This is a genomic window from Arthrobacter sp. NPDC093139 (assembly GCF_044754165.1).
GTDB lineage: Bacteria > Actinomycetota > Actinomycetes > Actinomycetales > Micrococcaceae > Arthrobacter.
Window position 1 is genome coordinate 1 of the sequence record NZ_JBIVOO010000015.1, and the last position, 57,470, is coordinate 57,470.

The 57,470-nt window shown below is 62.3% G+C and carries 52 protein-coding genes (1 of these 52 running past the window's edge); 24 read left to right on the forward strand and 28 right to left on the reverse strand.

Annotation, left to right across the window (positions count from 1 at the left end; genetic code table 11):
• The 5 genes from ACIP90_RS18235 to ACIP90_RS18255 all read right to left on the reverse strand — a co-directional run.
• On the reverse strand, nt 1-509 hold a 509-nt coding region (locus ACIP90_RS18235; protein WP_400580985.1), incomplete at its 3' end, for a fumarylacetoacetate hydrolase family protein.
• The gene (locus ACIP90_RS18240; RefSeq protein ID WP_400580986.1) at nt 506-1,246 is read right to left on the reverse strand and encodes a fumarylacetoacetate hydrolase family protein; all 741 of its coding nucleotides are present in this window, start codon (nt 1,244-1,246) and stop codon (nt 506-508) included. The genes ACIP90_RS18240 and ACIP90_RS18235, both read right to left, overlap by 4 nt.
• A 178-nt stretch (nt 1,247-1,424) precedes the next feature.
• Complete coding sequence (gene hpaD / locus ACIP90_RS18245; RefSeq protein ID WP_400580987.1) at nt 1,425-2,423, reverse strand: 3,4-dihydroxyphenylacetate 2,3-dioxygenase; 999 nt, start codon at nt 2,421-2,423, stop codon at nt 1,425-1,427.
• Between the two features lie 99 nt (nt 2,424-2,522).
• Nucleotides 2,523-3,395, reverse strand: a complete 873-nt coding sequence (locus ACIP90_RS18250; RefSeq protein ID WP_400580988.1) for a TIM barrel protein — start codon at nt 3,393-3,395, stop codon at nt 2,523-2,525.
• Between the two features lie 89 nt (nt 3,396-3,484).
• Complete coding sequence (locus ACIP90_RS18255) at nt 3,485-4,252, reverse strand: SDR family NAD(P)-dependent oxidoreductase (RefSeq protein WP_400481474.1); 768 nt, start codon at nt 4,250-4,252, stop codon at nt 3,485-3,487.
• Nucleotides 4,253-4,611: 359 nt separating this feature from the next.
• On the opposite strand from ACIP90_RS18255, the gene ACIP90_RS18260 reads away from it, so the two are divergent.
• From ACIP90_RS18260 to ACIP90_RS18320, 13 genes are all read left to right on the forward strand, one after another.
• Nucleotides 4,612-5,535, forward strand: coding sequence for a LysR family transcriptional regulator (locus ACIP90_RS18260; RefSeq protein ID WP_400580989.1), 924 nt, complete (start codon nt 4,612-4,614; stop codon nt 5,533-5,535).
• Nucleotides 5,536-5,719: 184 nt separating this feature from the next.
• Nucleotides 5,720-6,730: a substrate-binding domain-containing protein gene (locus ACIP90_RS18265; RefSeq protein ID WP_400580990.1), complete on the forward strand. Its 1,011-nt coding sequence runs from the start codon at nt 5,720-5,722 to the stop codon at nt 6,728-6,730.
• Nucleotides 6,731-6,754: 24 nt separating this feature from the next.
• Entirely contained in the window at nt 6,755-8,317 is a 1,563-nt protein-coding gene (locus tag ACIP90_RS18270; RefSeq protein WP_400580991.1) for a sugar ABC transporter ATP-binding protein, read from the forward strand.
• Nucleotides 8,314-9,327: an ABC transporter permease gene (locus tag ACIP90_RS18275; RefSeq protein WP_400481470.1), complete on the forward strand. Its 1,014-nt coding sequence runs from the start codon at nt 8,314-8,316 to the stop codon at nt 9,325-9,327. Before ACIP90_RS18270 ends, ACIP90_RS18275 begins: the two co-directional genes overlap by 4 nt.
• A 2-nt stretch (nt 9,328-9,329) precedes the next feature.
• The gene (locus ACIP90_RS18280; protein WP_400580993.1) at nt 9,330-10,328 is read left to right on the forward strand and encodes an ABC transporter permease; all 999 of its coding nucleotides are present in this window, start codon (nt 9,330-9,332) and stop codon (nt 10,326-10,328) included.
• 145 nt (nt 10,329-10,473) lie between these two features.
• Complete coding sequence (gene nthB / locus ACIP90_RS18285) at nt 10,474-11,178, forward strand: nitrile hydratase subunit beta (RefSeq protein WP_400481468.1); 705 nt, start codon at nt 10,474-10,476, stop codon at nt 11,176-11,178.
• Between the two features lie 23 nt (nt 11,179-11,201).
• A complete protein-coding gene (nthA, locus tag ACIP90_RS18290; protein ID WP_400580994.1) occupies nt 11,202-11,834 on the forward strand; it encodes a nitrile hydratase subunit alpha in 633 nt (210 codons plus the stop codon).
• Nucleotides 11,831-12,193, forward strand: coding sequence for a nitrile hydratase accessory protein (locus ACIP90_RS18295; RefSeq protein WP_400580995.1), 363 nt, complete (start codon nt 11,831-11,833; stop codon nt 12,191-12,193). The genes nthA and ACIP90_RS18295 overlap by 4 nt, the downstream gene beginning before the upstream one ends.
• A 103-nt stretch (nt 12,194-12,296) precedes the next feature.
• Nucleotides 12,297-12,491: a hypothetical protein gene (locus ACIP90_RS18300; protein ID WP_400580997.1), complete on the forward strand. Its 195-nt coding sequence runs from the start codon at nt 12,297-12,299 to the stop codon at nt 12,489-12,491.
• Nucleotides 12,492-12,509: 18 nt separating this feature from the next.
• Nucleotides 12,510-13,964 carry an amidase gene (locus ACIP90_RS18305; protein WP_400580998.1) on the forward strand — a complete coding sequence of 485 codons (1,455 nt, stop codon included), beginning with the start codon at nt 12,510-12,512 and terminating at the stop codon, nt 13,962-13,964.
• 41 nt (nt 13,965-14,005) lie between these two features.
• On the forward strand, nt 14,006-14,203 hold the full coding sequence (locus ACIP90_RS18310) for a CbtB-domain containing protein (protein ID WP_400581000.1): 198 nt from the start codon (nt 14,006-14,008) through the stop codon (nt 14,201-14,203).
• Nucleotides 14,194-14,970, forward strand: coding sequence for a CbtA family protein (locus ACIP90_RS18315; RefSeq protein ID WP_400581001.1), 777 nt, complete (start codon nt 14,194-14,196; stop codon nt 14,968-14,970). Before ACIP90_RS18310 ends, ACIP90_RS18315 begins: the two co-directional genes overlap by 10 nt.
• Nucleotides 14,910-15,461 (forward strand): histidine phosphatase family protein, encoded by a 552-nt coding sequence (locus ACIP90_RS18320; protein WP_400581003.1) that lies wholly within the window; start codon nt 14,910-14,912, stop codon nt 15,459-15,461. The genes ACIP90_RS18315 and ACIP90_RS18320 overlap by 61 nt, the downstream gene beginning before the upstream one ends.
• 325 nt (nt 15,462-15,786) lie before the next feature.
• Here ACIP90_RS18320 and ACIP90_RS18325 read toward each other — a convergent pair whose 3' ends face one another.
• Complete coding sequence (locus tag ACIP90_RS18325; protein ID WP_400581004.1) at nt 15,787-16,473, reverse strand: GntR family transcriptional regulator; 687 nt, start codon at nt 16,471-16,473, stop codon at nt 15,787-15,789.
• 118 nt (nt 16,474-16,591) lie between these two features.
• Between ACIP90_RS18325 and ACIP90_RS18330 the strand changes: the two genes are divergently transcribed.
• Nucleotides 16,592-17,389 (forward strand): aspartate/glutamate racemase family protein, encoded by a 798-nt coding sequence (locus tag ACIP90_RS18330; RefSeq protein ID WP_400581005.1) that lies wholly within the window; start codon nt 16,592-16,594, stop codon nt 17,387-17,389.
• Between the two features lie 461 nt (nt 17,390-17,850).
• On the opposite strand, the gene ACIP90_RS18335 is transcribed toward ACIP90_RS18330, so the two are convergent.
• Nucleotides 17,851-18,357, reverse strand: a complete 507-nt coding sequence (locus tag ACIP90_RS18335; RefSeq protein ID WP_400581006.1) for a MarR family winged helix-turn-helix transcriptional regulator — start codon at nt 18,355-18,357, stop codon at nt 17,851-17,853.
• Nucleotides 18,358-18,452: 95 nt separating this feature from the next.
• On the opposite strand from ACIP90_RS18335, the gene ACIP90_RS18340 reads away from it, so the two are divergent.
• From ACIP90_RS18340 to ACIP90_RS18350, 3 genes are read left to right on the forward strand one after another with little or no spacing between them, the layout of a single operon-like run.
• Nucleotides 18,453-19,508, forward strand: a complete 1,056-nt coding sequence (locus tag ACIP90_RS18340) for an LLM class flavin-dependent oxidoreductase (RefSeq protein WP_400581008.1) — start codon at nt 18,453-18,455, stop codon at nt 19,506-19,508.
• The gene (locus ACIP90_RS18345) at nt 19,505-20,284 is read left to right on the forward strand and encodes an NADPH-dependent F420 reductase (protein WP_400581010.1); all 780 of its coding nucleotides are present in this window, start codon (nt 19,505-19,507) and stop codon (nt 20,282-20,284) included. The genes ACIP90_RS18340 and ACIP90_RS18345 overlap by 4 nt, the downstream gene beginning before the upstream one ends.
• On the forward strand, nt 20,281-20,655 hold the full coding sequence (locus ACIP90_RS18350; protein ID WP_400581011.1) for a DoxX family protein: 375 nt from the start codon (nt 20,281-20,283) through the stop codon (nt 20,653-20,655). Before ACIP90_RS18345 ends, ACIP90_RS18350 begins: the two co-directional genes overlap by 4 nt.
• A gap of 2,290 nt (nt 20,656-22,945) precedes the next feature.
• On the opposite strand, the gene ACIP90_RS18355 is transcribed toward ACIP90_RS18350, so the two are convergent.
• From ACIP90_RS18355 to ACIP90_RS18430, 16 genes are all read right to left on the reverse strand, one after another.
• Complete coding sequence (locus ACIP90_RS18355) at nt 22,946-24,004, reverse strand: DUF4862 family protein (RefSeq protein WP_400581013.1); 1,059 nt, start codon at nt 24,002-24,004, stop codon at nt 22,946-22,948.
• A gap of 84 nt (nt 24,005-24,088) precedes the next feature.
• Nucleotides 24,089-25,039: a sugar kinase gene (locus ACIP90_RS18360; protein ID WP_400581014.1), complete on the reverse strand. Its 951-nt coding sequence runs from the start codon at nt 25,037-25,039 to the stop codon at nt 24,089-24,091.
• A complete protein-coding gene (locus ACIP90_RS18365; protein WP_400581016.1) occupies nt 25,036-25,722 on the reverse strand; it encodes a bifunctional 4-hydroxy-2-oxoglutarate aldolase/2-dehydro-3-deoxy-phosphogluconate aldolase in 687 nt (228 codons plus the stop codon). The genes ACIP90_RS18360 and ACIP90_RS18365 overlap by 4 nt, the downstream gene beginning before the upstream one ends.
• A gap of 78 nt (nt 25,723-25,800) precedes the next feature.
• Entirely contained in the window at nt 25,801-27,192 is a 1,392-nt protein-coding gene (locus tag ACIP90_RS18370; protein ID WP_400581018.1) for an MFS transporter, read from the reverse strand.
• A 75-nt stretch (nt 27,193-27,267) separates the two neighbouring features.
• Nucleotides 27,268-28,320 carry an NAD(P)-dependent alcohol dehydrogenase gene (locus ACIP90_RS18375; RefSeq protein ID WP_400581019.1) on the reverse strand — a complete coding sequence of 351 codons (1,053 nt, stop codon included), beginning with the start codon at nt 28,318-28,320 and terminating at the stop codon, nt 27,268-27,270.
• Nucleotides 28,317-29,837: a mannitol dehydrogenase family protein gene (locus tag ACIP90_RS18380; protein WP_400581021.1), complete on the reverse strand. Its 1,521-nt coding sequence runs from the start codon at nt 29,835-29,837 to the stop codon at nt 28,317-28,319. The genes ACIP90_RS18375 and ACIP90_RS18380 overlap by 4 nt, the downstream gene beginning before the upstream one ends.
• 4 nt (nt 29,838-29,841) lie before the next feature.
• The gene (gene manD / locus ACIP90_RS18385; RefSeq protein ID WP_400581022.1) at nt 29,842-31,059 is read right to left on the reverse strand and encodes a D-mannonate dehydratase ManD; all 1,218 of its coding nucleotides are present in this window, start codon (nt 31,057-31,059) and stop codon (nt 29,842-29,844) included.
• Nucleotides 31,056-32,036, reverse strand: a complete 981-nt coding sequence (locus tag ACIP90_RS18390; RefSeq protein WP_400581023.1) for a 2-hydroxyacid dehydrogenase — start codon at nt 32,034-32,036, stop codon at nt 31,056-31,058. Before ACIP90_RS18390 ends, manD begins: the two co-directional genes overlap by 4 nt.
• Before the next feature lie 2 nt (nt 32,037-32,038).
• A complete protein-coding gene (locus ACIP90_RS18395) occupies nt 32,039-33,028 on the reverse strand; it encodes a LacI family DNA-binding transcriptional regulator (protein WP_400581025.1) in 990 nt (329 codons plus the stop codon).
• A 777-nt stretch (nt 33,029-33,805) separates the two neighbouring features.
• Nucleotides 33,806-34,057, reverse strand: coding sequence for a hypothetical protein (locus ACIP90_RS18400; protein ID WP_400581026.1), 252 nt, complete (start codon nt 34,055-34,057; stop codon nt 33,806-33,808).
• A gap of 11 nt (nt 34,058-34,068) precedes the next feature.
• Nucleotides 34,069-34,956 (reverse strand): carbohydrate ABC transporter permease, encoded by an 888-nt coding sequence (locus tag ACIP90_RS18405; protein ID WP_400581028.1) that lies wholly within the window; start codon nt 34,954-34,956, stop codon nt 34,069-34,071.
• The gene (locus ACIP90_RS18410) at nt 34,953-35,930 is read right to left on the reverse strand and encodes a carbohydrate ABC transporter permease (RefSeq protein WP_400581029.1); all 978 of its coding nucleotides are present in this window, start codon (nt 35,928-35,930) and stop codon (nt 34,953-34,955) included. Before ACIP90_RS18410 ends, ACIP90_RS18405 begins: the two co-directional genes overlap by 4 nt.
• 7 nt (nt 35,931-35,937) lie before the next feature.
• Nucleotides 35,938-37,221: an ABC transporter substrate-binding protein gene (locus ACIP90_RS18415; RefSeq protein WP_400581031.1), complete on the reverse strand. Its 1,284-nt coding sequence runs from the start codon at nt 37,219-37,221 to the stop codon at nt 35,938-35,940.
• Between the two features lie 56 nt (nt 37,222-37,277).
• Nucleotides 37,278-38,969, reverse strand: a complete 1,692-nt coding sequence (locus ACIP90_RS18420; RefSeq protein ID WP_400581033.1) for a glycoside hydrolase family 13 protein — start codon at nt 38,967-38,969, stop codon at nt 37,278-37,280.
• Nucleotides 38,970-39,143: 174 nt separating this feature from the next.
• Entirely contained in the window at nt 39,144-40,250 is a 1,107-nt protein-coding gene (locus ACIP90_RS18425; RefSeq protein WP_400581035.1) for a LacI family DNA-binding transcriptional regulator, read from the reverse strand.
• Between the two features lie 443 nt (nt 40,251-40,693).
• Complete coding sequence (locus ACIP90_RS18430) at nt 40,694-41,770, reverse strand: TerC family protein (protein ID WP_400581036.1); 1,077 nt, start codon at nt 41,768-41,770, stop codon at nt 40,694-40,696.
• Between the two features lie 851 nt (nt 41,771-42,621).
• On the opposite strand from ACIP90_RS18430, the gene ACIP90_RS18435 reads away from it, so the two are divergent.
• Nucleotides 42,622-43,356 carry a PIG-L deacetylase family protein gene (locus ACIP90_RS18435; RefSeq protein WP_400581037.1) on the forward strand — a complete coding sequence of 245 codons (735 nt, stop codon included), beginning with the start codon at nt 42,622-42,624 and terminating at the stop codon, nt 43,354-43,356.
• Nucleotides 43,357-43,679: 323 nt separating this feature from the next.
• Here ACIP90_RS18435 and ACIP90_RS18440 read toward each other — a convergent pair whose 3' ends face one another.
• From ACIP90_RS18440 to ACIP90_RS18460, 5 genes are all read right to left on the reverse strand, one after another.
• Nucleotides 43,680-44,339: an NADPH-dependent FMN reductase gene (locus ACIP90_RS18440; RefSeq protein ID WP_400581038.1), complete on the reverse strand. Its 660-nt coding sequence runs from the start codon at nt 44,337-44,339 to the stop codon at nt 43,680-43,682.
• A 307-nt stretch (nt 44,340-44,646) separates the two neighbouring features.
• Entirely contained in the window at nt 44,647-45,126 is a 480-nt protein-coding gene (locus ACIP90_RS18445; RefSeq protein WP_400581039.1) for a carboxymuconolactone decarboxylase family protein, read from the reverse strand.
• Nucleotides 45,127-45,256: 130 nt separating this feature from the next.
• Nucleotides 45,257-45,946, reverse strand: coding sequence for a TetR/AcrR family transcriptional regulator (locus ACIP90_RS18450; protein ID WP_400581040.1), 690 nt, complete (start codon nt 45,944-45,946; stop codon nt 45,257-45,259).
• 598 nt (nt 45,947-46,544) lie between these two features.
• Nucleotides 46,545-48,734 (reverse strand): glycogen debranching N-terminal domain-containing protein, encoded by a 2,190-nt coding sequence (locus tag ACIP90_RS18455; protein ID WP_400581041.1) that lies wholly within the window; start codon nt 48,732-48,734, stop codon nt 46,545-46,547.
• Between the two features lie 1,609 nt (nt 48,735-50,343).
• Entirely contained in the window at nt 50,344-51,153 is an 810-nt protein-coding gene (locus ACIP90_RS18460; RefSeq protein WP_400581043.1) for a cyclase family protein, read from the reverse strand.
• 265 nt (nt 51,154-51,418) lie between these two features.
• Here ACIP90_RS18460 and ACIP90_RS18465 point away from each other — a divergent pair, with 265 nt between their 5' ends.
• The 6 genes from ACIP90_RS18465 to ACIP90_RS18490 form a co-directional block, all read left to right on the forward strand.
• Nucleotides 51,419-52,753, forward strand: coding sequence for an MFS transporter (locus tag ACIP90_RS18465; protein ID WP_400581044.1), 1,335 nt, complete (start codon nt 51,419-51,421; stop codon nt 52,751-52,753).
• 51 nt (nt 52,754-52,804) lie between these two features.
• Nucleotides 52,805-53,944: a thiolase family protein gene (locus ACIP90_RS18470; protein ID WP_400581046.1), complete on the forward strand. Its 1,140-nt coding sequence runs from the start codon at nt 52,805-52,807 to the stop codon at nt 53,942-53,944.
• Nucleotides 53,941-54,258: a zinc ribbon domain-containing protein gene (locus tag ACIP90_RS18475; RefSeq protein WP_400581047.1), complete on the forward strand. Its 318-nt coding sequence runs from the start codon at nt 53,941-53,943 to the stop codon at nt 54,256-54,258. The genes ACIP90_RS18470 and ACIP90_RS18475 overlap by 4 nt, the downstream gene beginning before the upstream one ends.
• On the forward strand, nt 54,255-55,850 hold the full coding sequence (locus tag ACIP90_RS18480; protein WP_400581049.1) for an ATP-dependent acyl-CoA ligase: 1,596 nt from the start codon (nt 54,255-54,257) through the stop codon (nt 55,848-55,850). The genes ACIP90_RS18475 and ACIP90_RS18480 overlap by 4 nt, the downstream gene beginning before the upstream one ends.
• Before the next feature lie 32 nt (nt 55,851-55,882).
• Nucleotides 55,883-56,899, forward strand: a complete 1,017-nt coding sequence (locus ACIP90_RS18485) for a LysR substrate-binding domain-containing protein (RefSeq protein ID WP_400581051.1) — start codon at nt 55,883-55,885, stop codon at nt 56,897-56,899.
• A gap of 107 nt (nt 56,900-57,006) precedes the next feature.
• A protein-coding gene (locus tag ACIP90_RS18490) for a thiamine pyrophosphate-binding protein (RefSeq protein WP_400581052.1) crosses the window boundary here: on the forward strand, nt 57,007-57,470 show its start. Its footprint extends 1,255 nt past the window's final position; only the first 464 of its 1,719 coding nucleotides appear in the window; its start codon is at nt 57,007-57,009; its stop codon lies off the right edge, out of view.

Sequence of the window (57,470 nt, forward strand, 5' to 3'; positions counted from 1 at the left end):
GGGAAGAGCAGGTCTGCCGTGGTGTCGTCCTGGACGAGTTCGCCGTTGTGCCAGGTGCGGATGCGCAGGCTGGCGGGGTCGACGGCGTCTGCCGGAATCAGTGCCGGGCCTATCGGTGTGAAGCCGTCGCCGCCCTTGGATCGGAGGTTGGAGCCCTTGTCCGCGTAGCGGAGGTCGTACACGCCGAGGTCGTTGCTGGCCGTGACCGCGGCGACGTGGCCCCAGGCGTCCTCGACCTGGACGCGGCGGGCCGCCTTGCCCATGACCAGGGCGATCTCGCCCTCAAAGCCGAGCAGTTCGCAGCCTGCCGGGCGTTCGACGGGAGTGCCGGTCAGGGACAGCGACGACGACGGCTTCAGGAAGTACGAGGGCTGCGCCGGCGTCCGGCCGCGCTGGGCTGCCCGGCTGGGGTAGTTGATGTGCACCGCGATCACCTTGCGTGCTGCAGCCAGGGTGTCGTCGTTGACCTGCTCCAAAACCTTCTCCTCATCACGTACGAAATCGTTCATTGTCTTCTCGACTGGACAGCTGACCCATATGCTGCGGCGAGTGTTTCCTGGTTGATGCGTGGCTGCGCCCCGGTCTCTGCAAGGTCTCCGGGGAGAGCGACGATTTTGTTGCCCAAGCGATTCGAGGAAGCGCCGCTGCTGTGGCTGACCTCAACTTCCACGAAATCGCCGGGTTCCACCACGGTGGAGCCGCGGGGGGTACCAGTCAGAATGATGTCTCCACGGTTCAGTGTCATCACGCGGGACAGATCGGCTACGAGGTAGGGGAAGCTGAACACAAGGTCCTCTGACATTGCGGCGTCCTGTACGAGCTTTCCATTGATCCAGCCCCGTAGGTGAAAGCCCGCCGGGTCCAGATCGTCTGCTTTCATGAGCCGCGCACCTATCGGCGTGAATGTGTCGAAGCTTTTTGAGTGAACATTCGAACCCGGGTCGGCGTAGCGGAGGTCGTATACGCCAAAGTCGTTGGCAGCGGTGACCCAGCCGACATAGTTCCACGCATCGCCGATAGCTGCATTGCGGCAATCGTCCCCAATGATCAAGGCGACTTCGGCTTCCATGGCAAGCAACTGGCAGCCGGGCGTCCTCAGCACATCCTGCCCCGTATGGTTTAGCGTCGAGGGCGCTTTGAGGAAATAGGACGGCGTCTCCGGAGCCTTTCCTCGTTCCGCGTTCCTGCTGTGATAGTTCAGATGGACGGCGATGATTTTCGAGGGCCGCAGGTCGGTGGCCTCCATGGGCTGCTCCTTTGAAAGTGGAAGGTCGTGCCGCGAGGAAGTGGTGGCGCACACGGGTGGACAGAAACAGGACAGCTCTTTGCGGGCTGGACGTATTGGTCAAGCCCGTTTCCAGACCTAAACGTTCTCGGCCGTTGTTTCACTCGTGCAGATATGCGGACTTTCGACCCCTAGATCATTAGTGGACGCTGAGGTAACTTTCGAGGGTGATAGGCGAAGCCTCCAGGCGTGGCTTCTGAACTGGCTGACCGGGGAACTCGGAGGCTTCAAACCACCAGCGTTCGGAGGCGGGCAGGCCCCACTGCTGCGCCCTGCGTGGATCTGAGGTGTCCCAGCGGATGGGGTCAGTTTCAAGATCAATGAACTGGTAGTGAGTGTTGAACAGTTCCACCCGATGGCCATCGGGGTCCCGGAGATACAGGAAGAGTGCGTTGCTCAGTCCATGCCTGCCGGGCCCGCGGTCGATCTCATCCCCGAATCCGAGGCTTCCGGCCACATCGGCTGCGTGGATCAGGCAAGACGCGTCGGGGACGGTGTAAGCGAAGTGGTGCAGACGGGGGCCGGTGCCGTTGGTAAACACGATGTCGTGGGTGTTTCCCTTAACCTCGAGCCAGCTGCCCCAGAGCTCTTCTGTCCCGTCGGCGGCCGTGTATTCGGCAAGGCGGAATCCCAAGTCGGAGTAGAAGTCCGTTGCGGTTTGGACGTCGTGGGTCACCAGCTGGTAGTGATCAATCCGCTGGGGTTGGCCGCTCCTGAAAGTGTGAAACTCCTGCATGCGGCGGTCGACGACGTCCATGGATGAGCACAATTCCATGAGGTTGCCGACCGGGTCCGTGAAGTGCAGGGTGCGGCCCTGGAACGGGACGTCCGGCTCGGTGGTGACAATGCCCCGTGAATTCAGGTATTTGGCGGCCTTGTCGATGTCGGATGCGTCCTGAACGCGAAGGCCGATGCGCTCGGCCTGGGCGTCGCCGGTCGTACGCTTAATGACCAGGCTGTGATGGGCTGCCTCTTCCAGTCCTCGGAAGTACAGGGTGTTCTCGTCCCGTTCTGTGAGGACCAGACCGATGACGTCGGTGTAAAAGTGGGCGCTGGCATCCAGATCCCGTGCGGTAAGCACGACGTGGCTGGCGCGGGTAATAGTGAATGCTGGATTACGATTCCAAACGGGAAGCATTTCTACTCCTTACAATTCGTTGGGCATGCTGCTGCTGAGCCGCGTTTTTTCGGCGAACCGTTTCGACGGCCGCCTGTTGATGAGATTTGCGAGAGCGTCTTAGAATCCGAGACCAGCCAGGTACTCCCGGCTGATGCGGGCGCTCTCGAATGGGGTGGGCTGCTGCGTCACGTCTGTTTCCACTGTCAGCCAGCCGCTGTAGCCCACGTCGTCGAGAATCTGGAATATGCCCGGGAAATCGATGTCTCCGTCCCCGACCTCTGTCCAGATTGCGGCCTTTTCGAACTCGGCGTAGGCCCAGCCCTCTGCCCGCCCGCGTTCGCGGACTTCCAAGTCAATGTCCTTCAAATGCACGGATGTGATGCGGCGGGCGTGGCGGCGGAAGAAGTTGTTCACGTCGATGCCGGCCCATGCCAGATGCCCGGTGTCAGGACCAACGAAAAGGAGTTCAGGGTCCACTGCCTCAAGAAGCCGTTCGACTTCATCCTCCGTTTCCACAAATGTTCCTACATGTGTGTGGAAGCAGGGCCGGACACCTTCCTCCAGAAAGACCTCACACACCTCAGCGACGGTCTGCGTCATTTGGCGGAACTGTTCGTCGGTGAGCATGTCCAGCTGTCCCGCATTGGCGGCCGCCTGCCGGCGGGTCCTTCCCGCGCGGGTCACTGTCTCGAAACCACCGACCGCGATGAAAATGTCGGTCAGATCGAGTTCGCGGGAGACCTTTGCGTTGATCCGTGCTGCGTGCAGCTGGTCATCCCGCTGACCGCGATCCCAGTATTCGCCATTAATATAGCCGGGGGCCGGAGCCAGGCCGTGGCTTGTCCATAAGCGGTGAATTTCAGCCGCATCCCGGCTTTCCACCCCGCTGATGGGTGCGCCGTAGTAGCCAGCGGATGCAATATCCGCTAACCCGTCTCCGAGTCCACGCTTGCGCCACGTGATACCGCTGCAACCGATACTTACATTCATCTTTGAACTTCTCCTGAGCCTAATTTGCAGTTGCCCCGGACTTGCCGGCACGGCTGATGCTTATGGGGCAGAGCTTTGAGCGGCGATCGTTAAACGCCGGGGACGGATGCTCCATCGAAGCGGCCATCAATGATGAGCCCGCCGTCTACAGGAAGCAGAACGCCGGTGATGAAGCTTGCTGCGGGGGAGATGAGGAATTCGATAACACCAGCAATGTCATCGGGCTGGGCGAGACGGCGCAGAGGCGTACGTGAAAGGACCAGATCCTCGTTGATCGTCCCGCTGCGGAAACCCGACCGGACCATTTCCGTGTCGACATAGCCTGGGGCTACGGCGTTGACCCGGATGCCCTGCGGGCCCCACTCCGCTGCCAGCGTGCGAGTCAATCCCACCATGCCGGTTTTGACCGTTCCGTATGCCACACGGCCCGGCAGGCCGAAGGTAGATGCCACTGAGGCAAAAGTGACAATGCTGCCCTTTGACTGCGCCAGATACCCGTGACAGGCCTGCGCGAGCAGGAGCGTACCGGTCAGGTGGATGTCGAGGTGCTTTTGCCAGACACCCAGATCAAAGCTCTCCGCAGGACCACGAGCGATGTTACCCGCGGCGGGGATGACTGCATCAATTCTGCCGAAGTGGGCACCCACCTGGTCGATTGCCTCCTGAACGGCAGAGGGATCCGAGACATCACAGCCAAGGCCGAGGTTGTCCGGACCGAGCTGATCGGCCTGAGCCTGAGCACCCTCGGCATTCAGATCCAGCAGCGCAACTTGCCAACCATTTTTGGTCAGCCTCTCTGCTGTTGCCGCCCCGATGCCCCGGGCTCCGCCGGAGATCACGGCCACGGGGGCGGTCATGCCGTCGCTCCAGTCTTGACGGACGTCGCGGACGGCACGACGGAGCTGCCTGAGAGCCCAGCAGGGGCGTTATCGGTGACTGACATGGTAATGGCGACCACTTCTTTCTAGTGAGGGGCAGACTGCTCTGAAGACTCTTCAGCTGCAGTTAGCCTCCGCATCCAACAGTTCGTGCAATCACTCTGGCACCGATCCGGCCGCGAAAAAAATACTATTTTGCTTCCGCTCCTATAGCTATTGCATATACCTCGCCCGGGGTCCGGAATGTCTGCGCTGTGAATAGCCGACCGCCGCGGCAGGAGAAGTTAGCGACGAACTGTCCCCGTCCACTGCCCGGAATTCGACTACGCTCTGAAGTCATGGACCTTCGCCAACTGCGTTACTTTCAGGCCGTCGTCGAAGCGGGTTCCTTTGTAGCGGCCGCAGCCGAGTTGCACATGTCGCAACCGCCCCTAAGCCTGACCATAAGCAAGCTTGAATCAGAGCTGGGCGTTCAGCTCCTGATCAGGACAGCCCGGGGGGTGAGCCCGACCAGCGCCGGCATGTATCTGCTGAATGCCGGCTCACGCATACTTGGCGATGTGGATGAGGTCGTCAATCACCTGACCAATTACGGTGCCGGGCGGGAGGGGGCCATCACGGTTGCCAGCGTCCCGGCCCTCATGTGGTACCGGATTCCGCAGCTCCTCAAGGAGCACAGCGTGGAGAACCCCGACGTCGACGTCCGGCTCATCGATCCGCCGCCCTGGACAGCTATCGAGATGATCCACAACCGCAAGGCTGATGTCGCCTTCATTATGGTTGCCGATGCAGAACAGTTCGCTGAGCGGCAGGACCGCTTCCACATTATCCGTTGGGAAGATGTCCCCCTGGTTGCTGCTTTTCCGCCGGACCGCACAGACCTTCCAGACCCCGTGGGCATTGGCGTTTTCGAGGCGATGACAATGATCCTGCCGCAGCGGACACCGGCTGTTCCCAGCCTGCCCGACATCGTCGATGAGGCCCTGAGACGCTTCGGTGTAATTACTGGCCGCACACGAATCGCTGACACCATCCAGACAAGCATCCCGCTGATTACATCCGGGCAGGCCAGTTCCATCCTTCCCGACGCGCAGCGGCGGAGCCTTCGAAAGTTTGATCTCGTTGTTCGCGAGATCCGCGAACCCATTCCGCCGCTGCAAGCGGTAGCTGTCGTTTCGGCGCGGGCAGAGGCGAGCCCCGCATTGAGCCGGCTGCTGAAGCGGATTCGCTCGTCCGCCCCCGCGCACCGTCCTTCGACATAACAGCCCCCAGGGCGAAGCGCCTGTCTCCCGGCCAGTGACCGCTGCTGATACAGACCTATACATTCCGTATATGCAACGTAGAGCGAAATAGTACTTTCCCTTGGGGCAGAGACTTGAGATGGTTACCTCAGTCACAACAAACCCGATCGCTTAGGCGACGAAACCCCAACCCCAAGGAAGCAACATGAAGCCTCAACTCGGTGTCGCAGCAGCAGCTGCTGCATGTCTTTTCGCTGTGGCTGGCTGTGCCAGCGGTGCAAACACGACCGGTTCCGGCACCTCGGGAGCCAATGGCGGCTCCAGCACCACCTTCGTCAAGAAGGACCCGCTGATCCTGGGCTACTCCGTATACGACCAGACTGACCCCTACTTCATCGCCTACGCCAAGGGTGTCAAGGCGCGGGCAGCTGAGCGCGGTGCGGAGGTCGTCATCTCTGACTCCAAGGACTCGGCGCAGATTCAGGTGACGGGTAGCTCGCAGCTGATTTCACGCAATATTTCTGCTTTGCTGATTACCCCAGTGCAGCCGGACTCGCTGCCGGCGACAATTTCAGCCGCCCACGCAGCGAAGATTCCTGTTCTCGTCGGTGACATTGGAGCCAAGGGCGATTACGACTACTTCGTTCAGTCCAACAATGAAGAAGGCGGCGGCCAGGCAGCCGAGTACCTCTGCAAAAAGTTCGATGACGGCCAGCCGCATGAAATCGCGTTCATTCGGGATGACCCGGGACACGCAGCAGGTGAGGCCCGCGGCAAGGGATTCAAGGACGGTCTCGCCAAGTGCCCGAACCTGAAGCTTGTCAGTGAAATTCCAGGCCAGACCGTCGAGGCGGCCTTCAAAGCCGGCCAGGACATCTTTGCAGCCAACCCAAACGTCGAAGCCATCTTTGGTTTCAACAGCAACGCTGTCCAGGGCGCGGTCCGAGCATCGGAAACCTCCAAGAAGAAGCCCACCATCGTCGGCTTCAACGGTGACCCAATCGAGCTTGAACTAATCGAGCAGGGCAAGCAGGAAGCCACCGTGGCCCAGGACCCGTTCGGTCAGGGTCAGGCTCTGGTTGACGCTGCGCTGGACCTTCTCGACGGCAAGGAGCCGAAGTTCACTGACGCGGCTTCCAAGACCCTGGAGCAGCCGACCACTCTCGTCACCAAGGAGAACCTGGCTGATTTCAAGGCCAAGCTCAACCGCCAGTAGACCCTCCAACGTTAAGGCATTGCAATGAACCTCGGACCCGTAGTGTTCGAAGCGGTGAACGTCAGCCGCACCTATCCAGGCGTGCGAGCCCTCAAAGGCGTGGACCTCACGCTTCGTGCCGGTGAAGTCACCGCTCTGATGGGCGAGAATGGCGCCGGTAAGAGCACGTTGATTCGCCTCATCGGCGGGCTTGAACCGCCTTCAACCGGTGAGCTGCGCATGAAGGGCAGCCCGGTCGAATTCAACTCCGCCGCAGATTCTCAGGCTGCCGGTGTCACCGTCGTGGCTCAGGAGTTTCGCCTGGTGCCCCAGCTCACCGTGGCCGAGAACATCTTCTTGGGCAGCGAGCTGACCCGGAATGGACTGATCCGGGTAGGGGAGAGCAAACGGCACGCCAAGCGTCTGCTCGACCAGCTCGGTCTGGACCTGGACCCTTCCAGGACCGTTGAGACTCTCTCCGTCGGCAACCAGCAGATGGTCGAGATTGCCCGGTCGCTGTCCAAGGACGCCGAAGTCATCATCATGGATGAACCATCTGCCGCACTGAACCGGGGAGAAGTCCGGCGCCTGCTAGACCTCATCAAACTGCTGAAGAGCCAAGGAAAGGCCATCCTTTACGTCTCCCACCGCCTGGACGAAATCTTCGAAATTTCCGACAACATCGTTGTTTTCCGGGACGGAGAGCGCGTGGGAGACCTGAAAACCGCAGATACCACGGAGGCGGAGTTGGTCGAACTCATGCTGGGACGCGAGCTTCAAAAGTTCGAGCAGAGTACGCACAGTACAGATGCAGCAGAGCAGCCCGTCCGGCTCAGCGTGGAGGGTGTTACCTGCCCCAAGGTTGTGGCACCTGTCAGCTTCAGCGTCCGCCGCGGCGAGATCCTCGGTCTCGCGGGTCTGGTCGGCTCGGGACGGTCCGAAATCATGCAGGCCATGTTCGGAGTGATTCCGGCTAAGGGCGAAATCAAAGTCGACGACAAGGCCGTAAGGCTTACCGCACCGACTGGCGCCCTGCAGGCAGGCATCTTCATGCTGGGCGAGAACCGGAAGGCCGAAGGAATCCTGCCGCACCTGACCGTGCTGGAGAATCTCCTGATCTCCGCTAAAGAAAACGGCAAGAACCCCATATCCCGTGCCATTCCCAGCACCCGTCGGGAGCTGGACATCTACAACCGGCTCAAGGACGAACTCCGCATCAAGGTCGACAGGCCCCGCCAGTACATCGGCAATCTGAGCGGCGGCAATCAGCAGAAGGTGCTGTTCGGTCGGGCGATCCTCTCCGGCTGCAACGTACTGCTGCTCAACGAACCCACACGGGGCGTCGACGTAGGTGCGAAGGTCGAGATCTATCAACTGATCCAGCGCCTGGCCGAATCGGGTGTATCCGTCGTCGTGAGCTCCTCCGACACACCGGAACTCGTCACTCTGGTCCGCCGGTGCATGGTCTTCCGGAACGGGCACGTCGTTGCCACACTTACCGGCGACGACGTCACCGAAGATCGGATCCTCGCCGAATCCGTCGGTACTGCCGGCCCCAGTCCCTCCGCCACAGCCGACGGCAACCTCGTCGTAAAGGACGCATCATGACTACCGCACAAATTGACACCAGCTTTGACGCGGCAGCAGCCCGGTCGCGCTTGCGGCGACAGACACTGGCCACGGCTCTTAGCCGCTATGGCGTGCTCATCCCATTCTTCATCGTAGCGATCATCTGCGTGGCGGCCGTCCCCAACTTTTTCGCTGGAAACAACCTGGCGAACATGCTCGTCAACGCGTCAATTGCCGCGATCATCGGCTATGGGATGACCGTCATCATCGCCCTTCGTGGCCTTGACCTCTCCGTCGGATCCATTCAAGGTCTCTCGGCCTGTCTGCTGACACTCTTCCTGGCAAGCGGAGGACTCTTCGCAGGCATAGGCGCCGGCCTGCTCACCGGGCTGCTCGTCGGTCTCATCAACGGAATCCTGGTGGCATACCTGAAGGTTCCGTCGTTCCTGGCCACCCTCGGAACCCTCGGTGCCATCCGCGGCGTCGCCCTCCTGGTAACTGACGGCCAGACGCTCAGCGGCGACGACGCATTCTTGAGCACGTTGGCAAACGGCAGATTCTTCGGAGTTCCGATTCCGTTCATTCTTGCAATTGTCTTGCTTGCTGGACTGTACGTGCTCATGCAGTACACCCCGTTCGGACGACACGTCTGCGCTGTAGGCGGCAGCCCTGAGGCGGCAGCAGAAAGCGGAATCAACGTCCGCAGAGTTACCCTGATTGCCTTCATTATCGCCGGTCTTACGGCGGGTCTGGGCGGTGTTCTCCTGGCAGGCCAACTCGGCAATGTCACCGGTAACCTCGGTGTCGGGTTGGAACTGCAGATCATTGCCATTGCGGTCCTTGGCGGGACCAGCCTGGCCGGCGGCAGTGCCAACCTGCCCGGAACGTTCATCGCAGGTCTGCTCCTGGCAATGATTGCCTCGGCGCTAAACCAGCTCAACGTCCCGTCGTTCTACCAAAATCTGGCCATCGGCGTACTGCTCATCTTCGCCCTCTCGCTTGACAGCATCCGGCGCCACATCCACCGACGCATCCTTTTGGAGGGGTGACCATGAACGCTGCAGTAAACACCCAAACCGTTCCAACCCATACCGGAGGGCGAATCCCGGCGCTGGGCGACTTCCTCCGCCGCTACTACCTGCAGGTCGCTGTGGTCGCGATGTTCGTGATCCTCTCAGTTGTCGTTCCTAACTTTGCATCCCAGGCGAACCTCAGCAACATCGCGCAGCAGGCTTCCTTTGCCGGAATTGTTGCCTGCGGCATGACGCTCCTGATCGCCGGCGGATTGTTCGACCTCTCCGTCGCTGGTATCACGGCAGTGAGTGCCATCGTCACGGCACTCGTCCTCCCGAGCAGCACCATCGGGATGGCAGCGCTTGCCGGAATCATCGCCGGCGGGGTACTTGGTGTGCTCAACGGCATCGTTGTCACCAAGATCCGCATTCCACCGTTCATCGCGACCTTCGGCATGTTCAACATCTACACCGCCATCGCGTTCATTCTGACGGGCGGCTCGATCCTGGCAATCACATCAATCAACTTCCAGTCGTTCGCGACGGCTGCTGTTGGGCCCGTGCCGGCAATCTTCATCGTCTTCGTCGTCGTGTGCGTGGCATCCTATGCACTGCTCTACCGCACGAAATTTGGCCGACAATTGCGAGCAGTGGGCAGCAATGAGCAGGCTGCCGGCATGGCGGGTATCAGGGTCGACCGGGTGAAAATCACCGCCTTTGCCATTACCGGTATTTTCACCGGTATCTCTGCCGTGGCCTTGGCTGCCCTTCTGTCATCCGCCGCCGGCAACATGGCCTTCGGCGTGGAACTGACCGCCATCACCATAGCCGTCGTGGGCGGAACAGCCCTGCGGGGCGGAGAAGGGCGGCTGCTGGGCACCTTCACGGGCGCCATTTTCATCACCGCAGTTAATAGCGCGCTGAATCTCTTGGGCGTCAGCTCCTACTGGCAGAGCGTCAGTGTTGGCCTGATCCTGGTGCTGACCCTCATCATCGGCGCTCTGGCGGACCGCCGCGGCGCTATCCGAGGCGCCTGAGCGCGCATGAATCAAGCATCAGCGCCGACGGCTATATCCCGTCCGACAAACCGGCCGCGAACCCCTCCCCGAGGGGTGTAGGCAGCACAGGTCGTTGGCGTTACGATGCCCGAAGATTCAACAAGAATCGAAGAAAGGACACCCGTTGATCGGCATACACGATATGGGCGGGATGCACGGGTTCGGCAAGATCGACACCGTGGATAACGAGGTCTTCCATGAGCCGTGGGAAGGTCTGACATTCGCCCTTGAGAAGCTTTGCGCCCACTATGGCGTCTGGCTCACTGCTGACGAGGTACGCCATGCAATTGAAAAGATTGGCCATGGCACGTATTTGACCGCAAGCTACTACGAGCACTGGCTGCATGCCTGGGAGCCGCTTCTCATTGAGAAGGGCTTCCTCACGGAGGAGGAACTGCGGTCGCGGCAGCAAGCCGTCCGGGATGGGCTGGATCTCAGTGTGCAGGGGCCGCCGACGACACAAGCCGAAATCGACGAGCTCTCGAAGGCGCTGGCGAAAACCATCTGGGAAGGCGTCCCCGCCGACCGGGAAATCGACGCACGCCCGGCGTTCTCCGTAGGAGACCGTGTGGTTGCTGTGCCCCGGCCGGTCCCTACGCACACCCGCTCACCCCGATATATCTGGGGCCATACCGGAACAGTAGTAATCAGTCACAGAGCCTACATCCTTCCCGATGCAGTGTCACAGCACCTGGGTGAAAACCCGGAGTACCTGTACTCGGTGAAATTTGAGGGAAGCGACCTTTGGGCCGACCAGGCTGAGCCCGGCACGCACTTCATCGTGGATCTGTGGGAGAGCTACCTGGCCCCTGCAGTGACGACAAACTAAAACCAGGCAAGAGAGGACGAACAATGTCTCATGATCATGGCGCTGGCGGCCACCATCCCGGGGAACTCTCAGACGGTGAGGTCAGGGCGCGTGCCCTGGAATCACTGTTTCGCGAGAAGGGGTACATCAAGGGCAACGTCGTTGACGAAATCATCGACACCTATACACACGACATCGGACCGCTGAATGGCGCCCGCGCTGTTGCAAAGGCCTGGGTCGATCCGGACTACCGCGAGCGGCTTCTTGCCGACGCTACGTCTGCACTGAAAGAGCTGGGGATTGGCGGGCTGCAGGGCGAGCATATGGTCGCCGTTCCCAACACCGACGACGTACACAACGTGGTGGTCTGCACCCTTTGCTCGTGCTATCCGTGGCCAGTCCTTGGTTTGCCGCCCCGCTGGTACAAGGACGCCCCATATCGCGCGCGTGTGGTCCGCGAACCCCGCAAGGTACTCGCCGAGTTCGGTACAACCCTGCCCGATGAAACCAACATTCAGGTATGGGACTCCAGCGCGGAAGTCCGTTACCTCGTGGTGCCACAGCGACCAGCCGGCACGGAAGGCCTGAATGAGGAGGACCTCGTCCCCCTCATCACCCGGGACTCCATGATCGGTGTGACACTACCGGCGGTTCCCTCCGAGGCGGTGGCAAAATGAGCCCCAACTGCCCCTCACCCGCTGAGGTCTCCGAGTCCACCTCCCGAGTCCGTCTTGACGATTTGAACGGCGATGCCGCGGTACCCCGCAGCAACGGAGAGATCATTTTTGACGCGCCCTGGCATGCCCGTGCCTTCGGGATGGCAGTAAGCCTTTGCCAGGACGGCCACTTCGAGTGGTCCGAATTTCAAAAGGCCATCTCACATGAAATCGCCCGCACAGGCCAACAAGGCGTCGACGAGTACTACGAATGCTGGCTGGCAGCGCTTTCGGAGGTGATGTCAACACGCGTGGACGCGACTGACTTGGCCGAACGCGAAGGCGAGTTCCGCAGCCACGAGCGCGACGAAGTGTTCTAGTCCGTTTCGAAAAACTCCGCCGGCAGCAGCGCCGAGCCGGTTTCCCCACCGCTTACGGATGTCTGCTGCCGGCTCGTACACACCACCGGACGGAAGGGCACAAGTGACTATATCCCCCCACACACATCGAACGGTCGTCGAAGCGTTGCTGCAGCAGCACCGGCTCGAGGTACCAGCGGAGGAACTGGACCTGCTGGTCCAGGCTTACCCCGCACGCCGCGCCGCCGTACAGGCTCTCTATGAACTTGACGGTGTCCGATACGAAGAACCGGCCGTTATTTTCGAACCCCGAGTCTGACCAGGAGCCATTTCCTCAATGAGCACTTCCCCCCTCCCCGGCAGCGGCGGAGAGCAGCGTCCAGCGACGCTGGCTGAATTGGCCGCCGCGATACGTTCCGGCACGACAACCAGCGTGGCCGCCGTCGAACAATCAATCGCTGCAGCGGACAAGTACGACGAGGCGGTCGGCATGTTTCTGGCTCGCTTTAACGAACAGGCGCTGGAAGCGGCCGCAGCAGCAGACGAAGCCTTGTCCGCCGGAAAGCCCGTTGGGACGCTGCACGGTGTGCCCTTGGGCATCAAAGACATTTTCGGGACCAGGGAGGGCCCAACCACGGCGCAATCCCTCGTTCATGACCCGCATGTACTGCATGGCGACGCAATTGCGGTGCAGCGGCTTCGCCAGGCCGGAGGCATCATCATGGGCAAGCTGACGACGATGGAATTCGCCACCGGTGAGCCGGACCCGACCAAGCCCTTCCCGATCCCACGATCATCTTGGTCACTGAAGCACTGGGCCGGGGGAAGCAGCTCCGGTTCGGGCAGCTCGGTCTCACTAGGTGCAGCGTACGGGGCACTGGGAAGTGACACCGGAGGGTCAATCCGCATCCCGGCCGCTTACTGTGGCATATCAGGACTTATGCCGACATACGGACGGGTACCAAAGTCGGGAACGGTGCCGCTAGGCTTCACTGTTGACCACATTGGTCCAATGGCACGTTCGGCGCAGGACTGCGCCCTCATGCTTGATGTTCTCGCGGGCCCGGATCCATCGGATCCCACGGCATCAGATGTTCCTGTCGGGCAGTACGCTGCCGGACTCACAGGAGACTTGGCAGGCGTCCGCATAGGTGTCGACCGCATGGAAAACATAACGGACGAGTACGATGCCGCACTCTCCCCGGCATTCGATGCCGCGCTGGAGGTGCTTGCCAAGCTAGGCGCCGACATCGTGGAAGTGAAGATTCCGCACTATGCGGAGATGACGACCGTGGACGAGATCCTGATGTACGGGGAGGCGCTTACTTATCACCTTCCCGACATGCAGCGACGGTGGAAGGACTACGGGCTGGCGACCCGCCTTGCAATTGGGACGGCACTCTTTTACAGCGCCGCCGACTATGTCCAGGCCCAGCGTGCGCGCCGTGTAGGGCAAAAGGCCATCAAGGAGACATTCAAGCATGTTGATTTGATCCTGATGCCGACCGCCGGCGGGGGAGCGGCGGCCCTGGAACGGATGGAAAAGGGCTACTTCCACGGTTTCGGTCCCATCTACACGGCCTACTGGGACACGCTGGGCAATCCCGTCCTCGGTATTCCTTTCGGATTCACCGACGAACAGCTTCCACTTGGCCTTCAGATTGCAGGCCGGCCGTTCGAAGAGGAGCTCATTCTCAGGGCGGGGGACGCTTTCCAGCGCATGACGGACTGGCACCTGAGGGTGCCGGACCCACTCGCCCGTACAGCTGCCGCTACGGCAACGGAACGTTGACTATCCCTATTTCAACTCCAACCAACCTAAGGAGAACTATAATGAGCACCTTCATCCCTACCTTGGTCCGGCGCGGGCCAAGTGCCTTGGCGGTGGTCGGGGCGCTGTTCGCCGTTGCGGCGTCGCTAGTCGTTCTTTACCTGGTGCAGTTCGATGCAGGGCACCTGTCCCGGGCAGGCATGCTGCTGCACGAGGTCATGCATGATGGCCGGCACCTCCTGGGCGTCCCATGTCACTGACCGCAGTCAATAACGTTGTCCATCTTCCGCTGCGCAGCGCTGTGCTTCGCGGGCTGCTCGCGGGGCTGATCGCCGGGCTCCTGGCCGGCGGCGTCGCCTATTTCACCGGGGAAAGCCTTGTGGATCAGGCCATCGCCATCGAGGAAGCGGGCGCGGCTACACACAGTCATGACTCGACTGCGGCAGGACACAGCCACGGTACGGAAGACGGCCCGCTGATTTCACGCGACGGGCAACGCGCCGGACTGTTCCTGGCGACGTCTTTGACCGGCGGCTCGTTTGGGGTGCTGCTCGCCATCGTTTGGTTTGCGCTGAGTCGAAAGTCGGGGCATGGTTCAACGACACTGAGCGTCCTTCCTCTCGCGGGGGCGGGGTGGACTGCAATAGCTGCAGTTCCGTGGCTGTTGGTACCGCCAAATCCTCCGGCCGTGGGCGCCACCGAAACAATCGACTATCGAACCAACCTATGGGTCATTGCGGTGCTTCTTGGTCTGGCGGCCGTTATTATTTGGTTCGTGGTGCGCCGGTGGGAAGAATCCCGGCCCGGATCATCAGTAGTCCTCAAAGTTCTTCCAGGCCTGACAGCGGCAGCCATAGTCATCGTGGGATGGCAATTACTGCCGGACAGCGGAACGGACTACAACGGGTTCCCGGCCGACCTCCTGTGGAATTTCCGGCTGGCTTCTGCAGCAACCCAGCTCACCCTGTGGCTCGTCCTCGGGGTCGCGTTCCAGTTCCTTCTGGAGCGCAAAGTCTTGAGGCATTGAAGCTCACCTTTATCCGGCACGGACTATGCAGGCAAACCCGGGAGGCCCGTTTCGGCGCAGACGGGCCTCTCGACAGGTCATGCGTTCCCCTAGCCCGGATAGAAGATAGCCCGGCCGTTTGTTCTCCAACCGCCATCAGCCGGGAGTCAGCCGCGGCACTGGGACTCAAAGCTGTTCCGGACCCGCATTTGTCTCCAGCCAACTACGGTTACTGGAACGGACTGCCGCTGCAGGCCGTAAGCCCAAACGATCTCCGGCAGTGGCGTTCAAATCCAGGCTACAGAGGTCACGGGGGCGAGAGCATCGTGGACTTGCTGCAGCGCACAAGCCTATGGCTGGGGCAGCTGGACCGGACGCAGGACTTTATTATCGTCACTCATGCGGAAAATATCAGGGCCGCCGTAGCCGTCACTAGCGACAACATCGATGCCTACTGGTCAGGCCCCCAATGCCACCTTCGCGCCTTTGACTCCTACATGCTGAGCCTTTGACCACGGCTTGCATCTGACCGGAACGGAGACATCGGCCTTGGTTACAAGGCGCTCTGTTCTTTTCTCCCAGTCATTGCCGGTACTGGTTTAGGACCAATGCCGGTGATGGCTTCGGTATGGACAGCGTCCAGGATTCTTCGATCGTGGGTTTGCGCCAGCAACTGGATCTCGGGGAGCGTGGATCGGTCCCTAAGATCAATTCGAGTTGGCACCACACCTTCCGCGATACGACAAGACCGGGCAGCCAAACAACCAACACGGACTACTTCTCAGCGGACTTCGGGCTTCCTGGGCCAGCAGGGGGGACACCTGCTGCCGCGTGCGCTCAGCCCTCTTGAGAAAGTTCCTTCGATTCAAACAATTCGCCGATAAGGCTACCCAGATGGGACCAATGAGTGCTGGACAGTGCTGCGGCACCCGCGGAATCCCCTTCCTCGAACTTTTGAATGAGCGCTTCGTGATGCTCGATAGTCTCTGCGCCTCCGAAGAGACTGCCGAATTTGCGGTAAAGAACCCGGTGCAGCTGTGGGTGGAGCTGTTCGATGATTCGGGCTATGACGGGGTTGCCTGCGGCGTCAATGATGATTTGGTGGAAGGCGTCGTCAGCGGCCAGTGCCTTGTCCACGTCATGCTTGTTGACGTGTGTCGCAAAGCTGCGGTTTGTCTGACGCAGAGACTTCATGTCTCGCTCGGTGAGTCGAGGAACTGCCGCTTCGACGGCAACGGCGTCGAGTGCCTTAAGCACTGCAAGATTGGCGGCAACGTCTCGCTGATTCAGCGGTGCGACCTTCGTGTAGACGCCGGGCTTCGCCTCCACGAGTCCGCTGTCGATCAGCCGCGCCATAGCTTCCCTCACCGGCGTGCGGCTTAGACCGAGCAATTCAGCTACGTCGCTGTCCTTCAGTTTTTCCCCCGGCGCCAGCTCTCCTCGAACGATGGCATCACGAAGGCGATAGTACGCAGCGTCACTCATCTTAGGGCGTTCGACGGCCTTCATGCTGTTTAGCGGCATATTGCATACTCTACCGAAGTCATCTGCGAAGTGAATACTTACGGCACGAGGACTACTCGGTCTCGCCGTTGTGCAATATATTGGATGCAAGCATATCGAATCCAAGGACTGTTGAACCATGAAGAAGCTCCTGGCCCAGCCGATGTTGAGCAAAGACGACGACCAAGCCGCTTTTCCGATGCGGCGCGCCGCCACCGTAGTTGGAATTCTTGGGGGGATGGGCCCAGTTGCCACTGCGGACTTCTACCTCAAGCTCATTGAGGCCACCCCTGCCAGGCAAGACCAGGAACATCTCCGAACGCTCATATGGTCTGATCCCACCATCCCTGACCGGACTCGCGCCCTCCTTGAGAACGGTGCAGACCCCACGCCGGCAATCATCGCCGGCGCACGGCTCCTCCAGAACGCCGGGGCTAGCCTGCTAGCCGTGCCGTGCAATACCGCCCACGCTTTCCTCGGGCCAGTCCATGCGGCAGTGAATATGCCAATCATCCACATGATTGAGGAGACGGCGAGGTATATCGGAGCAATACAGCCGCCGGTGGGTGCCGTCGGGCTCCTTGCCACCACTGGGACAGTCCAGGCTGGCCTCTATCAGGAATGGCTTGAGAAGCGCGGCATCACGGTCTTGACTCCTGTTGCGGATGACCAGGAAAGGTACGTGATGGCTTCCATTCGAGGGATCAAGTCCGGCGATACCAGCCCTTGCATCCGCGCCAACCTCAAAAATGCTGCAGCCAGACTGATCGCCTCCGGCGCTCAACGTGTCATTGCAGGTTGCACCGAAATCCCCATCGGATTAGACGAGGCAGACGTGTCGGTGCCTCTCGTCGATCCAGCCCGGGTCCTTCCCGCCTCCGTTGTTCGGCACAGCCTCACCGTAGCAGGAGCCGCAGTCGTCCTCCGTGAGGAATAGCCGACGATGTCCGAATTCATCTGTACCCCACATCAGTCGAACGTCTACGGTCAGTTCGTCACCAGACCCTCTAGGGCAGGCAGCGCCTTCTCGGCTAGGAGGGACGACATCTCCAGGCTGGAGGGAATGCCATGTTTGGGGGGCGTGGAAAACTCCTAGTGGGAGATCCCGCGTCGGCCGCCATGAGGTTGACTTCGCCGGGCCGGATGATTGCCTCGTGGCCGGCCCCGGTATGGGGATGGAGTGCGACGCGCATGCCTCCGTGTTCGGGACCCGGGTCCGGTTCGTAGTGGTCCAGGAAAACACCATGCTCCGATCAGGCTGCGCTGTTTCTGGGGAATTGTCCGGCGCAGGGCATGGCGCGCGGACCGCCCAGCGGAACGTCACGCGGTGGCAGCCGTTCAACGGGGCGAGTTCGGCCGCCCTCAACACAAATGATCTCTTCGGGGACTCTCTCGAGGTTACTCATGGACCGGGCCGTCGTCTTGGGTTGAGGAGATCTGATGCAGGTGCCGGCGCAGGCTGGAGGCGACCCCGTGGGCGGCTTTGAGTTCCTCGGGCGTCAGTGCCTCCACGAAGAGTCGGTGGACAAGGCGGAGGTGTGATGTTGATGAGCTGCGGAATGTCCTGGCTCCCTCATCGGTTAGCTCTACCTCTGCCCCTCGGCTGTCATTGCCTGACCGCTGCCGACGGATGAGCGCGCGGGTTTCCATGCGGCCGAGGTGGTGCGAGAGGCGGCTGCGTTCCCAGCCGATTTTCTCTGCGAGCACCGAGGACCGCAACCGGTGTTCGTCAGCCTCGCTCAGAGCCAGGAGTACGGCATAGTCGCCGGGTGACACGCCGGACGTTGTCTGCAGCCCGGAGGCCAAAGCCTGCCGTATGGCCTCAGCCGTCTCAACGTACTCGCGCCACGCCGCCAGTTCGGCCGGATTGGGGCTCCGTCTGGCGCCCTTCCTGCTTTGATTCATCAACCCATGCCCCTTCGCTTGACATGTCAACCATACGACGGGATGATTGACGCGTCAATTAGATGATTGACATGTCAATCAGAAGGAGCGCTGTCATGAGCGAAGTGATCTTCGGACTGGACACCTTCGGTGACGTCCCCACGGACGACGCCGGTGCGCCTGTCAGCCACGCCCGTGCCATCCGGCAAGTGGTGGATGAGGCGGTGATGGCCGACCAGCTGGGCGTCGATGTCTTCACCGTGGGCGAGCACCACCGTCCGGAGTACTCGGTGTCCGCCCCCGAGACTGTGCTGGCGGGTATGGCCACCCGCACGTCCCGCATCCGCCTGGGATCGGGGGTGACGGTACTCAGTTCGGACGACCCTGTGCGGGTGTTCCAGCGGTTCGCGACAGTGGATGCTCTCTCGAACGGTCGTGCCGAGGTCATCCTCGGCCGAGGATCGTTCACGGAGTCGTTCCCGCTCTTTGGTTATGATCTCAGTGACTACGACGTGCTCTTCGAGGAGAAGATCGAGCTCTTCGCCCAACTCCTCCAGGAAAGGCCCGTAACGTGGAGCGGCACCGTCCGCGCCCCCCTCGTCGATGCCGACGTATACCCTAAGACCGAGGGCGGCCTGAAGACGTGGGTGGGCGTGGGGGGATCGCCCCAGTCCGTGGTCCGCACCGCGAAATACGGTTTCCCCCTCATGCTCGCCATCATCGGCGGCCAGCCCGAGCGGTTCATCCCCTATATCGACCTCTACAAGCGGGCCGCCGCGCAATTTGACACGACGGCGTGGCCTGTTGGCATGCACTCTCCTGGGTTCCTTGCCGATACCGATGACGAAGCCAAGGAGATCTTCTGGCCCCACTACAAAGTGGTGCGGGACCGGATCGGCGCCCTCCGCGGCTGGCCGCCCATCCGCCGGGAGGAATTCGAGTCCGAGATCCACCACGGCTCGATGTACATCGGCTCGCCGGAGACCGTGGCGAAGAAGATCGCACGAGCAGTGTCCTCGCTCTCTGTCGGCCGCTTCGACCTCATCTTCAGCTCCGGAGCCCAGCCGATCAGTGCGCGCCTAAAGGCCGTCGAACTCTACGGCAGCAAGGTCGTGCCGATGGTGCGCGAGCTACTCGCCGACCACGACCGTCAAGGGTCGGCAGTCGCATGACAGGAACCATCAGCATCCTGGGAGCCGGCAAGTTGGGCACCGTCCTGGCGCGCCTCGCCGTTGCCGCCGGCCACCGGGTTCTTATCGCCGGCTCCGGGGACCCGGAACGAATCAGGCTGATCATGGAAGTGATTGCCCCCGGGACCGAGCCGGTGACCACGGAGCAGGCGGCCCAAGACGGTGACCTCGTCGTCCTGGCCTTACCTTTGGGCAAGCTTGGCACCGTGTCACGGGAAGCGGTGGCCGGCAAGCCCGTGATCGACGCCATGAACTACTGGTGGGAAGTCGACGGCCATCGGCCGGATTTCGAGGACCCAGGCAACGCCACGAGCCAACTGGTGCAGGAACACCTCGCCCAGTCCGTCGTCGTCAAAGCCTTTAACCACATGGGCTACCACGATCTCGACGAGGGTCCCCGGAGCCCCGGCGCCCCTGACCGCAGGGGTATTGCGGTCGCCGGGGATGACCTCGCCGCCGTTGCACGCGTTATGGCCCTGGTGGATGACCTCGGGTTCGACCCGGTCTACGCCGGAACGCTCCAGAACAGCATCCGCCTCGAGCCACATGCCGAAGCCTTTGGGGCAAACGTCGCTGCCACCGAGCTCCAAGCCATGCTCGACCGGTTCGACTCAACCCCAGGGGCAGGGAGGTCGCCGCGGCACGAAACCGGACAGCCAACCTCCAGGCAGCGCCCTGAACAATCACTTTTCAGTCACTACCAGCGAAACCACTCGACCAACTCAGTGACAAATCAGCATGAAAGAAGATCATCATGAACATCATCCTGTGGATCATCACCGCCCTGCTTACGCTTCTCTTCCTTGCCGCGGGAACAATAAAGATCGCCCAGCCCAAAGCGAAGCTTGCCGCTTCCGGCCAGGGATGGGCTGAAGACTTCCCGGAGCGTGCCGTCAAAGGCATCGGCACAGCAGAAATCCTGGGCGCACTGGGCCTGATCCTGCCGGCGGTGCTGAATATAGCCACGGTACTTGTGCCGACGGCCGCGACCGGGCTCTTTCTGCTGATGATCGGGGCGGCCATCACGCACGCCCGGCGCGGGGAGATTCCAAACGTCATCATCAACATCGTCCTTGGCATCCTCGCCGCCGGTGTCGCCCTAGCCCGGTTTGGCCCCTACAGCTTCTGAGCCCAAAGTATCCAGGGAGGTTCTAGCGTCCGAATGCAGTCATCGCCACAAGGCGCCCTGACTTGCGGAAATGCCGACTTCCTCATGGAACGGGAGTTCTCGCAGCTACTTCTACTCCCGTGCTTTACCCGGTCCATCACTTGGTATCCTGGCCGGCCCGCCGCCCGCCGAAGGATCCTATGTAAGCTGTATTCTGCGTATCTCATCAGGTGAACCAATTCGCCCCGATCCTTACCGCGACGAACCCGAACACCTCGAACCCAAGAAAGCCCCGGCAGGCTGGTTCCCAAACGTGCGCAAGCCGCCTGTTTAAAGAGAACAGCGCGGGCTTGGAGAAATGGCGAGGCGCATTGGCACACCAAAAGAGGTGACTTTGAGCAGTCCACGGCTGGGGTCAATGCGGGTTATCCACGGCCGGAATTGGAAGCCGCGAGGGTAGCTCCCTAGCAGCGGTAGCGGTGGATAACCTATGAGAATTGTCCCCCGGTGTGGGCGGCGGCAGCGCTGCTGGTTCTACACCGCCCGGGACTGTTTCTCGTATTACGCAGGCATTCTCCCTTCCGCAAGACTTTGCCACTAGGGCTCGTGTTTGGGCCTTTGACAGGTATGAATGTCGCCGCCGTGGAGCATGGCAGCCGTGGTGCTCGCCGGAAACGACATTTGCATGACGAGCAGCCAGCGCACTTTTAACCAGGCCAGGGATGGACAAGCTGACGGTGCTAGCCGCTAAGCAAGAGGTAGCGCAGGGCAACTAGCCTGGGGTTTCGCGTAATCGGTGCCCACTCAAAGCAGGAGCAGCAATATACTTTCTCGTTTGCTTCATCGGTTGGCTTGCAAACGCTCCACAGAACAGGCGCAGAACACGGAACTGCCGCGCCCCCAAAAAAGGGAGCGCGGCGGTCGCTATGTGTGCGTCGAAATCTCTCAGAAAGGAGGTGTGGACAATGTCCACACTTTTGGCCTCGGACTGAGTGGAACTGGTGCCGGACTGGGCCGGATTGCCCATGTTTTCGGGACTTCCCAGTGTTTTCAAGGGCGGGAATGCGGTTCGAGTCCCACCTCGGGCACAGTGTTTTCCCTGTTCAGAGGCGATTTTGCTTTGACGTGTGTACAAAGCTTGTGGTGGCGTCCCTCTGACGCTAGGTGTGCGGGCTGTGGCCTGGCCGCCGCGTGGCTTATTCAGGTGTATGGGTGGCGGACTCAGTGCCTTGGCTGGTGGGCCCTCCGCCTGCTCTGTTCTGGGGTTATGTGGTTCCTCCTCCCGCTTTTTGTGGGTTTGTCTGGGGTGGCCAACATCTGTTCATGGCTTTCGGGTGCGGGAACGACATGACGGAACCTCTGTGAGGCGGAACGGTCTTCGAAAGCCGCTTTTGTTTCGCTAGGGAGTCGAGGGGACAAATTTGTACCGCCAAAGGAGGTGTGGACAGTGTCCACACCTACGTCAGCTTTATTGGAGTGGCCGTAGGGGCCGTGTCCACGGTTAGGTGTGAGTACATGAGTCCTGGCGCCGGTGTTAGAGCACGGTGAAGCCGGGCCCGCCGAACACCCTTCACACCTCGGTCTGACGTCAGGTTGGGGTGTGGCCTACCCGTACTATCCCCGCAGTGCACCACATACTCGGAACCTGATGAGTCTGGTTACAAAAGAGACTTGTTCGCCAGAACTTTGGCCAGGCTCCGCCCTACACGGTTGTTCAAAAGGGGATGAGTTCAAAATCGACCAGGACGGGCCTGTTCCTGCGCCGGTGAGTCCTTTTATCTACGCTTAAGCTGCCCACGTCGATTTTCCGGCACTGCCGTAGTCTCGTTCAGAGAATTCGAGTCGGCTAGGTGAGGTATTGGAATGCACTCCACGACGCTCGCTTCAGCACGCAATTCGCTGTGTGACGGGCTGCGAAGGTGGCTCGTCGTTTCACTGAGCCGGGGTTGAACCTAACACGTGCTTCGCAGGAGATGCACGAAAGGTACTTGCTGTGAGTACCTTGTGTATGTTTGTTCTGTTTGCCGAATTCAACCGCATCCCATTCGCGTTGGTCCAGCAGGCTTATAGCCTTCTTCATCTCTTAGTTCCAACTTCTGTATATTGGGGTCGCCTCGACAGTCTCGGTCCTGATCAGGACAGATGGGAAGAGTCCCTATCAAGTGCCGGCGGAGGTGTATGCCGTGGATCCCTTCTCTGCCGAAGCCTTACAGTTCATCGTCAGTCCTCACTTCGTAGCCATTGGACGGGAAGATCATGCACCGGTGGTTGTGTTCCCTTTCATGCCGAGTCAGATCCTGCAGGTGCGGCATCAGTGGGTTGTCGGGGCCACCGCAGTTTCTGATATGTCCGTTGCCGCTTGACGTACGGCGGTGAGGCTCTGGGATATGACCGTCACCTTTTGGTCCACGCTGGCGTTGGGGGGTGCTGCGACCTTGATGGCTCGGAAGCCTGTCTCCGGTAGTGGGCCGGCGGCTTGGAGGCAGGATTTGATGTGGCCAGCGGTCAGGAGTGAGGCGGGCTCCAAGAGAGTCTGGTCCGTGTTGGTGCCCTGTGGGACCCAGGTATCAGTGGCCGTAACGGGGGCTGGGGGGACATGGACATCGCCCCAGGCTTTGCCGAATTTGGTGTCCACATCGGCGCATCCGGAGAAGACAACGCCGCCCAGGAGGTCACAACTGCGAAGGAAGGCGATTTGCTCCTGTGCTGCTTCTGGTCGCCGCTGTTCGATGACGGACCTGCCCCAGTTGATGACCATACCCATCGGGTTGCCTGTGGCGTCATTAGCCTTTTTGACTGCCTGCGCTTCGAGTTCCAGGGCAAGGAACCCTTTGGCCGGGGCCTGGTCCGGCATGAGTGCGTCGCAATGCTCCAGGACGAGGCGGGCGCCGTGTGTGTCCCAGGAGGAGATTTCTATTAGAGAGGCTTCCAGGGCAGCAGCGGTAGCGGCGCTTCCAAAAGCCACGGGGGCGGCGTGTAGTTCCAGTGCAACAACCGAGGATTTCCCCATCTGGTGGTTCAGCCGCTTGACTGCTTCCAGTGCTTCCTTGACAAAATCAAGGGCTGCCCTTCGCCCGGATTCGGAAGTGGAGGCTAGACCAAAACCCTTGTCGGCCTCCAGCCGCGACATTGTCCCGGGTATAGTTGTCACTACAAATTGGGCGTGCTCGGGGAGCTGCCGCAGGAACCATGCCTCGTCGTACTTATGCAGTTTGTCGGTGATCGGCACTTCCAACCCGCCAACGCCATCTAAGGCAAAGACAGAAGCCAGGAACTTCTCTTCGTCGTTGGGATTCCATCCGGAAAGACTTGGCGCAGCAGCATAGGCGCCAACAAACAGGTGATCTTGGTTCGCGCTTGTCGGGGTCATCGTGTTCTCCATGGTTCGGGGTACAGCGCCTTGGTTGTCATTTTCTGTTCTCGGGACGACACCCGGGGAGCGCCGGCGTTGCCGTTAACGGCTTACGGGCTCGCGGGTTTGGAGCATCTGGAGTTCGTGGCGGCGGGGGAAGCCTTCCCAGTCGCCTGGGACGAGGCATGCGAACGCTCCTGTTGCTGCGGCCGTCTTGAGCCTTTCTTCCGGTCCGCTGCCCATGATGAGTTCGGCGAGGTAGCCGGCGACGAAGGCGTCTCCGGCGCCTACGGTGTCTACTGCGTCTACGGTGACCGCTTCCTGCCGGAATGTTGTTCCGTCGACCAGGGCCAGGGCGCCGTCCGCGCCGAGTTTGATGACAGCCTGGCTTGGCCCGAGCACAGCTATTCGCCGGGCCAGCTCTTCGGGTTCACCTGGGCCTACTGCTATTGCGGCTTCGTCATCGCCGGCAAAGACAATGTCTGCAAACGGAATGATGTCGTGGTACAGGCTGCCCGCTTTCTCTGGTGGCCAAAGATTTCCGCGGAAGTTTAGGTCGAAGGAAACCATTACGTTGTGGGTTTTTGCTGTTTCCACCGCGTATTTAAGGGTCGCCTCCGCTTGAGGGGAGAGTGCCGGGGTGATGCCGCTGACGTGCAGCAGGGCGGCGTTTGTGATGAGTTGTTCGTTGATGTCTTCGGGTTTGATGCCGGATCCGGCGCTGCCTGCCCGGTAATAGTTGACTCGTTGGGTGGACGGAGTCCTGCGTTCTTTGATCATGAGCCCCGTGGGGGCGGCAGGGTCGACGGCGATGCGGACATCGACGCCTTCAGCGCGGATCTCGCGTTCGACCAGATTCCCCAGTGAGTCCGAGCCGACACGTCCGCACCAGACGGCCTGCACGCCGAGCCGCTGAAGGCCAATGGCGACATTGGATTCCGAGCCCCCGATGCCAAGGCTGAGGGTGGAGGCATGGGCGAGGGGACCGACTTGGTCAGCGCGCATCAGCGCCATGGTTTCACCGAAGGTAAGGACATACTGCGCTGCGTTCACTGGCTGGCACCAAGTTCTTCTGCGGTTTTGTCCACCAGATCGCGGACGAGCCGGGACCTGGAGGTGAGTTCGTGCAGGTCTCCGCCTTTGAAGGCGTCCCCCAGTAAGGGCCCGCCCAGGCTCACTGCAAGGGCTCCTGCCCTGATCCAGCCCGGAACGTCTTCAATGTTCACTCCACCGGACGGGATGACCTGGATGTCAGGGAACGGGCCGCGCAGCTGGGAAACATAGCCGGGGCCAACGGTGGAGGCCGGGAAGACCTTGACGGCGGTGGCGCCAAGTTTCCATCCGGTATGGAGTTCGGTGGGCGTCAGGCCGCCGGGGTAGACGGGGACACCGCGGCGGACACAGGCCGTGATGACGTCTGGGTCGGTCACAGGGGTAACGAGATAGGCTGCGCCAAGGTCAAGGGCAATTTCCGCTTCAGCTGCTGCGGTGACGGTCCCGACGCCGATTTCGAGTGCGTCCCCGAACCTTTCCTGGAGGAGGGGCAGTTCATCCCAGACTCCTGGCGTGCTGAGGGTCAGTTCGATGCTCAGCACGCCGCCGCGCTGCAGCGCCTCAATGACGGGAGCATAGTTGGAGGCATGAGCGGCGCGGAGGACGGCCACGACCCGGGTGGTGTCGAGGATGGCGGAAGGGGCCGGGCGGAAGAAGGTGCCTTGGTCATCGAGGCGCTGCATGGAGGTTCCTTTAGTGGTCAGGCGGGGAAAAACGGTGCCCGACGGCGGCGGATGCCGCCGTCGGGTTGTGGGAACGATTTACTTGGCGTGCTGCGCGGCCGTCACTTCTGACGTGGCTGCGTTCTCTGCGGTGATCTTGTTGTTCCACTGGGCATCCTCGGGGTCCGTGAGATCGCGGTTGAGGGTTTCCGGTGTCATCCTCGTTGCGATGAAGCTGACGAGCATGACCAGGGACATGTAGATGGCAACAGGGATCCAGGAGTTGCTGAAGAGTGCCAGGAGTCCGGCGCAGATCATCGGGGCAACGCCACCGCCGATGATTGAGGCGAATTCGCGGCCGAGGGTGACGCCGGCGTAGCGGTAGCGGCTGCCGAAGATTTCCGGGAAGTAGCTCATGTGTACGCCCACGACGCCCTGGCAGGCCAGCATGAAGCCGACTACCATCACCAGGATGATGGCCACGGGCGACCCGGTGGTGAGAAGCATGAAGGCCGGTGCGGGGAAGAGCACTAGCGCTCCGGTGATGATCGAGACGACGCGCCGGCGGCCGATCTTGTCTGACAGCATTCCGAAAGCAACTGCTGCCACGCCGCCGCAAAGTGCACCGATCAGGAGTACCTGAGGGATGAATTTGGGGTCTGTTCCGACTACTGAGATCAGGTAGGTCGCCATGAATACCTGGATGGTGTAGGACTGTGCGCTGACGCCGAACGTCATCATCGTGACGCGAAGGACGTTGGCCTTGCCGAACTTCGCAACCTCCCTGAGTGGAGCGGGGGGTTCTTCACGGGTCCGCTTAATTTCTTCGAAGACCGGGGACTCGTCAAGCTTGCGCCGAATGATCATTGCCGCGATGGTGACGAAGATGCTGGAGAGGAAGACGAGCCTCCAGCCCCAGTTCATCATGTCGTCCGGCGCCAGTGCCTGGGCAGCCATCCACACCAGTGCGCCGAGAGCGGTGCCTGCTGCGGCACCGACCATGATCAGCGATGCCATCTTGCCCCGGGTCCCGAGACGGGCGGATTCAGTCAGCAAGGTGGCGCCACCTGATTGCTCGGCGCCGGCACCGAAGCCCTGGCCTGCACGGCAGAGGACAAGGAGGATCGGAGCCCAAACACCGATCTGTTCGTACGTGGGCAACAGGCCGATGAGCAGTGTCGCGCCGCCCATGATCAGCAGGGTGGTCACCAGGACCCACTTGCGGCCGAGGCGGTCCCCGTAATGTGAGAAGAAAATGCCGCCGAGGGGACGGGCCAGGAAGCCCACGGCAAACGTGCTGAAGCTGGCGATCATGGCGACGGCCGGGGATTCGTTGGGGAAGAACAGCTGGCCGAACACAAGGGCAGCCGCTGTCCCGTAGATAACGAAGTCATATAGTTCCAGCGTGGTGCCGATGAGGCCGGCAAGGGCTGCTTTGCGGACCTTGCTTTGGTCAGGTTCCTGATGGGGAACGTGTGCTGCTGTGGTCATTTCCATACTCCTTTGAATGGATGCTTCTGTATGTAGGGTCCGCGCACGCCTTCAGCGCGGGGACCCTATGGGAAGTCAGTAGGTGATGAGGACTTTCAGGTTGGTGGGGTCGGTTACAGGGGCCGTGAGCGCGGTCGCGGCCTCTTCGAGCGGGTAAGTGCTGGTGACGACGGCTGCCAGGTCTACTGCTCCTGATGCAGCGAGTCTGATCGCGGTGGGAAAGGCATGGGCGTAGCGGAAGGCGGTGACGAGGTCGATTTCGTAGCGCTGGAGGAATCCGAGCGGGATCCCGTCCACGGTTGGCCTGGCCTGGCCCACCACCGTGGCGCGGGCGGCCGGCGCCAGGGTGCAGATGCCGCTGGCCAAGGCGAGCGTGTTGCCGGAGCACTCGATCAGGCGGTCCATGTTTTCCAGGTCCAGGGGAGCCGTGGCGGTGTTGATGGTGCGGGTTGCCCCGAACGTGCCGGCGACGGCGAGCCGGTCATCGTTCACGTCAGTCACCACGATCTCCGCTGCCCCCTTGGCGGCTGCCACCTGGGACACCAGCAGACCGATAGGACCGGCGCCGGTGATGAGCACCCGGTGTCCGGGCTGGACCTGGGCCCGTTCGACAGCCCAGACAGCAACTGCGAGCGGTTCGATGGCTGCTCCGATTTCGGCCGGGACCGCGTCGGGCAACACATGGAGGGCAGCTTCGGGGACCACGACGTGGCGGGCGAAGAGCCCATCTGTTGGGGGTGAGCCGAAGCAGGTACCCGACGGGCAGAGGTTGAACCGGCCCGAGAGACAGGTGGGGCAGTCATGGCAGGGGAGCGCCGGTTCGATAACGACGGTGGTACCCGTGGCCAGGCTGGCCTGCGGCCCCGCGGCAATGATGACTCCCGCGCCTTCATGTCCCAGCACGGTGGGTTGGGTCAGGATGTTGGTTCCGTTACGGCCGTCCGCGTAGTAGTGCATGTCGGAACCGCAGATGCCGCCGGAGCGCATCTCCACCAGAACATCCCTGGGGCCAAGCGGCGGCAGGGGTTTGTTTTCGATCCGGATGTCCAGGGCTGCATGGAGGACGGCTGCGTCGGTGGTCGTGGGGAGTTCAGTCTGGGCTTCAGGGGCAAGGATTTGGCTGGTCATGGTGTGCTCCGGGTGGCTGCGTAAGGGTGTGCGGGCGTGCCGGCATCTGCGATCGCGGCGATGGGTCCATGGGCGTGGAGGGTGTCGATGAGTTCGCCCGTGCGCTTGATGAAGCCGGCCTGGCCCGCCAGTTCCTCACCGAGGAGGTGATGTTCGGCGAGAACCCGTTCGGCCAGGTCCTGGCCGGAATGGGACTGGGCCGCCAGTGTGGAGAGCAGCGCGCGGGCCGGGTCTTCCATGGCAGCGGCCTGCGGCCCGGGGTCGAATCCGCTCAGCGGTGCGATGCAGGTCAGGTAGGCCGCTGTGGTCAGTGCCAGCAGGTGCGGCATGTGCCCTGTTTCGAGCATCTGCAGCGCCGGAAGCGGGATGCGCTGTCGGAGTTTTACCGATCCGTCGGAGCCGACCTGGCTGGTCCGGTGACCCAGTGCGGTGTTCCGCCAGCGGGAAAAGAGCTGTTCTTCGTAGGCGTCAACGTCCACGCCGGCCGGTACCGAGACGCTGGGAAGGTATTCGTTCCTCAGCACCGAGCGGGCAGCCAGTTCGATGTGGGTGTGGGCGACGGAATCGGGAATGGTGACAGCACCGGAGAGGGCTCCGAGGTATGCGATCAGGGAATGCGTGCCGTTGAGCAGCCGGACTTTGAGCTGTTCGTACCCGGCGACGTCACTGGAGAACACGGCGCCGCCGGCTTCCCAGGCAGGTCGTCCGGCAATGAAGTTGTCTTCAACGATCCACATCGTGAAGGGCTCGGCCGGGACCGGGATGCTGTCCGTGTACCCGGTCTGGGCTGCGACGAGGTTGCGGTAGTGCTCTGTTGTTGCCGGCACGATACGGTCCACCATGGAGGACGGAAAACTGGTGCAGGTGTCAATGAAGGCCAGTGTTTCGGTGCCCTCCGCGGGGGAGAGCTGTGAGGCAAACTCCCTGATCAGGCGCTCGGTGTGGTGGCCGTTATCGGCAAGGTTGTCGCAGCTGAGGATTGTCACCGGTTGTGCATGGGTCCTGGCCCTGTGCTGCAGGCCACGGACGATTTGTCCGATGGGCGTCCGGGGAGTAGCTGCGTTTTCGAGGTCGTGGCGGATGGCCGGGTCCTGCAGGTTCAAGGAGCCCGTGGCCGGGGTGTAGTGGTAGCCGTTTTCGGTGACCGTCAGGGAGACGATGCGCGTCGCGGCGTCGCCGATGACCTGAAGCACACGGTTCGGATTGTTCGCTGCCGTGAACGCGTCGGTGTGGACCCGCGGGACCGAGAACCTTGAACCTTCCGGCGAAATCTCTACCACTGTGTAGAGCATGTCCTGGGCGTGCATGGCGTCCGGGACCGCGGATGAGCGGTTCGAAACACCGATGATGCCCCAGTCTCCGCCGGCGGCGGTGACGGCGGCGTCGGTGTAAACGGCCTGGTGGGCGCGGTGGAAGTTGCCCAGTCCGAGGTGGACGATGCCGGGGGCCGGGGCGGCTGGCCGTCGTAGGATTCCCGGGAGGGCGGCCGAGAGCTGCGGGATGCTGGAGGGGTTCATGTTTTTACCAGTCCTTCATGGAGCCGTCGAGCTCACGGGCGATGGGCAGGTACGCCTGTTTGTAGGGGAACCGGGCTGCTGCGGCTTCATCCACCTGGACTCCGAGGCCGGGTTCTTCTCCGGGGTGGAGGTAGCCGTCCTCGAAGCGGAAACTGGACTGGAAGACTTCGGACACCACCGGGTCGTAGCCCATGTACTCCTGGATGGCGAAGTTGGTGGTCGCCAGCCCGAGGTGGAGGGATGCGGAGAGATTGATCGGGGAGACGTCCGAGGGACCGTGCGGGGCGCCCTTGATCTGGTAGACCTCAGCCAGCGCCAGGATCTTGCGGACGTGGGAGATGCCCCCGGCATGGACGACGGCTGTACGGATGAAATCGATGAGCCGTTCGGTGATGAGCAGTTCACAGTCCCAGATGGTGTTGAAGACTTCGCCGATGGCCAGGGGGATGGTGGTCTGCTGGCGCAGGGTGCGCAGCAGCCGCTGGTTTTCAGACGGCGTAACGTCTTCAAGCCAGAACAGGTCGACGTCTTCCAAGGACCTGGCGAGGCGGGCCGCTTCGGTGGGGTTGAGCCGGTGGTGGACGTCGTGGAGCAGCTTCAGTTCCGGGCCCACGTGCTCACGCACGGCAGCGAGAACCTTGGGTGCATGGCGCAGGTAGGCCGAGGTGTCCCAGTCTTCTTCAACTGGTCCGGCCCCGCGGCCGGCCGGTTCATAGCTCGCGGCGCCTTTGGTGACACCGTAAACCTTGTCCAGACCGGGGACACCGGACTGGGCCCGGACGGCACGGAAGCCCTGTTCGCGGCGCTGGTCCACGGAGTCCAGCAGCTGCGGGATGTCCCAGCCTGTGGCGTGGGTGTAGGTGAGGATCTTCTCGCGGGCCGCGCCGCCCAGGAGCTGGTAGACCGGCACGTCCAGGGCTTTGCCCTTGATATCCCACAGGGCGAGGTCAATGGCGCCTATCGCGGCCATGGTCACCGGCCCGCGACGCCAGTACGCGCCGCGGTAAAAGTAGTTCCAGGTGTCCTCGATCCGGTCCGCGTCCCGTCCGAGCAGGGCAGGGGCGAGGTGGTCGCGGAGATAGCTGGCGACGGAGAGTTCGCGGCCGTTAAGGGTCGCGTCTCCCCAGCCGACGATGCCGTCGTCGGTGGTGATTTTCAGGGTGACGAAATTACGGCTTGGGCTGGTGACAAGGACGTCGACGTCGACGATTTTCCGGCTCATCGGGAGATCACCACGTTCTTCAGGGCTTCGTTCCTGGACAGCCGGGTGATGTTCTCGGCGATTTCGAGGGCACGGCCGCGGAAGGTTTCGGCGGTGACGCCGGAGGAGTGCGGGGTCATGATGATGTTGTCGAGCCGGTCGAATGGCAGGGCGGATGGCACGCTCCGCCCGTCGGTACCGGGGTACTGGTACCAGACGTCGATCGCTGCCCCCGATATCCTGCGGTCCTTCAGGGCTTCGTAGAGCGCGGCTTCGTCAACGACAGGGCCGCGGGCCACATTGACGACCTGGCCCTTCGGGCCGAGGCTGTTCAGCTCCTCGGCGCCCACCAGCGCTGTTGTTTCGGCGGTGAGTGGGATGCTGACGAGGAGAATGTCGGATTCACTGAGCGCTTCGTTAAGGCGGACGGTGGTCCCGGCCCAGCGCAGACCGTTTTCCTTTGGGTCAACGCTGCCGCTGCGGGTGATGGCGATGCCTTCAGCCCCGAAGGCCTGGAGCAGTTTCCAAGCCGCGCTGCCGATATGGCCAAAGCCAAGGAACGTGACAACGGCTCCGCGGAGTGTTTCCGGCTGGGGGATGTCCTGTGAATACACGGAGGAGGCCCACACGCCGCTGCGAAGGGCCGCGTCCTGGCCAAGCAGGTTCCGGCGGAGTGCGACCAAAGCGGCGGCGATGTACTCGGCGATGGAGCCTTCATGGTGGAAGGTGTTGGCGCACACCGCGCCCGCTGGCAGGGCGTCGGCTTCGATGCCGTCGTAGCCTGCCCCGGCGACATGCACCAGGCGCACGTTAGGCGCTTGTGCACCCATCGCCTCGGTGAACTTGGGTCCCACGTAGACGTCGGCGTCTTTAAGATCGGTCAGGACCGAGTGTTCGTTCCAGCTGTCGTGCCAAGACGTGAGGGCACCGGCCGGGAGCGCCGCCTCCAGGGTCGCCCTTTGGGGCATCAGGTTGGGGTCTGCGATAACGATTCTCATGGTTACTTTCCTTGGAGGGCGTGGTCTGCGTTGCGTGCGGCGAAGGTGGAGCCGCGGACGATGAGTTGTGAGCTGAGGTGGACGGCCTCGGTAGTGGAGGGCTTTCCAGCGATTTGTTCGAGGAGGAGTTCGAGTGCGAGGGAACCGCTCCGGCCAATCGGAACGCGCACGGACGTCAGGCCCGGTTCCGCGGCTGCTGCGATGTCGAGGTCATCGATGCCCACGACACTGATGTCTTCGGGGCAGTGGTATCCGAGGGTCCGGGCCCCGGCGAGCATGCCGATCGCCACCAGGTCGTTGTAGGCGATCACTGCGGAGGCGCCGCTGGCGACGACCGACGCTGCAGCGGCAAGGCCGCCGTCGACCGTGGCATTCTGGTTACCAACGGTCACCAGCTCGATTCCCCAGTCGCCGCAGAAACGGCTGATCGCTGTAAGGCGCTGCCCATTCGCCCAGGACGAGACCGGACCGGGAATGTAGGCGAGTTTGCGGTGGCCGAGTGCATGAAGGTGTTCCACGGCCTGCCGGAGGCCTTCGCCGGCTTCCATCAGCACACGGGCCGCGTGGTCTGCCTCACCGTTGATCACCACAAGGGGTGTGTTGCCGGCGAGCTGCTGAATCTGGTCCGAAGGCAGGCGGGGCGAGCAGAGGATGATGCCGTCGACGCCTGTCGTGAACGACTCGAGATGGTCCCGTTCCCGCGTGGATGATTCAGAAGTGTCTGCCAGCACCATCCTGTGCCGTCCGTGCCATGCCTGGTCCTGAATGGACTTAATCAGTACCGCGAAGACGGCGTTGGAGATGTCAGGAACAACGACGCCGAAGGTCCGGCTCCCGGAGAGACCAGGCACGTCGTAGCCAAGCTGCACGGCAGCGTCAACCACTTTTTGACGCGTTTCGGCGGCTAGCCGGCCCGGATCGCTGAACGCCCTCGACGCCGTCGCCAGCGATACACCCGCGAGCTTTGCGACGTCCGTAAGTTTGGCCGGCATTGGTCCTCCAGTTGCTTCGTTGAAACCCTTCGTCACCAGTATGGAAACTGTTGTACAAGATTGTCAAGGATTTTCCATGATGCGCGTCACAATATTGTGCAAAGGGTCAACGTCGCTCTCTCTGACACGGGCAGTAAGAAGGAACGGCGCCGCCTGCCGGCCCTGCTCACGGCGGCACGTTCATTCCCTCGCGGTGAGAGCAATAAGCGGACCGAGCCGGGCAAGGGGTGCGCCAAGATCTTGACGCCGCGATTCTGAGGCTCAGCGCTGATGTAACTACCCCGCTACGCTGAATCTGGAGCTATCAGGCAGTCAGGGTCAGCCCCCAGGATGGTTGAAGGTAACTGGTTCAGAATGATCTATTCTTCCGTTGCTTAACAGGTGAAAACCCACCGAAAAATGACCTGGGCAGCCCTGTTCCGAGCACTCCCCCGGCAATTTTCGGCTCGCCGATAACCGGCCTTCCGTTAAGCTGGCGCGGCTCCAAACGCGGCATTACGCCTGCGTCAGTAGGGGAGGGATTCACGTCAGCTTGGCCTGACGGAGGTACTGGTACACCGTTTAACTGCTGATGCCGTATTCGCTGGCGAGGACAGGATTTGGGAGTTCCACTGGCTGCCCGCTGCACCAGCTCGGTCACCCGTTCGGGCGTGATACTTCCCAGCAATGGACCACAGCACAACCACGAAGAGTTCCGGACAGATAATTCTGGCCGGAACTCTTCGTTATTCATCTTCGTCGTCGCGGTCGGAATTTTCTCAGAGACTGTTCAGATACTTAGCTGCGCCGCGTAGCGGTCCGGGCGGGCAGCCGGCGGCGAACCCGCATCATGCCGTAGAGCGCCAGCAAGATGGCGAGCAGGCCGAGTGCCCAGCCGAGGGCGGGCTGGGCGGTCAGCTCCATCCAGACGGTGACCACCAGCACGACGGTCCAGAAGCCCAGGAATCCGATGATGATGTCGAAATCTTCCCCGGAGCGGGCCCGTCTGTGTTCGCTGCGGACCCGTCCGTGGTTCTGCTCCCCACCCACAGCCGAACCTGTCACTTGACGGCGCCGGCGGTGAGGCCGGCGACGATCTTGCGCTGGAACACGAGCACCAGGATCACCAGCGGAATGGTGACGATGGTGCCGGCTGCCATGATCGCCGTGTAGGGGATCTGCTGGGGCTGGGCCCCGGCAAAGTTCGCGATGGCCACGGTCACCGGCTGGGTGGCATCGCTGGAGAGCTGGCTGGCGATCAGGAACTCGTTCCAGGACGAGATGAACGCCAGGATGGCCGTGGTGAAGATGGCCGGAGCCGCCAGCGGCATGATGACCTTCCGGAAGGCCTGCCCCTGCGTGCAGCCGTCAACACGTGCCGACTCCTCGAGCTCCCACGGCATTTCGCGGAAGAAGGACGTCATCGTGTACACAGTCAGCGGCAACACGAACGAGATGTTCGGAATGATCAGCGCCTGGTAGGTGCCCATCCAGCCAATGTTGGTGAACAGCTGGAACAGCGGCGTGATCAGTGCGACGCCGGGGAACATGGAGGCGCCCAGGATAAAGCCCAGGACCAGGAACTTGAACCGGAAGTTCAGCCGGGCCAGGGCGTAGGCGGCGAAAACACCGATCAGCAGCGAGATGGCGGTAACCACCACGCCGATGAAGATGCTGTTCAGCAGCGCCTGGCCAAACCTGTTGCCGAAGGACGTGTCGAACGCCGTAACGAAGTTATCCAGCGTGACATGCGTGGGGAAGAAGGACGTGTCGTAGGTGAAGCCGACCTCCCGGAAGGCCACGACGACCATCCAGTACGCCGGTGCCAGGCACCAGACCAGGATCACTGCCGCACTGATGTACGTGCGGCCCTGCGCCCACTTCTCCTTGTTCTGAGAGGCGCGGCGGCCTCTGTCCTGCTCTGCCCGGAGGGCTGTCCCGGTGCTCATTTCTTCCCCTTACCGGTGGCGCCGCTTTGCTCCACAACGTTCGCCCCAAGGAAGCGGACAAAGATGAAAGCGACCAAAAAGATGATGATGAAGGTAATGGTGGACAACGCCGCCGCCGAGTTAAACCCTTGCCTGATCTGGTTGATGACAAGGATGGACAGCGTGGTGGTGTTGTTCGCACCGCCCGTGAGGATGTACGGAAGGTCGAACATGCGCAGTGCATCCAGCGTGCGGAAGAGGATTGCCACCATCAGCGCCGGCTTTACCAGCGGCAGGGTGATCATGCTGAACCGCTGCCAGGCGGTGGCTCCGTCCACTTTCGCTGCCTCATAGACTTCGGCCGGGATCATCTGCAGGCCTGCCAGGATCAGCAGCGCCATGAACGGAGTGGTCTTCCAGGTGTCCGCGATGATGACTGCCCATCTGGCCGGCCACTCGCTTCCGGTCCACAGGATGGAGGTGTTGAACAGTTTGTTGGCGATGCCCTGGAAGTCGAAAATGAACAGCCACAGCTGTGCCGTCACTGCGGTGGGGATGGCCCACGGGACGAGCACGGCGGCGCGGACGAGACTGCGGCCCTTGAAGGAGCGGGCCATGATCATGGCCATCCAAAAGCCAAGGATGGTCTCCAGGGTCACCGTGATGATGGTGAAGATGAAGGTGGTGCCGGTAGCGGACCAGAACTGGGCTCCCAAGGTTCCGGGAGGGCACGCAACGGTCCCGCCGCCGGCGGTGGCACACTGCTGCGCGATCCAGTTCACGTAGTTCTGGATGCCCGCAGGGCCACCGGCCGTGAAAAGCCCGGTGGCGGGGTCGAGCCCGGCGTCCTTCTGGAAGGACATCACGATGGCGCTGATGATCGGGTAAACGATCACCACGGCAAGCGCGATGATGGTCGGGGCCAGCAGCCAGGTGGCCCATTTGCCCTGGCTGAGGATCTTGTTGTCCTCACCCACGCCTACTTCGGTTGCCATGGCTGGACTACGATCCTGCACCGGCGGCTTCGATGGACGCCTGCATGTCAGACAGTGCCTGCTCCACCGGCTTGTCGCCCTTCAGCGCTGCGTAGGAATTCTCCTGGATGGCCTGCGTGACGGCCGGGTAGAACGGCGTGACAGGGCGCGGCACGGCGTTCTCGATGGAAGTCTTCAGGACCGGCAGGTACGGAAGCTTCTTCACGAGCGCGGCGTCGTCATACAGGCTGCTCAGCACCGGTGCGAGGGACCCCTGGGTGGCGTAGAACCGCTGGGTCTCCTCCGAAGTCATGAACTTCAGGAAATCCAGCGCGGTGGCCTTGTTCTCGGAGTAGACGCTGACGCCGAGGTTGTGTCCGCCCAGGGAGGATGCGCCGGGGCCGTCCTTACCGGGCAGTGCCGTCATGCCCAGGACGTTCTTGACCTTCGAGGACGCTTCAGTGGTGGCCAGGTTGTAGACGTACGGCCAATTGCGGTGGAACAGGAGGTTCCCTGACTGGAACGCCCGGCGGCTTTCCTCTTCCTGGTACGTGATGGCTTCCTTCGGGATGTTGCCGTTCTGGAATGCCTCCACGAGGTTTCCAAGGCCTTCCTTGGCCTCGGGGGTGTTCAGGCTCGGCTTGCCGTCCTTGTCCAGCACGGAGCCACCGGCCGAGTTGATGGCCTCCGAGGCGTTAACCGTCAGACCCTCATACTGCTTGAACTGGCCCGAGAAGCAGCCGATCTTGTTCTCATTGGCGATGGAGCACATCTGCATCATCTCGTCCCAGGTCTTGGGCGGGGTGGGAACGAGGTCCTTGCGGTAGTACAGGATGCCGCCATCGGAATGCTGCGGTGCGGTGTACAGGGTGTCGTTGTAGGAGGCCCCTGCAACGGTGGAGGGCAGGGTTCCGGCGGTGTCGATCGCCATCTTGTCCTTCAGCGGCTGCAGCCAGCCCTTGGCCGCAAACTCCGCGGTCCAGACCAGGTCGACTGACATCACGTCGTAGTCAGCGTCCTTGGCCTGGAAGTGCTGCACCAGATCATCGTGCTGCTGGTCAGCCTGGTCGGTCTGCTCCTTCAACGTGACCTTCTCGTCCGGGTGCGCGGCGTTCCACTTTTCGATCAGCGGACGGACCACGCCGGTGTTGTCCTTGCCCTGCACATACGTGATGGGACCACGGCCGTCCAGGTTGCTTGCGGCATCCCCACCACCGGCGGTGGTTCCGCTGCTCGTGTTTCCACCGCAGGCAGATAGCGCCAGCGCGCCTGCCATCATCAGTGCCGCCGTGGCGGTCATCTTAACTTTCATGACTACTCCTTTGTAAGTGAACCCGTGCCGGGACTCGGGTCGGTTGGTGGTGGGGATCAGATGATCCAGGCGGTGGTGTCGGCCGGAAGCTTTCCATCCGTCAGCGGACTGCTGCTGATAACGACGGTGCCGGCCGGCAGGTCGACGGGCTCAGTGCCGAAGTTGGTCACCGACTGCCATCCGTTGGGCCGGATGAAGTGCAGCACCGAATCATCAGTGTGGTTGAGCCATTTGAGTTGTTCTTCGGTCTGAAGGCTGCGGCGCAGCCGCAGTGCCTCACGGTAGAGCTCGAGGGTAGAGCCAGGGGTGCCGTCCTGCGCCTCGACGGCGTACCTGCTGAACCACTCCGGCTGCGGCAGGTGTGCTGCGGCATCACTGAATCCGAACGCGAGGCCTTCTGTGGTCCAGGGAAGCGGGACGCGGCAGCCGTCGCGGCCGATGTCAACGCCCGGATTGCGGAAGAACGAGGGGTCTTGGCGGTCGGAAGCCGGGATGTCCCCGACTTCCTGCAGCCCGAGCTCTTCACCCTGGTAGAGGTAGGCGGAGCCGGGCAGGGCGAACATCAGCAAGGATGCGGCGCGGGCACGACGCAGACCGACTTCGACGTCGACAGCAGACGGGGAACCACCATCCAGCAGCCACTCCTGGCCGTGGCGTCCGCCGTCAGAGGGGAGGCCGTAGCGGGTGGCGTGCCGGATGACGTCGTGGTTGGAGAAGACCCATGTTGAGGGGGCTCCGGTCGCTGCGGCCTCGGCCAGGTTTTTAGTGATGATGCTGTGGAACTGTCCTGCGTCAAAGTCGGCCTGCAGCAGGTCGAAGTTGAAGGCCTGACCGAGTCCTTCTGGGCTGGCGTAGCGGCCGCGCCGGACTGCATGGACCCACGCTTCGGCGACCGCTGTCCGGGGAGGGGCGTATTCGTTGAAGACCTTTCGCCACTCGGCGTAGATTTCGTGCACGTCGTCGCGGTCCCAGAACGGGTGCGAGCCGTCGACCAAGCCATCAATTCCGGTGCCTTCAACGGGCAGCTCGGCCTTGGAGGGCATGGGCTCAGAGAGGTCTTTGATCAGGGCGTGTGCGACGTCGATGCGGAAGCCGTCCACTCCGCGGTCTGACCAGAAGCGCAATGTCTTCAGGAAGTCCTCACGGACTTCGGGGTTGCCCCAGTTAAAGTCGGGCTGTTCCTTGGCGAACAGGTGCAGGTACCACTGCCCGGGAGTGCCGTCCGGCTCGGTGATACGCTCCCAGGCCGGACCGCCAAATTTGGAATCCCAGTCCGACGGCGGGAGCTCGCCGTTCTCCCCCAGCCCGTCACGGAAGATGTAGCGGTCCCGGGCAGCCGAGCCCTTCGGTGAGGCCAGGGCCTCCTTGAACCACTCGTGCCGGTCAGAGGAGTGATTGGGCACGATGTCCACGATCAGCTTGATGCCCGCCGCGCGCAGCGCGGCGGTCATCTTATCGAAGTCCGCCAGGCTGCCCAGCCTGGGGTCCACGTCGCGGTAGTCGTCCACGTCGTAGCCGCCGTCGGCCAGAGCAGACGGGTAGAACGGGCTCAGCCACACTGCATCAATCCCGAGTGACTTCAGATACGGGACCTTGGCCGTGATGCCCGCGATGTCGCCCAGGCCATCCCCGTTCGAGTCGGAGAAGCTGCGCGGGTAAATCTGGTACACGGCGGCCTGACGCCACCAGTTTGCCCCCGACAACACTTCATTGATGTCGTTATGGGTGGTTGAGGTTTTAGTGCTCAAGAGTTGCTTCCTGTCTGCTTTCCGGAAACCGGGGCATATGGTCGACTTACGCTTGCGCGAACCGGCCGACGCAGTCGTCGACGCGCTTCGTCGACGCGCGTCAATAACCGAGAATAGAAGATGCAGGGCAGGAGTGTCAACAGTCACACTGAGGACGGTGGGTGTGTAGGCCTTTTAGGAAGGGGCGACGGCCGTGCTGCCGCGTTCGATCAGTTCGGGAATGACGAGGGTATGAAAGGCCGAATAGTCTTCGCCGCGGAGGCGCCTGACGAGGTACTTCACTGCCAGACGGGCCAGATCGCTGTGGCTCGGGGACACACTCGTGAGTGCGGGCCTGGTCATCTGCGCGGCTCCCTCGCTGGCGTTCACCGCAACAATGGAAAGGTCCCGCGGGATTTTTATTCCCCGTTCCGCGGCGGCTGCCATGAGGCCAAGGGTCGCCGGTTCGTTGAGTTCAAGGAGCGCCGTCAGGCCGGGGGCGGTGGCCATGATGTTGTCAAAGGCGTCCCAGCCGGCCGGAAAAGTTGGCGATGCCGTGAAGACGTGCGCCCGGATGCCCAGTTTCTTTGCTGCGGCGAGGACCGCGTCCCGCGTTCTCACAACAGGCCCGTGGCCCGCGTCCAGGTCAGTCTGGTTCCGGGCGAGGAAACCAATTTCCGTATGTCCCAGGCGGGCGACGTGCTCCACCGCCATGGAGCCGCTTGCCTCAAAATCGGTGTCGACATAAGCCAGCTCATGCGGATCTGCAGTCCGGCCGATCGTGGTAAAAGGAATATCAGCTTCGAGCAGGAAATTCACACGCTCGTCGCTCGTCAGGACTTCCATCAGTACCACGCCCTCGACGAGGCCTTGATTGACGACCTTGCGCACCTCGTCGATTTCGCCGGCGCCGAAGGGCCAGAGGAGAAGGTGGTAGCCGTCTTCGCGGGCCTGCTCAGAAGCCCCCCTGATGTACTCGAATTCAGTGAGATTGAAGCCGATCTCGCTGAGCGGAAAGATCAATGCGATGATTCCTGTTCGTCTCCCGGCGAGTCCCTGAGCCAGAGCGTTCGGGGTGTAGTCCAGATCTTTCATCGCCGCGAGAATCCTCTCGCGCGTCTCGCCGGAAATCGGCCGGGTCCCGCTGAGCACATACGAGACTGTGCTTCGGGAGACGCCCGCGAGACGTGCAACATCCGCCATCGTCGCCACTTTCAAATTCCCCTCTTCGACCAAGCTCGCCCAACGGACCTTCACAAATGTGCCGGGGTTAGCCGCGCATCGACGCGCTTCGTCAATCATAGAGCGCCCACACGGATGCGGATTAAGGCTTTGCGCGGACTCTCCCTCCGCCTGCCGGCGCGACCGACGCGCGCGGACTCCTGCTTACGGGGCAGCTGTCCGGCTGGCACTCTCCAAGACCGCGCTGCAGGAACCTGACCGGGGCAATACTGATCTGATTGGCATCCGCCCAGGTTCACTTTGCGGTGAAGTCCGACGCCGGGTCGTACGCCTGCTGCGTGTGCTCGGTGGGCAGGGGTAACCCAGGAGTAGGCTTTGAGAAGCCCCTCTTTGGAGCATCCGACGGGCTATCTCGCCGACTGCAGCTTGCGAGACCGGGTGCATGCTATGAGGTTGCCTGAAGAGCATCTGTGCCCTACTGCGCCGAGGGGGCTGCGGAATGGATTAGGAGCAGCTACCCATCTGCTCCTTCCGGCCGCCCCTGTCGCAGCCTCGCGCCGCAACTACTTTGAGGCCCCCGCGGTGGCACTCGTGGTCCCGTCGGCGTGAGGTTCCGCGTTTCGGTCCTCCGCTGCGGTCACCCGCTCGCCGTCCACCAGGTGGCGGTCGTTCTTCTCCGCGTCGCCGCGGGTCTTGAGCACGCTCGCGATGGTGGCGACGGCGATGGTGACTCCGATGAACAGCAGCGAGAACCAGATGGGGATCTCGGGCACCCAGAGGAGCGGCTCGCCGCCGTTGATGAAGGACAGCTCGTTGACGTGCAGGGCGTGGAAGACGAGTTTCACGCCGATGAACGCGAGGATGACGGCGAGTCCCTGCGCGAGGTAGATCAGGCGTTCGAGCAGTCCGCCGATTAGGAAGAACAGCTGGCGCAGGCCCATCAGCGCGAAGGCGTTGGCCGTGAAGACGATGTACGCCTCGTTGGTCAGGCCGTAGATCGCGGGGATGGAATCGACTGCGAAGATGAGGTCCACGAAACCGATCGCGATGATGGTCAGCAGCATCGGTGTGACGAACCGCGTGCCGCCCTTCTTCACGGTGAGCTTGTCCTGGTGGTACTCGTCGGTCACGGGCAGAACCTGGCGCACGAGCCGCATGAACCTGCCGTCGGCTGGGTTGGAGTCATCGCTGCCAAACGCCTGCTTGTAGGCCAGGACGAGCAGCAGGGCGCCGAATATGTAGAAGATCCACGAGAAGTTCTCGATCAGTCCCGCGCCGATGGCGATGAACCCGCCGCGAAGGATCAGGGCGATGCTGATGCCGATCATCAGCACCTTCTGCTGGTACATCTTCGGTACCGCGAAGCTGACCATCACGATGAGGAAGACGAAGAGGTTGTCGATCGACAAGGCCTTCTCGGTGAGGTAGCCCGCGAAATACTCGCCGCCGAACGTCCAGCCCGAGACCACGCCGATGCCGACACCGAATAGCAGCGCGAGGCCGATGTAGAAGGCGGACCAGCGTGCCGATTCGGCAGTGGTCGGTTCGTGGGGCTTGCGCACGTGCGCGAAGAACTCGTAGACGAAGAAGAGGATCGTCACGGCAATGGTGATCAACCAGATCAGGGGTGTGACCTGCATGAGGGATGCTCCAAAGGGTAGGCGTCGGACATAGGCGCCAAGGTCTCCTCCGCCCGGACATAACCGGAACCGACGACCCGGGATGCACTGCTGCATCCGTAGTGACGGGTCAGTCGCAGACGGGAGTACTCCCCTTGATTCGAGAATCCTAACGCACCGCACCCACGCTATCCACCACCCGCCCGCCACTGTCTCGCCCACTTCAACGATCCCTCGGGCGCCATCCCTTAGAACACCGATAACGGACGTTTCGTCACAACGGGAAAGCCCCTCCTGACGCCCGCTTTTGGAGTTGGAATATGACAAAAGAAAGTGTGGGCATTGTCCACACTTCGGGCTTCGGACTGGGTTGTACTGGTGCAGGATTGACTCGGATTGCTTTGTTTTCGCAAGCTCCCAGGGTTTGCAAGGGCAGGAATGCAGTTCGAGTCCCACCTCGGGCACGTTTTCCCATGTCAGGGGCCCTTTTGGGCCTCTGACTGTGTACAAAACTCGTTTTATGTTGGCCCCACGGGCCATCTGTGGGTGACTGTTTCTGTGGCCTAATGCCTCTTTCCTTAAGCGGGCGATATTTTCTGGGTTGATACTCCTTCATGGCGGGGCCTGGTCGGAGCGACATGACATGGTTGGACTGGGGAGCGGTCTGCGCCGGCTTGTTCTCTGTTCCTTTTCTCATGACTGTTCAAGGTGCTGTCCCGGGCGCTACTGCATGACTACAGGGGCGACCTCCGCCCTTCTCGTCCTGGGTACGATGGGTAGGCGGCAGTTGGACCTAGGGATGAGCCGGTGTCCGGCGCGGTGTTCTGGTTTGGCCCTGATGCCCACATCGTTTGTTCAGTAGGCTGAGTATCATGACGGAAACGGACCGGCTCGAGCCCTTGCCCGACGACAACGTCCGGCGCGTTCTGTGCGTGGTCGCCCATCCTGACGATATGGAGTACGGTACGTCCGCTGCCGTGGCCCACTGGACGCGCAAGGGGGTCGAGGTCGCGTACTTGCTGCTGACCAGCGGCGAGGCCGGGATGCAGCGCCCGCCCTCCGAGGCAGGTCCGCTGCGGGCCGATGAGCAACGTGCCGCCTGCGAGGTTGTCGGCGTCCGGGACCTGACGATCCTCGATTATCCTGACGGTGTCCTGGAGCCGACGCTGGAGTTGCGCCGCGACATTGCACGCGTGATCCGCCGGTTCAAGCCAGACGCAGTCGTCACCGTGTCTTGGGACATCGAAGTTCCCTGGGGGCTCAACCAGGCCGATCACCGAGTGGCCGGACTGGCCACGGTCGACGCAGTGGCCGCCGCTGGCAACGCCTGGATCTTCCCGGAAGTGGCTGAGGACGAGGGGCTGCCGCCGTGGGGTGCCACTTGGCTGCTGGTCTCCGGAACAGCACAGCCGACCCACGCCGTCGAGGTCACCGACGAGGATGTCGCTGCTTCCGTTGCCTCGCTGGAGTCCCACCGGGCCTACCTCGCCGACCTACCCGACCATCCCGCACCCGCCGACTTCATCCCGGACATGTTGCACAGCGCTGGACCGAGACTCGGCGCCGCCGCCGCCGTTCCGTTGCGGGCCCACCGGCTTAGGAACTGAGGAGACAGACGGCCGTGCACAGGGGAGCGGGCTGCACCGGTTACTCCAACTGGTGGGCGGGTGTAGTTTCGTGTGACCTCGCTGCCCAAGAAGGCGCTGCCACCGACGTTAAACTCATGATAGGCAGCGCCTTCCTCTGTGACGGACGAGAGGTTCATCGAGACTCCTGCACACCGCGGCATCTCAGCAAGATCACCTAACGCCAGCTGCCAATGCAGCTGCTCTGATCACAACCGTCGCCGAAGAGCTAGGTGCCGAATCCCCAAAAGCGCTGATCCCGACACACACAGCGGGCAGGCTACCGAGAAGGAGCGAGTCCCACGTCAGGAGTGCTGCCTTTCCAAGGCTCTGGATTCTTTGAACAGGCGGGTGACCAGGAACGCTCCAGCCGCTTGTGCCGGGGCATGGGGCCGTTGCCGGAACAGGACACACATTGCCGTCCTGTTATCCGGCCGGGTTGTGGTGGAGCGGTTATTGCCTGGACGCTGGGCAGGGGCTACCTGCAGGGGCGTACCGGCGCCTTCTGCCTGCACCGCCCCTACAGCGCAGTAGCTGGGCGGTGCGTTCAGTTGCGGGGCGTCCAGGAAGCTCAGCACTGCCCGCATCGAGGACTGCATCACAGCCGTGCCGATATTTCCCGGCGAAGCTCCGATGATGCCGGTGGGCTTGCGTGCGAACGAATTAGTGCCCCAGGGCCGGGATTCCCAGTCGATGGCGTTCTTTAGGGCGCCGGGAATGGACCGGTTGTACTCGGGGGAGACAAACAGGATCCCTTCGGCGGCTGCGATCCCTTCCTGGAGGGCCTGGCCCTCGGGTGGGAAGTCGGCGTCGTAGTCCTGACTGTAAAGGGGAAGGTCCCCTATCGGAATCTCGGTGAACTCGAGTTTTTCAGGAGCGAGCCTGATCAGGGCATGGGAGAGGGTGCGGTTGATGGACGCCTTGGCGAGGCTGCCGACAAAGTACCCGATTTTGTACGTAGCCATAACAGTGTTCCTTCCCGATACGCAGCTGGCCGCCCCTGACTACTCCGGGGGCGGTGCACAGACGGTGGTCACCATCCGGGCCCAGTCCAGCACGGATCAGCCCAGGCACCAGAGCCCTAAAAAGGAAGCTGGAAATCCAGATGACGCTTCTGCCCGGATCCGCCAGGACTCTCACGCTGGCCACGCGTCAGTCGACGGACTTGGGTGGGTTGCGGGTCAAGTAGCCACAACAGGTTCCTTGGTTCCAATAGGCTCTCCGGATCAGGCCTCGGAGCCCTGCTAAGCGGCATACCTATTGAAGCGGAGCTCAGCGTTGCGGTGTTGGTGCGACTTTATAGGAGCTGCTGATGGCGATGCGGTTGAAGGTGTTGATGGACATTGCCACCCAGGTGATGGCTGACGTCTGGCCCGGGGTCAGGTGTTCTGCGGCGGCTTCGTACAGGTGCCGGTTGTCGTGGGAGTCCTGGATCAGGGTGAGGTATTCGGCCAGGGCCAGGGCGGAGCGTTCCTGCTCATCGAAGTACCGCGTCTCCCGCCAGGCTGGCAGGACGCTGAGCCGTTCCTGGCTTTCTCCTTTGGCGAGGGAGTCGGCGGTGTGGATGCGCAGGCAGTAGGCGCAGCCGTTGATTTGGGAGACCCGGATTTTGACCAGTTCGATCAGCAGCGGGGAGAGGCCCTCGGCCAGGGCGGCCTGGTCAGCCATGGCGGCCATGGTCGTGATGGTTCCGTACAGCTCGGGGTGCCTGCTGCCAACGTTGGTCCGTGGCGCCGTCGTGATGGTGGTCATGGCTTCATTCCTTCTCCTGGTTCCTCTGCGCTCGTTCCGGCGCTGGTTCAACTATCGAACCGCCGCCATGCCCGGGAGTAATGAATGGAACGAAGTGGCACCAAACGTTCCACCGGTGCCTGGGGTGGCGTCAGGAGGATTTCTGCGGTTCCAGATAGGAAGGAGTTGCGCAGCCCAGCATGACGCACCCGTTCAGGTGGCGCAGGAAGGGGGCGTCGATGGCTTCCCCAGTCGCGACGAGGCGGTGATAGATCGCCCCGTACATCGCGTCGACCACAACCTCCAGGTCCGCATCCTTGCGGATCTGCCCGCGGCGCTGCCCCTGCTGGAGAATGGCCAGGAAGCCCTGCCGGCGCTCCCGCAAAAGAGTGCGCCGGTACAGGCGGGAAAATTCCTCGTTGCGGATGGCTTCGGCCAGAAGGTTCGCGACGGTCGAGGCGGTTTCGCCGTCGTCGAGGCATCTTGTCAGCGCCACAAGATAGGAGTGCAAGTCACGCCGGACGTCCCCGGTATCCTCGACGTGCGTCAGCAGATTGGTTTTGTAGGTGAACGCCTGCAGTACCAGGATCTGCCGCGAGGGCCAGTGACGGTACAGGGTTGACTTGCTCACCCCCGATGCCCTTGCAATGGCATCAATGGTCACCTCGTCGTAGCTGAGGCGGTCGACCAGCCCGCTTGCGGCCTCCAATACTTGCAGGCGGACCTCGGATTCGCGGGAGGCCACCACGGGGTGAGCCGGATCAGCAGCCCTCCGATGCGCATGTGTGTGCTCCCTCCGCGCCGGTTGCGGATTTCCGGGGGAGTTGTCTGCAGCGCCCATAAAACTCCTTGAGACGTCTTTCATTCACTGCCTAAAACAATGAGTCCCCGTCCTGGAGCGTTGTCGACCGCCTTGGGCACCAAGTCAATTCCCGGACGCACTCCGTGTCACTGCTGCCGTCCAGCATGGACCTGAATGGCCGCCCGCACAAGCCTGGTTTTGCCCTGCGAGCAGGGGAGAAGCCCCTGCCGTACTTTCCATTCATTCCTTCGGCATGCCTTGACCATAACGGGCGCTGCGTGGAGTGTGCCCGGCTGACACGCAGGTCCGCGGCTCAGTGCCCCATGCGGCGTTTGCAGCCAGGACAGCAGACCGGGCGCCCCGAACCCGAGCCGCAGGCCGTAGTCGAATTCATCCAGAGGTTCGGCCAGGCGCAGCGTCGGCCTTGCAGAATGGACGTGCCCGAGCCCGAATCGCCACGGCTTCTAGATAGGCTGTCGGCAGCCGAACTCGCGCGGCTGAGGTAAGAGCCGGCTGATCCTGCCCGCACCGCACTCAATGCCTACTGCGTGGGGAAGACGAACTGCTCAAAATTCAGCCTGAAGGAGCCGACCGTGCCGCTCTTGCCCGTGGGAAACCTGGAGGCTAAATGAGGGCTTCAATCGGAACGGGGTGGGTCCGCTTGGTGCCGCGCTGCCTCGCGGCGGCGGTCGGCTTGCTGCACCAGTTCGATCATCCACGGTCGGTGTCCATGGTGGAAGGCAATGCCTTCGGGCAGTCCCTGGACGGACGGGATAGAATTGGCAATGTCGATGGTGATCCGGCCGCCGGCCAGGGGAGCGTTGGTGATGTGGAGGTCGCCGAAGGATTCTGGGAGCACGGGATCCATCCATAGGCCACCGCGGGAAACGTGCACGTCGTACCGCATCAGGCTGGTCACCAGCTGGATCGGGGTGGTCGCCGCCCACGCCTGCGGTGAGCAGGCCGTTGGATAGGGGACAGGTGTGGCGAGCTGGTCCCGGCTGAAGCCGCAGAACAGCTCCGGCAGGCGGCCGTCGGAGTACTCGGCCGCCTCCAGCAGGGCAGTGCAGATCCTCTGCGCCTCGGGCACAAAACCGTAGCGCAGCAGTCCCGCCGCGATGATCGCATTGTCGTGCGGCCAAACCGATCCGTTGTGGTAGCTCGCGGGGTTGTAGGCACCCATGTCGGTCGCCAGGGTCCGTACGCCCCAGCCGCTGAACATTTCCTGGGACATCAGCCGTTCGGCCACCTGCGGCACCTTATCCTCGTCCACGAGGCCGAGCAGCAGGCAGTGACCCATGTTGGAAGCGCACGCGTCGACCTGCCGCTTCCTGCCGTCCAGGGCGACGGCGTAATACCCGCGCTCGGGAATCCAGAACCGTTCGTTGAAGCGTTCCTTCAGTTGCGCTGCCCGATCAGCGAGCTCGTTCCCCAGGTTCTCGTCACCAGCGTCGTACGCCATCCACGCCCGCGCCAAGTACGCGGCGTACACGTAGGCCTGCACCTCGCACAGAGCGATCGGCGGCTCCGCCAAAGTCCCGTCGGCAAAATTGATCCCATCCCAAGAGTCCTTCCAGCCCTGATTAATCAGCCCCTGGTCGTTGAGGCGCTGATACTCGACGAACCCGTCGCCGTCCTTGTCCCCGTAATCACGGATCCACTCCAGCGCACGGTCCGCATGGGGCAGCAGCGCAGCGATGGTGTCCTTCGCGAAAGCCCAGCGGCTGACCGATCCGAGCACCAGCACGAACAGCGGGGTCGCGTCAACGCTGCCGTAGTAGGTGGACTTCCCGCCCAGGGACAGCCCGGTTGAGACATCGAGCCTGACCTCGTGCAGGATCTTGCCCGGTTCCTCCTCGCTCATCGGATCCACCACGGTTCCCTGGCGGTCCGCCAGCGTCTGCAGCGTGCCCAGAGCCAGCGAGGGATCCACGGGCAGCGCCATCACCGAAGCCCAGAGCGAGTCGCGGCCGAACAGGGTCATAAACCAGGGCGCGCCGGCGGCGACCACCACACGGTCCGGATGGTTTGGGTCCTCGATGCGGAGTGCGCCCAGATCGTCGTAGCTGCGCCGCAATGTCCGTTCGATCGACGGGTTGCCGATCTGCAGCACCGGGATCTTGGCCACCCACTGTTGCCGGCGCCGGTCCCGGGGCGATAATCCCTCCCCGTCAGGATGGACGAAGGGCGCCGCTGGGCTGGCTCCCTCGGTGCTGGGCACCACGGTCAGGGCCGTGTTCCAATGGCCGTGCGGCGGAACGGTGACCCGGTACGTGAGGGCCTCCGGCGTAATGTCTGCTCCGGGGGCCTGGATGGTGACACCCTTCCGGACATCCTGCCAGATGGCCCGGATGGTGAGCGCTTCGCCGTCGACCTGGTGGGTTTCGTCCCAGCGACGCTGGATCCGTGCCTCCTTCACCTCGAAGAGGTCCGCGAAGTCCGCCTCAACGCTCAGGGCTATCACGGATTCGGCGGGTTCCGGGGAGTAGTTGCGAACGGTGACCTGCTCCTGGATGCCGGCCCCCACTTCGCGCAGCCGCTCCACAATCAGCGCACTGTCCGCATACCCGTCAGAGCGGGAAACGCGTCCGACAAACAGCGCCCGGTACGGCTCCTTCGTCTCCGCCGCCAGCGGCTCCAGCGGCTGGCCGTCAACGGTGAGGGCCCAGCCGGACAGGATACGGGCGTCCTGGACAAAAAGACCATGTGGATGTTCGGCGTGCATGTCCCCGTTCTGCAATGAGATGCAAAAGGAGGATCCCTCCACCAGAGTGACAGCCCCGGCCCCGAGAGGTCCTGCCGCAGTATCAGCATTCCAACCAGCCATCCGGCCCCCTCAAGTACCTCACAACAGCGCGCCGTCGCCCTTGAAGTCATGCACCCGCCGCCAGCAGCACCCGTTGTCCCAATGACGCTACGCTTGCTGCCACTCAGATGCCAGAGCCCTGGAACGCGATGGCCAGCGTTAGCCGTGACAGTGATTATTCGACCTCGAACTATTGCGGCCTGTGAGCATTGGCCGGCGCCAAAAAAACTTCCCCCGGATGCCTCGGCCAGAGTAACTTACCAGGCGGCTTGAGCATGCAGCGCCCGCCCGGGCCCGCTGGAAGACTCCGGAGGATTTCCCGGCTACGAGGCAATGATGGACGCCTTGCCGACCCGTCGCATCCTGACCATGCTGAACACTCCGAATGGGTCGCCGAAATAACGGGATCTGATGGGCCTTTTGACCCTGCCTTCCTGGACATCCCCGCCGTGAACCGGGCGCTGGCTGACCAGTTCTGAGACCTGCAAGTTTCGGGAGAAATGCCGGAGCCGGCTGCCGGAAAGCAGCCCCTTCTAGGCCACTCCCCCGCCTGATTTAGAAGGCCGATAACGGACGTTTCGTCACAACGGGAAAGCCCCCTCCAGACGCCCCTTTGGAGCTGGAAAATGGCAAAAAGAAGGTGTGGACATTGTCCACACTTTGGGCTTCGGACTGGGTTGTACAGGTGCCGGATTGACTCGTCTTGCTTATGTTTTCGGGAGCTCCCAGGGTTTGCAAGGGCCAGAAGGCAGTTCGAGTCCCACCTCTGGCACGCAAACCTCCTCGTCAGAGGGGTTTTTGCTTTGTGGGCGTGTGTACAAAGCTTTGGCCCATTGACTCCGACGGTGGTTCGCGGCTGTGGCCGGCCGCCGCGGTGGCCGATTCAGGTGTGTGGGTGTCGGGTCAATTCCCTGGCTATTGGGCCTTCCGCCTGCTGTGGGTTGGGATCATGTGGTTCCTCGTTCCGGTACTGTCGGGTTGGTCTTCGGTGGGCCAACACCTGTTCATGGCTTTGGCTGCGGGGTACGACATGACGAAATTTCTGGCGCGCAACGGTCTGGAAGATCGTTTTTGGTTACGGGGGAGTCGTGGTGGTGATCTTGTCCGACGAGGAGGTGTGGACAGTGTCCACACCTCCTCGTCTCCTTATTGAGAGTGCCTAGGGGAGGTGTCCACTGCCAGGTTCGGGCACATGATCTCCTAGTGCCGGTGCCAGAGAATGGAGAGACCAGCCCAGCCGGACATCCTTTAAACCACGGCCTCGCGTCAGGGTGGGGCGTGCTGCAGTTTGACGTCTGGAAAGGAAAAGACCGTGCGAGATCAACACGTCATCGCGCACGGAACTAACGGCACCAGCAAGCACTAGCGGGCTCCGGCTTGTCGACCAACGCTGACGGGAGCGTTTGTTATGTGGCGTCCCTGTGAAGTTCCGGGAGTACAGCCACCGTCCAGCACCGCCAGTAGGCGCATTTGTGCGATACCGCATCAGGCCCTTCACCAGCGGGAGCCATTTACACAGCACAACTTCGGCCAATAATCGCCTACTCGAACCCGACCCGTTGGCGAACCTGTTGCGGGCAACTGTGGCGGATTATACCACTGCACGCCATCGGCGTTCCTGATCTAACACCTAACTGGCGTTAACCAGGGCGAGCACGCGGGCCGGGCTGCCGGTTCCACCCACAATCGGCAATGGGGCCACGATGAGCGCTGCGCCAACTGGCGGCAGCTGCGCCAAGTTCCTTAATGATGTGATGCCGTACTTATCATTTCCCAGCAGGAAGTGATGGGCCGGGAAAGGAGGCTGCTGCCCGCCGGCAGTACCGGCATCAATGCCCACCGTTTCCACGCCGACTCCGGACAACGGCGATTTTTCGCCGATCCACTGGGCGCATTCGACAGTAAATCCTGGGGAGTGCGGGTTGCCCTCTTCATCCTTGTTGAGGAAGCGGCGGCGGTCCTGGGAACGGTTCTCCCATCCCGTCCTCACCAGAAGCCAGCCGCCCTCCGGCAGGGCTCCATGCGCCGACTCCCAAGCGCGGATGTGGTGGACATCCACCAGGAAATCCGGGTCCGCCGCGGCTTCAGCGGTGACGTTCAGGACAACTGCCGGACCAAGCAGGCGGGCGGGATCGATCTGCGCCACGTCCTTGCCGTCCCGCCCGGTGGCCCAATGAATCGGAGCGTCCAGGTGGGTGCCGATGTGCTCACCCGTGTGGATGTTGTGGTGCTTCCAGTACGGCCCCGGCGCGTTGTACGCGGAGACTTCCTCGAGCGAGAAATCGATGAGGTTGGCAAACGGCTCCGGCAACTCCAGAGTGGGGGTGGCGGCGGACAGCGGAGTGGTGAGGTCCACCACTGCAGTCCGTCCGGTGGCAAGGTCAGCGAGCAGGCCAGCCGTGCCCGCCTGGCGTACGTCATTCACAGCGCTTAGTTCCATGAGAGCTCCTAAAGTCGTCACCCGCGGGAAGGCCACCGGGGATTGGATGACTGGCCGCGGCGATCGCCCCAGGGCCAATGGCTGCGACGTTAGCACCACGCTACCCGAGTCCGGAATACCTAAGGAGCCGCCTCCGGCCGGCATACCCGAACACGCATAGACCCTGGCGTTTTAGGCATTCGACGCTGACCTGCTCGGGAGAGAGACTGGGATCAATCGACGTAATCCACGTCACAGCAAACCCATTTCGGCACAAGGAGCAACGATGTCACACCCCCAGACCACCTTGCCGGGACAACGTCCCGGGGTCCGCAAGTACGTTGTTGCCTCGCTCGTGGGCAATGCTCTCGAGTGGTACGACTTCTTCCTGTACGCCACGGCATCGGCCATCGTGTTTGGCCGCTTGTTCTTCCCCGCCGACACAGACCCGCTCGTGGGAACCATGGCGGCTTTTGCCGGATTCGCTGTCGGGTTCGCCGCCCGCCCCTTGGGTGGAATAATCTTCGGTCACATCGGAGACAAGCTGGGGCGCAAGCAGTCGCTGGTCATGACACTGACAATCATGGGGATCAGCACAATGCTGATGGGCTTGCTGCCCACTTACGCCCAAGTTGGGGTGTGGGCGCCAGCGTTGCTCATCGTCCTTCGAATCCTTCAGGGCATCGCCGCCGGCGGCGAATGGGGGGGCGGCGTTCTGATTATCAGCGAAAACAGCGGCAACTCACGCCGGGGCATGCTCGCAGCCTTCAGCCAGGGCGGCATCTCGCTCGGCTTCGTGCTGTCTTCCCTGGCCTTCTTCCTGGTCCAGTTGATGCCCGAACCTGAGTTCCTTGCATGGGGCTGGCGTCTGCCGTTCCTCGTGAGCATAGTTCTGCTCGGTGTGGGCGCCTATATTCGCCTCAAGCTTCCCGAATCCAAAGAGTTCACGGAAGTCCGCGAGAGCCGTCCCGAGCACCGTGTCCCCGCGCTGGATGCGATAAGGGCCCATCCTCGCGAGATCCTCATTGCCATGGGCCTGCGCGTCGCTGAAAACGGCGGCTCGTACATCTTCCTCTCCTTCTCGATCGTTTACGGCGTCCACGTAGGGGTAGACAAGGGCCTTTTGCTCCTGGCAGTGGCTGTGTCGATGCTGGTCTCGTTCGGCGCTTATATTTTCTTCGGATACCTCTCTGACCGCATCGGCCGGCGCCCCGTGTACGCCTTTGGTGCGGTGGGCATGGGTGTGATGGCCTTCCCGTTCTTTGCAATGATCGATGCCAACACCCCTGCAGTGGTGATCCTTGCCTTCCTCATCGCCAACGGTGTTTGCCACGGTGCCATGATCGGAACCCAGCCGGCGTTCTTCCATGAACTGTTCTCCGCCGAAGTCCGGTACTCCGGCATGGCAATTGCCCACGAAATCGCCGCAGTATTCGCCGGCGGGGTAGCCCCCATGATCGCCACGGCCCTGCTGCTGAACTTCAACTCCTCCGCGCCGGTGTCGCTGTACCTCATTGGCATGGTGCTGGTGACCCTGATAGCAGTGGCTGCTGCGGGCGGCCGGAAAAAGCACGATGATCAGCGTCAGGAAACGGGCCAGCCGGCCGAGACTGTCTCCTAGACCTCCGGATCGTCCCGCTCTTTGCTTACAGCCACCCCAGAAAGGACCGAAGTGACGGTCTCCATCATCGGAACAGGGCAATCGCCTTACACCCGCCACCCCCAACCAGGGACGGAAACATCCCAGGTTATCGCCCGTGCCGTCCGCAACGCACTGCGGGAAGCAGGTCTCACCCCGGGTGACGTCGACGGGTTTGCGGTCTCCAGCTTCACGCTTAACCCCGACCATGGCATTGACCTGGCCTGGCGGATGGGCCTTCGCCTGACCTGGTTGATGCAGGATACGAACGGCGGGGCAAGTGCCGGCGGCATGCTCCAGCATGCAGTGCGGGCGATCCAAGCCGGTGATGCAAAAGTCATCGTTCTCGCTGCAGGGGACTTGATGGACGGGCCGGCATTCTCACAGCTGGTGGCCAGCTACAACCGCGCGACCCAGGACCACCTCGCGCCACTGCCGATGAAGGGACCGAACGCCCTGTTTGCGATGCTTACCACGCGGCAGATGGAGGCGCTCGGACTTAGCCGTGAAGATTACGGACACATCGCCATCGCCCAGCGTGAATGGGCCGCTGACAACCCCGGGGCTGTCTACCGGAAACCCCTCACCATGGACGAATACCTCAGCGCACCGGCCGTCGCCACGCCATTGGGCCGCTACGACTGCGTGCCTCCGGTAACCGGCGCTGACGCAGTTGTCCTCGTGGCTGACCCCGGCAACGGCACGCCCCGTGCACAGGTGCTCACAGTGCGGGCGTCCTACAACGCCGACCAACAGGCCGGTGACGGGCTGGAAACCGGGTTGCGGTCATGCGCCCAGGCAGGATGGGAGGAAGCCGGAATCGGCCCGGGGGACGTCGGCCTCGCTTGCGTCTACGACGATTACCCCTCCATGGTGGTGGCCCAACTGGCGGACCTCGGCATTCTGCCTGCAGACGATCACCCCGCGGATTTCATCAAGCGCCGCATCGCCACCCGCGAGCTGCCAGTGAACACCTCCGGGGGCCAGCTCTCAGCGGGACAGGCAGGAGCTGCTGGCGGCATGCACGGCCTCGTTGAGGCGGCCCGCCAGCTTATGGGCACTGCAGGGGAACGGCAAGTTTCAGCCCGCCATGCTGTGGTCAGCGGATACGGCATGGTCCTGTACCGCTACGGCGCCTGCGCCACCATGTCCGTGCTGGAGGCCGCACAATGAGCGCCGTGGTGCAGGAATGCCTAAGTTGCCGGAGCCTCCTCTTCCCGACCCGTCTGTTTTGCCCGGTCTGCGGCGAGGACAGTTTCTCAACGGTTGCAGCAGAACACGGAACTGTTGAGCAGACCACGAACCTTTCTAACGGCACCGTCCTGGCGACCCTGAGCCTCAACGGTGGACTCCGGCTCATCGCCCGCCTGACCGGTTCTGAAGCTAAACCTGGCCAGAGCGTCCCCCTTACCAATGACCCCAAAGCCGAGTCCGGCGTCAACGCGTACATACCTATCCACTCGAACCTGAATGAGGATCAGCCATGAATTCGACACTTGCCGAACGGCGGCAGCGTCCGCTGACCATCCCGGAGATGCTGCTTGAACGCGCCCGGAAATCTCCCTCAGCACCGCTGTTCCGCTGCGGTGAGGTCAGTCGCGACAGCCAAGCCATGGTGGAGGCCGCAGCTGGAGTGGGAGGCATGCTGCGCAGCGCCGGGATCGAGCGCGGACAGACGGTTGCTTTGATGTCCTCAAACCGGCCAGAGCTGCTCGACTTGATCCTTGGCTGCGCCTGGATTGGTGCCGTCGCTGTTCCTGTGAACACAGCCAGCCGGGGGGAACAGCTGCGGCACGTGCTGGAGAACTCCCAGGCCGCACTGGTGGTGGCAGAAGCCGAGCAGCTGCCGCATCTGGCTGCAGTGGCTCCGGACGTCCTTCACAAGGTCTGGGCCATCGATGGCCCCGCCCCGGATCTCCAGGCTTCTTTCGAGGTGCTCCCGATGCCGGAGCCTGGTAGTGGTGTGGAACCAGTGCATGCCGCTCCGGCCGAGACCGCCGCCATCCTGTACACATCAGGAACCACAGGCGTTTCTAAAGGTGTGCTGTGTCCCCAAGGCCAGTTTTACTGGTGGGCAGTGAACATGGCGGACCAGCTGGAGCTGCGGTCAGATGACGTCCTGTACACCTGCCTGCCGCTGTTCCACACGAACGCGCTCAACGCGTTCATGCAGGCGATCGAAAGCGGCGCCGAGTATGTTCTCGGCCCACGGTTTTCCGCATCGCGGTTCTGGGCTGACGCGTCCTCTGCAGGAGCCACCGTGACGTATCTTCTGGGCGCCATGGTCGGGATACTCGCCGGCAAGGATCCGGGGCCCGGTGATCGGGACCACCGGATCCGGCTGGCCCTCTCTCCGGCAACTCCCGCACGGCTGGTTGAACCTTTCCGGGACCGGTTTGGAGTGCTGCTGCTGGACGGCTACGGCTCCACGGAGACGAATTCCGTGATCGGATCAACTCCGGATCAGTGGCGCCCCGGCTACGTAGGCAAGGTGCGGCCCGGATTCTCCATCCGCGTGGTGGACTCCGACGGCGTGCCCGTTCCCGCCGGCGTGCCCGGGGAGCTGCTGATCCGCAGCGACCAGCCACACGCCATGGCCAGCGGCTACCACGCCATGGCCGACGCAACAACCAAAGCATGGCAGGACCTGTGGTTTCACAGCGGAGACAGGGTTGTTGTCGACGAGGACGGGTGGGTGCGCTTCGTTGACCGGATCAAGGATGTGATCCGCCGCCGCGGCGAGAACATCTCCTCGGTGGAAGTGGAGCAGGTGCTGCGGCAGCATCCGGCCATCGAAGACGCCGCGGTGTACGCCGTCGATTCAGAGTTGGGGGAGGATGAGGTCATGGCAGCACTCATCCTGAGGGAGCCGGTCGATTTTGCCGAGTTGTGCGAGTTCTGTGCTCCACGGCTGGCCTCGTTTGCCATCCCGCGCTTCCTGCGTGTGGTGGATCAACTGCCCCAGACCGAGAACGGCAAGGTACGCAAGCAGGTGCTCAAGGCGTCCGGCCGCGAGGCGGCCCAGTGGGACCGGGAACTTGCGATTCCACGTCACGCCGCTGCGGCCGCTGCCCGCTGATCGTCTGGAGGCCGAGCCCGTAGGATGAAGAGATGGACCTGCGGGCGCTGCTGACCACCCACCTGAAGCTGCGCCACCTTGTGATCGTGCTTGCCATTGCAGAACAAGGCAGCCTGGTGCGGGCGGCCGAAGAACTGTATCTCACGCAACCTGCACTGAGCCGGGCCTTACGGGAAGCCGAGCATGCCGTTGGAACGTCATTGTTCGAGCGGACCGGACGCCGCATGGTACCCACACCCGCAGGGCAGGTATGCCTTGAGCATGCAAAGGCCATTGTGGGTCACGTGGGTACCTTGCGCCGCCGGGTGGATGAGCTCACCGACCCGGAAGCAGGCGTGGTCCGGGTGGGTGCACACGTTACCGGCGCGAACCTGTTGATCCCGCGGGCCGTGGCCCGCTTCACGGCTGACAGGCCACGGGTGGAGGTCCTGCTCCGGGAGGCGCCCCCGGAAACCCTCATACAGGAACTGGGAAACGGCGACCTCGACCTGCTCGTAGGCCGGGTTACTGACCATCCCAGTACATCCCGGCTGCGGCTTGTCCCCTTATACCGGGAGGAGTTCCGTGTTGTTGCCGCACGCAGCCATCCCGTGCATGCCCTTGCGGAGGCCTCACTGAAGGACCTCGTCGGGTACCCTTGGGTGGTGCCGCTGGCGCATACACCGCTGCGTGACGAGCTCGAGGAGAACTTCCACAGTGCTGGCCTGGCCCCTCCCGTCCAGCGGGTGGAATCCGGAACCCCTGCCACCCTGCGCACGCTCGTGGCGGAGGCCGGATTCCTTGCCCTGATGCCGGAGTCCATGGCCGTGGCGGAACCGGGCCTGCAGATGCTTGAGCTGCACCTCGCCGGTCTCGCCCAGCAGGTTGGCATCCTGCTCCACTCGGACAGGCCACTGGCGCCCAACGCCGAACTGTTCGCCGGAAGACTCCGTGAGGTGGGCGAGGAGATCCGGCGCGAACTCCTCATGACCGTCCCCGCTGCAGTGTCGCACCACAATCCTGCCCCTGAGGGCACATCATCGGGATTCAGAGTTATTTCAGATGCTTGACGGTCGTAAATTATTGGCTATACCATCATCATGGAGCGGAACCTTGGCTGCGCCGTCGACGCCGCCGGCTGCCCTTCCGCGCACTGTCCCCAGAAGGAGAAGAGACAATGACTGTTATCACCAGCAGGTTGGGAGGCAGCGACGTGGCTACCCGGGACGATTCGGCTGCCCTTGTGGCCGCCGATGTCAGCGAACTCGTCGGATATACGCTCGCCCGGCTCGGCGTCGGCCACATCTTCGGCGTGGTAGGCAGCGGGAACTTTGTGGTGACAAATGCGCTGCGCAGGGCCGGAGTGCCCTACACCGCCGCCCGCCATGAAGGCGGTGCTGCCACCATGGCCGATGCCTACGGGCGAATGTCCGGAAAAGTAGGCGTCGTCTCCACCCACCAGGGCTGCGGGCTGACCAACGCGGTCACCGGAATCGGCGAAGCCGCCAAGAGCCGCACCCCCATGATCGTCGTCACTGCCGATACGGCCGCTTCCGCTGTAGGTTCCAACTTCAAAATCGACCAGGACGCACTGGCCCGCAGCGTTGGCGCCGTGGCCGAGCGGATCCACTCGCCGCAGAC

Coding starts and splice junctions, on each gene's coding strand:
- ACIP90_RS18240 (WP_400580986.1), bottom strand. CDS start 1,246: ATGGAGGCCACCGACCTGCGGCCCTCGAAAATCATCGCCGTCCATCTG.
- hpaD (WP_400580987.1), bottom strand. CDS start 2,423: ATGCTTCCCGTTTGGAATCGTAATCCAGCATTCACTATTACCCGCGCC.
- ACIP90_RS18250 (WP_400580988.1), bottom strand. CDS start 3,395: ATGAATGTAAGTATCGGTTGCAGCGGTATCACGTGGCGCAAGCGTGGA.
- ACIP90_RS18255 (WP_400481474.1), bottom strand. CDS start 4,252: ATGACCGCCCCCGTGGCCGTGATCTCCGGCGGAGCCCGGGGCATCGGG.
- ACIP90_RS18260 (WP_400580989.1), top strand. CDS start 4,612: ATGGACCTTCGCCAACTGCGTTACTTTCAGGCCGTCGTCGAAGCGGGT.
- ACIP90_RS18265 (WP_400580990.1), top strand. CDS start 5,720: ATGAAGCCTCAACTCGGTGTCGCAGCAGCAGCTGCTGCATGTCTTTTC.
- ACIP90_RS18270 (WP_400580991.1), top strand. CDS start 6,755: ATGAACCTCGGACCCGTAGTGTTCGAAGCGGTGAACGTCAGCCGCACC.
- ACIP90_RS18275 (WP_400481470.1), top strand. CDS start 8,314: ATGACTACCGCACAAATTGACACCAGCTTTGACGCGGCAGCAGCCCGG.
- ACIP90_RS18280 (WP_400580993.1), top strand. CDS start 9,330: ATGAACGCTGCAGTAAACACCCAAACCGTTCCAACCCATACCGGAGGG.
- nthA (WP_400580994.1), top strand. CDS start 11,202: ATGTCTCATGATCATGGCGCTGGCGGCCACCATCCCGGGGAACTCTCA.
- ACIP90_RS18295 (WP_400580995.1), top strand. CDS start 11,831: ATGAGCCCCAACTGCCCCTCACCCGCTGAGGTCTCCGAGTCCACCTCC.
- ACIP90_RS18305 (WP_400580998.1), top strand. CDS start 12,510: ATGAGCACTTCCCCCCTCCCCGGCAGCGGCGGAGAGCAGCGTCCAGCG.
- ACIP90_RS18310 (WP_400581000.1), top strand. CDS start 14,006: ATGAGCACCTTCATCCCTACCTTGGTCCGGCGCGGGCCAAGTGCCTTG.
- ACIP90_RS18315 (WP_400581001.1), top strand. CDS start 14,194: ATGTCACTGACCGCAGTCAATAACGTTGTCCATCTTCCGCTGCGCAGC.
- ACIP90_RS18325 (WP_400581004.1), bottom strand. CDS start 16,473: ATGCCGCTAAACAGCATGAAGGCCGTCGAACGCCCTAAGATGAGTGAC.
- ACIP90_RS18330 (WP_400581005.1), top strand. CDS start 16,592: ATGAAGAAGCTCCTGGCCCAGCCGATGTTGAGCAAAGACGACGACCAA.
- ACIP90_RS18335 (WP_400581006.1), bottom strand. CDS start 18,357: ATGAATCAAAGCAGGAAGGGCGCCAGACGGAGCCCCAATCCGGCCGAA.
- ACIP90_RS18340 (WP_400581008.1), top strand. CDS start 18,453: ATGAGCGAAGTGATCTTCGGACTGGACACCTTCGGTGACGTCCCCACG.
- ACIP90_RS18345 (WP_400581010.1), top strand. CDS start 19,505: ATGACAGGAACCATCAGCATCCTGGGAGCCGGCAAGTTGGGCACCGTC.
- ACIP90_RS18350 (WP_400581011.1), top strand. CDS start 20,281: ATGAACATCATCCTGTGGATCATCACCGCCCTGCTTACGCTTCTCTTC.
- ACIP90_RS18355 (WP_400581013.1), bottom strand. CDS start 24,004: ATGACCCCGACAAGCGCGAACCAAGATCACCTGTTTGTTGGCGCCTAT.
- ACIP90_RS18365 (WP_400581016.1), bottom strand. CDS start 25,722: ATGCAGCGCCTCGATGACCAAGGCACCTTCTTCCGCCCGGCCCCTTCC.
- ACIP90_RS18370 (WP_400581018.1), bottom strand. CDS start 27,192: ATGACCACAGCAGCACACGTTCCCCATCAGGAACCTGACCAAAGCAAG.
- ACIP90_RS18375 (WP_400581019.1), bottom strand. CDS start 28,320: ATGACCAGCCAAATCCTTGCCCCTGAAGCCCAGACTGAACTCCCCACG.
- ACIP90_RS18380 (WP_400581021.1), bottom strand. CDS start 29,837: ATGAACCCCTCCAGCATCCCGCAGCTCTCGGCCGCCCTCCCGGGAATC.
- manD (WP_400581022.1), bottom strand. CDS start 31,059: ATGAGCCGGAAAATCGTCGACGTCGACGTCCTTGTCACCAGCCCAAGC.
- ACIP90_RS18390 (WP_400581023.1), bottom strand. CDS start 32,036: ATGAGAATCGTTATCGCAGACCCCAACCTGATGCCCCAAAGGGCGACC.
- ACIP90_RS18395 (WP_400581025.1), bottom strand. CDS start 33,028: ATGCCGGCCAAACTTACGGACGTCGCAAAGCTCGCGGGTGTATCGCTG.
- ACIP90_RS18405 (WP_400581028.1), bottom strand. CDS start 34,956: ATGAGCACCGGGACAGCCCTCCGGGCAGAGCAGGACAGAGGCCGCCGC.
- ACIP90_RS18410 (WP_400581029.1), bottom strand. CDS start 35,930: ATGGCAACCGAAGTAGGCGTGGGTGAGGACAACAAGATCCTCAGCCAG.
- ACIP90_RS18415 (WP_400581031.1), bottom strand. CDS start 37,221: ATGAAAGTTAAGATGACCGCCACGGCGGCACTGATGATGGCAGGCGCG.
- ACIP90_RS18425 (WP_400581035.1), bottom strand. CDS start 40,250: ATGATTGACGAAGCGCGTCGATGCGCGGCTAACCCCGGCACATTTGTG.
- ACIP90_RS18430 (WP_400581036.1), bottom strand. CDS start 41,770: ATGCAGGTCACACCCCTGATCTGGTTGATCACCATTGCCGTGACGATC.
- ACIP90_RS18435 (WP_400581037.1), top strand. CDS start 42,622: ATGACGGAAACGGACCGGCTCGAGCCCTTGCCCGACGACAACGTCCGG.
- ACIP90_RS18440 (WP_400581038.1), bottom strand. CDS start 44,339: ATGGCTACGTACAAAATCGGGTACTTTGTCGGCAGCCTCGCCAAGGCG.
- ACIP90_RS18445 (WP_400581039.1), bottom strand. CDS start 45,126: ATGACCACCATCACGACGGCGCCACGGACCAACGTTGGCAGCAGGCAC.
- ACIP90_RS18450 (WP_400581040.1), bottom strand. CDS start 45,946: ATGGGCGCTGCAGACAACTCCCCCGGAAATCCGCAACCGGCGCGGAGG.
- ACIP90_RS18455 (WP_400581041.1), bottom strand. CDS start 48,734: ATGGCTGGTTGGAATGCTGATACTGCGGCAGGACCTCTCGGGGCCGGG.
- ACIP90_RS18460 (WP_400581043.1), bottom strand. CDS start 51,153: ATGGAACTAAGCGCTGTGAATGACGTACGCCAGGCGGGCACGGCTGGC.
- ACIP90_RS18465 (WP_400581044.1), top strand. CDS start 51,419: ATGTCACACCCCCAGACCACCTTGCCGGGACAACGTCCCGGGGTCCGC.
- ACIP90_RS18475 (WP_400581047.1), top strand. CDS start 53,941: ATGAGCGCCGTGGTGCAGGAATGCCTAAGTTGCCGGAGCCTCCTCTTC.
- ACIP90_RS18480 (WP_400581049.1), top strand. CDS start 54,255: ATGAATTCGACACTTGCCGAACGGCGGCAGCGTCCGCTGACCATCCCG.
- ACIP90_RS18485 (WP_400581051.1), top strand. CDS start 55,883: ATGGACCTGCGGGCGCTGCTGACCACCCACCTGAAGCTGCGCCACCTT.